Consider the following 41933-nt stretch of genomic DNA (forward strand, 5'->3'; position numbering starts at 1 on the left):
GGAGATCTCCTCACCCGCGCGGCGCCTCGGCGGGGTCCTTCTGTCCACTCACTTCCAGCGGACGGGCTCCGATTCGACGGTCGCCGTCTCGTACCCCTCGAGCGCACCCGTGACCCGGACGGTGATGTCCTGACCCTTGTGCTTGCCGGTGAGCTTGAAGGTCTCACCGGTCGCGCCGGCGATCGGTTCACCGTCGGCCAGCCACTCGTAGGAGAACTCCGGTGACGGCTCCCACGTGCCCGGATCGACCCGGAGGGTGCTGCCGGGCTTGATGCCCTTGTCACCGGAGACGACCGGCACGGAGGTGACGAACTCGGCCGGGGCCGGCTCCTCCTCCGGCACCACTGCGGTGAACGTGCGGACCTCGGAGGCCGCCTCGCCGCCGTGCGGACCGGAGGCGAGGACGTACCAGCCGTGCTCACCGTCGGTGAGGTCGTTCCAGGTCACGGTCGCCTCGGTGCCGGAGGGAACACCCGCGGCGGCGCCGATCTCCTTCGCCGTGAGGACGTCGACACGCACGGAGTCGGTCGCGAGGACCTTCGTGCGGGACTCGAGGCCACCGGCCGCATAGGGCACCGTGAACTCCTGCATGCCCGCCGGGTCGTTGAGTGAGGGGTCGTCGGAGTCGAACACCTCGAGCGACGGCGAGTACGTGCGGACCGTGAACTGCTCGGCCGCATTGTCGAAGTGTGCGAGGCGCAGGTAGCCGAGGCCACCCTCCGGCAGACCCTGGTAGTCGAAGAGCATCGAGTAGACGGTGCGGTCGGTGGTGCCGTCACCGTCGTCGTCGAAGTCGTCGGTCCGGGTGTACGCATCGTGGTAGTGGCCGCTGCTCACCGCGAAGACGTTCTCGTTCGGGGTGACGACCTCGTCGAACACGCGCTGCGGGAACGGACCCAGGCCACCGGTCGTGAGCATGTACTCGTGGAGGTTGATCCACACCTTGCGTTCGGGGTACTGCGCGATGACCTCGTTCATCCACGCGATGTCCTCGGAGTTGAGCTCGTCGTCGTTCGTCGTCGGCCAGCCCATGTAGAGCATGAGGAAGTCGACGCCGGCGGCGGACACGAGGTCGTAGTGACCGCGGTTGTCCTTGTACGAACCGCCGTACCAGGGGTTGTCCGCGAAGCGCGCCTCACCGAAGTACTTCGAGTAGTTCGTGTAGTCGTCGTCATGACCGCCCACGTCGTGGTTGCCGGCGAGGACACCGTACGGCAGGCCCGCTTCGTCGAGCTTCGTGTACTGCGCGTCGGCGTTCTTCCACTGGTACTCCGGGTCGGTGTTCCCCGGCGCCCACACGGACTCGTCGGCGACGTGGTTGTCGACGATGTCACCGTTGTGGATGAGGTACTGGAGGTTGAGTTCCTCGCGCTGGTCGAGGAGGAAGTCGTGGATCGCAGCCTGGTGGTCGTAGTACGAGTCGTCGCCCGATCCTCCGACCTGGCCCTGGTTGTCGTTGTAGTACTGCGTGTCGGATTCGATCGCGACGGTGAAGTCGTACTCGGACCGCGGGGTCGCCTCGGCGTGGAACGGGTCCACGGCGTCGGTGCGCTCGGAGAGGTTGCCGGCGGCGAAGCCCTCGGAGTGCTGGACGAGGAAGGTCACCTGTCCGTCGACCGCGTACTCGTCGACCGGCACGGTTCCGCCGAGTTCGAACCCGGTCGCAGCACCGTCGGTCGTGAGGTGTTCGTCGATCGTCTCCCACGTGCCGTCCGCGGTGCGGGCGTGGAGGAGCACCTTGGCCTCCTCGTTCGCCCGTCCGGTCCACGCGAAGCGTGCCTGCGCTCCTTCGCCGGCGTCCTCCGGGACATCCACGGTGTAGAGCTGGTACGGCAGCGTCGTGTCGCTCTCGGTCGCGACCTCGAGCCCGTCGGTGCCGAGCAGGTTCTCGAGGTCGGCGCCGCTGAGGACCTCGCCCTCGCGTGCGTCGCTCGCGGCGAGTGCGTCCGTCGTCGTCCCGGCGGACACCGTGAGCTCCTCGTCGCCGGGGGCGAAGGTGAAGCCCTCGCGGAAGCTCAGGTCGAGCGCATCGGATTCCGCCGAGGCGCCCGTCGCCGTGAGGTCCACCGTGTCGCCGTCCACGGTCGCACCCTCGGCGGGACCACCGAGCGTGATCTCGGGGCGTTCGTCGGCCGAGGAGAAGGTGACGGCGGTGGTGCCGATGTTGCCGACCTCGTCCGAGGCGGTGAACTCCACCGTGTGTTCGCCGGGTTCGAGCGCGAGGGAGCTCGTGGTGAACGGCAGCTCGATCGGCTCACCGTCGAGGGTCGCGGTGAGGGCGTTCAGCCCGGCTCCGGCATCGGTCGCCACTGCATCGATCGTGAGGTCGCCGCGGTAGAGCTCGCCCTCGACGACCGTGGGTTCGACGACCGGTGCCGTGTTGTCGACCGTGACGGTCCTGCTCACGGAGTGCGTGCCGTCGCTCGCCCCGAGGGTGTGCGGGCCGTCCACCACCTGCGTGGTGTCCCACGTCGTCGCGATCGAGTCGAAGGCGTCCTCGGGGATGTCGAAGGTCGCGAGGAACTCGACGAGGTTCGCATCGCTGAATGCGATGTTCGCGTCATCGGCCGGGCAGTCGACGGCCGCCGGATCGGTGACGGTACCGTCGGCCTCCTTCCGGGTGTCGCAGGAGGTCGGCCGGAGGATCCGACCGTCCGGCAGCGCGAGCCGGAGGTTGCGGGCGGAGAAGTCGTCGTTGTTCTCGTTCACGTTCGCCTCGGGCCACGCCTTGGTGCCGGCGGTGACGGTGAGCGTGAGCGGCTCGCCGGGAACGATCTGCTCGACCGGCACGGTCGCGTCGACCGTGACGATGCGGTCGTAGAAGCCCTCGTCGAAGATCGTGAGGACCTCGTCGCCGAGCTTGATGCCGTTGCGGAAGAAGGCGTCGGTGCTCGTCGCCTCGAGGGCGAACACGGGTCCGGTCTCGAGGGACGGCACGGTGTCGGTGACCGGTGCGCCGTCGATGGACAGGTCGAGGGATGCCGGGTCACCCTCCGTCGTCGCGGACACGCGGTGATCACCGGTGACGAACTCGCCGTCGGACGCGGAGAGACGCACGGGCTCCGGGTCTCCCTCGACGAGGTCGAGGCGCACGGGTTCGAGCACGCTCTCCTGCACGCCGTCGCTCGCCGTGACGGAGTACTCGAGCCACTGCTTGCCGAAGGTGTCGGCGGAGGGGATCGAGTACGTGAAGAGCCCGTCCTCACCGGCGGTGAGGTTGCGGGTCTGTGTGGCACCGAGGTTGTCGGTGAGGGTGAGGGCCACGGTGCGCACGAGCACGTCGTCGCTCACCTCGAACCCGAGGTCGAGCCCGCCGGAGTCGGGGATCTCCCCCGTTTCGGTGAGATCGCGGATGACCGGTGCCTCGCCTCCGTCGAGTGTCGGCGCAGTCGAGGCGGGGATCTGGTCCGCGCTCACCGCACCGGGGGTCGGGGCGGCGAGGCCGAGCATCGTCTGCACGGTGCCGTTCGGCTCACTCGGCGTCCACATGTGCTCACCGGCTGCGGGGTTCCACGCGTACTGGATCGCCGTGGTGGCGGTCGTCTGGTCGTTGTCGAAGTAGTAGGCACGGCTCACGTCGTGGCCGGTGTTCGTCATCACCTGGATGCCGCGGGAACCGCCGTTGGCCATGCCGCCGTTGTACATCTGCACGAGGTCGACGCCGAGTTCGAGGTCGGTGCCGTAGTTCGCGTTGAAGTCCTCGGCCGTGAGGCCGGCCTCGACGCCCGCGGGGTTGACGACCCACAGCACGAGGGTGCCGCTGGCGGGGATCACGACGTCGGCGGGCACTGCGGGCCAGAGGACCGAGCTCGTCGTCACGGGATCGACGAGAGCGTTGTCGGTGTAGAGGTAGTTGATCGTGTAGTCGCCGAAGTCCACCGGCTCATCGGAGGCATTGCGGACCTCGATGAACTCGTAGGCGTCGGAGCCTCCGACGTTCGCGGTGTCGGGAGCGACCTCGGTGATCTGGAGGAGAGGCGCCTCGGCGGGTGCGGCGGTGGCGGCGAGCGCAGGGCTCACGGCCACGGCACCGGAGGCCGCGAGCGCCGCAGTGACGGCAGCGGAGAGGAGCGCGCGCGTGCGCGACTGTGCTGAGAACTTCACAAGAGCTCACTGAATCACCGCTGAGTGGCGGACGGGGTGAGCGCGTGTGAACGGCGGGTGAACCTCCGGTGACGTCAGCCCTCGAGCGGGATCATGGGGGCGTTCTCCGCCTTCCATTCCTCCCACTTCTCGGTCCACTGGCCCTCGGGGGTCTCCGCGGTGAAGGTCTTCCACCCCTCGCGGAGCGTCTCCCCGCGTGCGATGAGCGCCTGGTTCCGCTCCTCCATCTCCGGGGTCCACACGCCCTGCTCCTCGAGGTAACGGACGAGTCCGTCGTGGTGCGGGATGACGATCGGGGTCCAGTCGATGGTGTCCATCGACCAGTCCTTCGTCGTCGTCGTGGCCTTCTCGTAGGCGGGGAAGCCCTCGTCGAAGGCCTTCACCATCGCGTAGACCTCGTCCTCCGAGTACTGCGCGTAGGACGTCATCGCGATCGAGTAGGTGGGTCCGTGGACGGGCTGACCGTCCTCCTTGCCGATGGGGGTCTCGAACTCCTCGATGACGACCGAGGGCGCGGATTCCTGGAGGCGCTTCTCCGCCTCGGGGCCTCCGTCGAAATCGATCCAGTCGAAGTCCACCGTCGTCGCGACCTCGATGATCGCGGAGGACTGTGCACCGAAGTACACCATGTCGATCGCGCCGTCCTTGAGCATCTGCGGCTGCGTGCCGTACTGCGCGGGCACCATCCTCACGTCGTCCTCGGTGAGACCGGCGTAGGCGAGGACGCCCGCGATCTTCTCCTGGGTGGAGGGGTTGCCGATGAAGTCGGGCACTTTCTTGCCCTTGAGGTCCTGGAGGGTCTCGATGCCCTCACCGGCGCGCACACCGACGGTCACCGTGGTGGGCGGTGTCCAGACGGTGCGGAGATCCTGCGGGCCCCAGTCCTTCGAGACGAACTCGTACTTGCCCTCGAAGGCGTAGAAGGCCTCATCGGACAGGCGCGCGATCTGCGCCTGCCCCACGCGCAGCGGCGTGAGTCGACCCATACCGGTGTCGGACCCGAGGATGCGGACCTGGGAGTCGTAGTTCGCGATGAGCGCTTCGGCGACCGCGGCCTGCTCCGAGTAGTTCGAGGTACCGACGCCGTAACCGGTCCACACCGTCGTCCTCGGGAGGCCGTTCTCGAGGACGCCGGCGGGCGCCTCGGTCGAGGGCTCGCCGTCCTTCGTGATGGTGCCGCACCCGGTGAGGACGGTGGCGAGCAGGGCCGCGCCTGCGAGCGTGCGTACGGAACGGCGCGAGAACATCTTCATCGATCGACTCCCCTGTGGGCGCGGCACACACCGGCGTGCGGAACGCGCATTCGACTGACCGAACATCTTTCCGCCTTCGGGAACGTTGGGCCGAGAGTCGAAAGATGTCCAGCCAAGAATTGTACGGGAACCGGACTTTCGCCCGAGGACACACGAGGTGTGAGACTGCGCACCCGTCGACCAGAGAGAAACACCGACCCGAGAGAAACACCGACCGGATTGGGGCGCACCGCCGACCTCGGGATCGGACACGACGACCGCGGGGGCTCGGAGCGGGGGAACTCAGAGCGGTGGCAGCGGCGCGTTCTCCGCCTTCCACTTCTCCCACTCGCTCGCCCACTGCTCCTGCGGCACGTCCTCCTTGAAGCTCTCCCAGCCCTCGCGCAACGTTTCCCCACGGGCGATGAGCGCCTGGTTCCGCTCCTCCATCGCCGGGGTCCACACGCCCTGCTCCTCGAGGTACTGCACGAGCCCGTCGTGGTGCGGAATGACGACCGGCATCCAGTCGATCGTCTCGAAGTTCCACAGGTCCGTCGTCGAGGTCGCGTTCTCGTACGAGGGGTAGGCCTCGTGGAAGGCCTTCACCATCGCGTAGACCTCCTCGGTCGAGTACTGCGCGTAGGTCGTCATGAGTATCGAGTACGTGGGCCCGTGGAGTTCCTTCGCATCCCCCATCCCGACGCTCGAGGTGTACGGGAGCATCTGCACGCTCGGAGCCCGCTCCTGGAACCGGTCCTCCGCCGCGGGACCGTCACCGAAGTCGAGCCACGTGAAGGGCGTCGTCGTCGCGACCTCGATGATCGCGCTCGACTCGATGCCGAAGAACACCATGTCGATCGCGCCGTCCTTCAACATCTGCGGCTGCGTGCCGTACTGCGCCGGCACCATCGTCACGTCGTTCTCGGAGAGCCCGGCGTACGCGAGGACACCCTGGATCTTCTCCTGGGAGCTCGGATTGCCGACGAAGTACGGCACCTTCTTGCCCTTGAGGTCCTGCAGGGTCTCGATCCCCTCTCCGTCGCGCACGCCGACGGTCACGGTCGTCGGCGGCGTCCACACGCTCCGGAGGTCCTGCGGCCCCCAGTCCTCCGAGAGGAACTCGTACTTCCCCTCGAAGGCGTAGAAGGCCTCGTCGGACAGGCGCGCGATCTGTGCCTGCCCCACCCGCAGCGGGGTGAGACGGCCCATGCCGGTGTCCGACCCGAGGATCCGGACCTGCGACCCGAAGTCGTTGATGAGCGATTCCGCGACGGCCGCCTGCTCGGAGTAGTTCGACGTGCCGACCCCGTAGCCGGACCACACCTGCGTTCTCGGCAGTCCGCTCTCGAGGACGCCGGCCGGGGCCGTGAGCGAGGGTTCACCACCGGTCGAGATCGTGCCGCACCCGGAGAGCACGACCGAGGTGAGGACGGCACCGGCGAGGACACCGGCACCCCGCCGCGCCAGAGCACGGGCTCGAGCGGACGCCGGGGACGAGGACTGCGGGAGGACAGGGTTCACAGGGGGCTCCGAAAACGTCGTTGTTCTGGGGCGGGCACTCCGGCGGAGCGCAGGAATCACGGCGCTCCGGCGGAGCGCGCGAGGAGGCCGCTCCCGAGGCGCCGCGCGGCCGGGTAGGGCGCGGCGCCTCGGGAGGGCAGGAGTGGCGGAACGGGCCTCAGACCAGTTCGAGGATCGTGGCGTTCGCCTGGCCGCCGGCTTCGCACATGGTCTGCAGGCCGTAGCGGGTGTTCGTGCGGCGCATGCGGTGCACGAGGTCTGTCATGATGCGCGCGCCCGAGCCACCGAGCGGGTGGCCGAGAGCGATCGCGCCGCCGTCGGGGTTGACGCGGTCGGCCGGGGCGCCGATCTCCTTCATCCACGCGGCGGGCACGGAGGCGAAGGCCTCGTTCACCTCGTAGGTGCCGATGTCGGAGGCGTTCAGGCCGCTCTTCGCGAGCGCCTTCTGCGTCGCCGGGATGGGGGCGGTGAGCATCGTGACGGGATCGGCCCCGGCGAGGGCGGCGGTGTGGATGCGGGCGATCGGGGTGAGGCCGAGCTCCCTCGCCTTCACATCGGTCATGATGAGGAGCGCCGCAGCACCGTCGGAGATCTGCGAGGAGTTCCCCGCCGTGATGACGCCGTCCTCCTTGAAGACCGTCTTGAGGGTGCCGAGCTTCTCGAGGGTGCCGCCGGGGCGGATGCCCTCGTCCTGCGCGAACTCGAATTCCTCCCCCTCCTTCGTGAGGCCGGTGATCGGAAGGATCTGCTCGGAGAAGTGCCCGGCCTCGGTGGCGGCCTGGGCCCGGGCGTGCGATTCGAGGGCGAGGGAGTCGAGTTCGGTGCGGGTGAAGCCCCAGCGTTCGGCGATCGCCTCCGCGCCCTCGCCCTGACTGAACTCCTCACGGCCGTACTTCGCGAAGATCGTGGGGCCGAAGGGCTTGCCGGGGCCGTTGTTGCGGTTCGTGCCCATGGGTACGCGGGTCATCGACTCGACGCCACCGGCGAGGACGACGTCGTAGTGGCCGGCGACGACGGAGGCGACGGCGAAGGTGATGGCCTGCTGGGAGGAACCGCAGGCCCGGTCGACGGTCGTCCCGGGAGTGTCCTCGGGGAACCCGGCGGCCAGGGCGGACCAGCGCGCGACGTTCGAGGCCTGTTCGCCGACCTGGACGACGTTGCCGAAGACGACGTCGTCGATGATCGACGCGTCGAGGGAGTTGCGTTCGGCGAGACCGCGGAGGACGTGCGCTCCGAGGTCGACGGGGTGGATGTCGCGGAGCGCACCGTTCCGCTTGCCGACGGCGGTACGGGCGGCGTCGACGATGACTGCTTCCGGCATGACTGACCTCTTTCGAACGACGGTGTTCTCGGTGGGAGGGTGGCCCCGACAGGAGTCCGGGGGACCGGGATCCGGGGGACCGGGATCCGGGGGACGGGGAACGCCTGTGAGGCGTTCCACAGCACGGGCCACTGTAGACGAGCGGACCCCCGGATTTGAACGATCGTTCAGTTCAATCTCGGTATTATTTCTATACGCGCATCTGTTTCTTGGTTTTTAATACGCCCTATGCAATGATTCCTCGAGCGCTCCCGCGTGGGACACGTCTCATGCCCACACGCGCCGCCACCCCTCGTGCTCCACCCGTACTCATATCCATCCATACCGACGCCCGGGCACCGCTGCCCGACGAACCGCCCGATCGGATCACCGCTGATCCCGACCGAAAGAACGCATCGATGAAGAAGCTGTTCCGCACCGCGGCTGCCGTCCTGACCGGCACCCTGCTGCTCTCCGGTTGCACCCAACTCGACCTCTCCCAGGACGTCGAGGCGTTCCCGGAGTTCAACTCCTGGACGTCCTACGGCACCGGCACCGCGACCTATGCGGACCTCGCCGCCGCTGCGAACACGATCTCCAATGCGACCGACGCCCAGGTCCGGATCCTCACCTCGGACACCGCGATCGGCCGTCTCACGCCCTTGCGCAAGAAGCAGGCCACGATGGGCCGCCTGGGCGACGAGCACATGTTCGCCTACTACGGGGACGAGGAGTTCGCGAACCCCGAATGGGGCCCGCAGGACCTCCGCCTCGTGTGGGCACCGACCGCGCCGCATTCCCTCATGGTCACCGCCGCGAGTGGGATCGAGACGCCCGAGGACCTGCGCGGCAAGAAGGTCCCGAAGATCTCCGCGAACCCCTCCGTGAACAACAAGTACGACGCCCTCCTCGCCTACGGCGGACTCACCTGGGACGACGTCACTCCCGTCACCGTGAGCTACTCGGAACAGCCCGAGGCGCTCAAGAGCGGCAAGATCGACATCGCCTTCCAGCAGGTCTACGGCGCCTCGCTCTACGAGCTCGCGAACACGATCGACACGAAGTGGATCGGATTCGACCCCGCGGAGACCGAGAAGGTCGCCGCCCTGCAGGCGGTCGCTCCGGCAGTCGAGATCGAACCGTTCACGAGAGCGGCCGGTCAGGACGAGGGGCAGGAGGACTACGGCATGATCTACTCGGTACCCCTCACGTCCTATGCGGACCTCTCGGAGACCCAGGCCTACGAGACCGCGAAGGCGCTCCAGGAGCACTACCCGGACTACCGTGACGCGACCGTGACAACGGAGAACTGGGACCTCGAGCACGTCGTCACGATGCCGGTGCGGGTCCCCTTCCACGAGGGCACCATCCGGTACTTCGAGGAGATGGGCGTCTGGACCCCGGAGGCCGAGGCACGCAATGAGGCGCTCATCGAATACGGCGAGGAGCTGCGCGCCACGTGGCCGGAGTTCCTCGCACAGGCGGACACCTCCGGAGACCTCAAGGCCCAATGGACGGCGTGGAAGGACACGCACCTCGACCCGATCCCGTGATCACCACCGAGATCTTCCGATCGAAGAAACAGGAACGAACATGACCCAACGCATCACTCCCGTGTGGAAGGCGATCATCATCGCCCTCACCGTCCTCGGTGTGATCCTCACGATGAACCAGGCATTCTTCTGGAACCTCGGCGGAGTCACGATTCTCACGAACTCGTACCTCTACTACGTGCTCGCGCTGTTCATGCCGATCGTGTTCATCGTGTTCCCGGTCGCGAAGTCGCAGAAGGGCAAACCCGTCCCGGTCTACGACATGGCGATCGCACTGTTCACGATGGTCGTCTGCCTGTACTTCGGGTTCAACGGCGAGAACATCACGAACCTCGGCTGGGACAAGTCGCTCACCTACCCGACGATCACCCTCGTGTTCTCGATCGGCCTGTGGCTCATCGTGCTCGAGGCGCTCCGCCGTACCGCGGGACTCGTCGTCACCGTCATCGCGCTCGTGTTCTCGCTCTATCCGATGTTCGCCCTCGGCATCCCGGTGCCGTTCCTCCAGGGCATCCCGTACGACTTCGCGGACACCGCCCGCATCCATGCGATGGGTGTCGAGTCCATCCTCGGCCTACCGCTGCAGACCGCCGCGAGCATCCTCATCGGATTCCTCCTCTTCGGTGTGGCCCTCCAGCACACCGGCGGCGCCACCTTCTTCTACGACATCGCCCAGTCGGCGTTCGGCCGCTTCCGCGGTGGTAACGCGAAGGTCGCCGTCATCTCCTCCGGCCTCATGGGCATGATGTCCGGTTCCGCGGTCTCGAACGTGCTCACGACCGGACCGATGACGATCCCCGCGATGAAGAAGACCGGCTTCCCCGGTCGCTTCGCCGCCGGCGTCGAGGCGACCGCGGCGACCGGTGGCACGATCATGCCGCCGATCATGGGTACCGCGGCGTTCCTCATGGTGTCCTTCGTCGGCGTCCCCTATGCGGAGATCGCCCTCGCGGCATTCCTCCCCGCGATCCTCTACTACGTGGGCATCTTCGTCCAGGTCGACGCCTACTCGGGCAAGGCCGGCCTCAAGGGCGTGGCGAAGCACCTCCTCCCGCACGCCGGGAAGACCCTCGTGAAGGGATGGACCTACGTCGTCGCGCTCGGCGGCCTCGTCGTCATGCTCGCGATGGGCATCAACGAGTCCCAGGCGCCCTACTGGATCGTCCTCTTCCTCCTCGTCACGTCCCTCTTCAAGAAGCAGGACCGCCTCACCCTCACGTCCTTCGCGGACTTCGTCCTCGCGTGCGGCAAGACCGTCGCGGAGATCCTCGGCATCATCGCCGGTGTCGGCCTCATCGTCGGCGGCCTCTCGATGACCGGTGTCTCCCTGTCGATGGCGCGCGAACTCATCAACGCCGTCGGTGACAACCTCCTGCTCATCCTCATCGCCGGAGCGGCCACCTGCTTCATCCTCGGTATGGGCATGACGGTGTCCGCGGTGTACGTGTTCCTCGCGATCGTCCTCGCCCCGGCGCTCACCGGCCTCGGCATCAACCCGATCGCGGCGCACCTCTTCGTCATCTACTGGGCGACCGTCTCGTACATCACCCCGCCGGTCGCACTCGCCGCCTTCAGTGCCGCGGGCATTTCCGGGACACCACCGATGAGCACGGCTTTCACCGCGATGCGTCTGGGCCTCGTCACGTACATCGTGCCGTTCGCCTTCGTCCTCAACCCCGCGCTCGTCGCGCAGGGCGAGCCGCTCACGATCATCTACACCTTCGTATTCGCACTCATCGGTGTCTTCTTCCTCGGCTGCGCCTTCGAGGGCTTCATGATCGGTGTCGGCAAGCGCCTCACCGTACCCATGCGCGTGGTGCTCGGAATCGCCGGCATCGCGGCATTCGCCCCGGAGCTCACCTCGAGCCTCATCGGTGTCGCGGTCGGCGTCGCGGCGATGATCGTGACGAAGTTCTGGAACGCGGGCGATCCGTGGACCGCGGAGGAACGCGTCTCCCGGTACAAGCCCGCCGATGCGATGGACGACATCGAGGCCGACGAGACCGCGATGGCGCACGCCGGCGCGTCCCACGAGTTCTCCGCCGTCGGCCCCACCGCCACCCGCGGGCTGGCCGTCGACCTGGAGACCGGTCACACCGTGCTCCCGGACGACCCCCGGGCGGACATCCACGAGGGCGCGTCCGACGAACAGGGACACCGTCACGACTCCTGATCACCTGCGGTGATCGGCGGGACCACCCGCACGGATCACACACCGCCGAGGCGCCCCTCGGTGAGGACATCTCCTCACCGAGGGGCGCCTCGTGTGTGTGGGGCCGGCGACGTGCGCGGGGCTTCCGAAGCGTGGGCGGGGCCGACGTGTGCCGGTGGCCGGAAAAGGAATGCTGCGCATTTGGTAGGGTGATAAATCCGCCGATCGAATGCTCGTTATATTGAGACTTATATTGAGACGGCGGCCACAACCCGTGAGCACGCAGGCAGGAGCACCACATGCGAACGACGAACGGCCGCGCCGAGATCCTCCGCGCCGCGCGTGACACCTTCGCCCGGAAGGGATTCGACGGCGCCTCCATCCGGGACATCGCCCAGGAGGCCGGCCTGAGCCTCTCGGCACTCTATTACTACTTCCCGTCCAAACAGGACGCGCTCTACGAGCTCATCCGCGACGCGTACACGTGGTACATCGAGCATGCCCAGAGTGTCGTCGAGGCCGCCGGTGACTCGGTCCCGGACCGGGTGGCCCTGCTCGTGCGTTTCATCGTGCGGTACCGCACGCGGAACACGCTCATCAGCCGCGTCGTCCTCCGGGACACCGAGCGCCTCGACCCCGAGAGGTTCGACGACATCCACGGCCTGCAGCGCGCCTCGCGGGCCGTGCTCTACGACCTCATCGCCGTCGGTCGCACCGACGGCACGTTCCCGGTGGTCGACGCGGAGATCGCCGGGCGCGCGGTCCTCGCCATCACGAACGCGATCCCGCTCTGGTACCGCGAGGGCGGTTCGATCACCGCGGCGACGCTCGAGGAACAGTACGTCGTCTATGCGCTGCGCCTCCTCGGCTGGCAGGAGATCGACGCCCCCGGCACCGTCGAGCGTCTGCTCGCACTGCCACTCGCGGAGACGGGCGAGGTGGGTTACGTCGCGGCGTAGCCGCGCATGGAGCAGAGCGGCGTAGGGCCGCTTCGCCAGAGCGGCGTAGGGCCGCTTCGCCAGAGCGGCGTAGGGCCGCTTCGCCAGAGCGGCGTAGGGCCGCTTCGCCAGAGCGGCCTGAGCCCCTGTGACCGCCGTCTCCCCGCGGTGTTAGTCTGATCGAGCACTTAACGTTCGTTCAGTCAGTTGATGAGGAATCGATGCGCAGAACCATCTTCACCGAGGACCACGACGCGTTCCGGGCCATGTGCCGGGACTTCGTCGCGAAGGAACTCGCCCCGCTCTACCCGACGTTCGAGAAGCAGGGGAGGGTCGACAAGGAGTTCTTCGCGAAGATGGGCGAGCTCGGCCTCACCGGTCTCCAGGTCCCCGAGGAGTACGGCGGCGGCGGTCAGACGGACACCTTCACGTACAACGCGATCCTCAACGAGGAGACCGCGTACGCCGCGTGCTCGCTCGGCACCCTCCGCGTCCACCAGGACCTCGTGATCCCGTACATCCTCCATTACGGCAACGAGGAGCAGAAGCAGCGCTGGCTGCCCGGGATGGCCGCCGGCACGATGATGACCGCGATCGCGATGACGGAGCCGGGCACCGGTTCGGACCTCACGGGCATCCGCACGACCGCGAAGCTCGAGGGCGACCACTACGTCCTCAACGGCGCGAAGACCTTCATCTCCGGCGGGATCAACGCCGACCGCGTGCTCGTCGTCGCCCGTACCTCCCCCTTCGACCCGGAGAACCGCCGGGCGGGTCTGTCGATCCTCGTCGTCGACGCCCACTCCGAGGGCTTCGAGAAGGGCCGCAACCTCGAGAAGCTCGGCATCAAGACCCAGGACACCGCCGAACTCTCGTTCACGAACGTCCGGGTCCCGGTGGAGGACCTCCTCGGCGAACAGGACAAGGCCTTCGAGTACCTGTCCTTCAACCTCGCGCAGGAACGCATGACGATCTCGGTGAACGCGGTCGCCTCGACGAAGGCCGCGATCGACCTCGCGACCCAGTACGCGCACGAACGCAACGTCTTCGGTTCGCCTCTCAAGAACTTCCAGAACACGAAGTTCGTCCTCGCCGAGTGCTCGACCGAGTTCGAGGCCGCGCAGATCATGCTCGACCGTGCGATCGAGGCGCTCGACGCGAAGGAACTGAGCCCGGCGGACGCCGCCCGCGTCAAGCTCTTCACCACCGAGGTCCAGGCCCGCGTCACCGACAAGTGCCTGCAGATCCACGGCGGCTACGGCTACATCCTCGAGTACCCGATCGCCCGACTCTACGCGGACGCCCGCGTCACCCGCATCTACGGCGGCACCTCCGAGGTCATGAAGACGATCATCGCGAAGGACATGGGCCTGTCCGAGAAGCGGAAGTAAGGCCCCGTACAACCCCCAAGTCCCGGCCCGAACCGGCCGGGGACCGACGTTCGAAGGAGAACACATGGACATCTCGGGTCACGTCGCACTCGTCACCGGCGGTGCCGGAGGCCTCGGTCTCGCCACCGTCGAAGCCCTCATCGAGAAGGGCGCGAAGAAGGTGATCGTCGCCGATCTCGCGGGCGAGGAGAACATCGCCCACCTCGGCGACAAGGTCGCCTTCGTCTCCACCAACGTCGCGGAGGAGGACCAGGTCGCCGCCGCGATGGACAAGGCGCTCGAGTTCGGCGATCTGCGCGCGGTCGTGCACTGCGCCGGCATCGGCGGCCCCATGCGCCTCGTGCAGAAGGACGGCACCCCCGGCGACGTCGCGCACTTCAAGCGGATCCTCGACGTCAACCTCCTCGGCACGATCATCGTCGCGAGCCAGGCCGGCGCGCGCATGGCGAAGAACGAGGACATCGACGGCGAGCGCGGCGTCATCATCTTCACGGCCTCGGTCGCGGCGTTCGACGGCCAGATCGGTCAGACCGCGTACGCGGCCTCGAAAGGCGGAGTCGTCGGCCTCACCCTGTGCGCCGCCCGCGACTACGCGTCCAAGCACATCCGTGTCATGACGATCGCCCCCGGCACCGTCGACACCCCGCTGCTCGCGCGTCTGTCGGAGGACGTCCGCGCCTCCCTCGCCGCTGCGGTGCCGCACCCCTCGCGCCTCGCCCGGCCGGACGAGTACGCGCACCTCGCGATCTCCATCATCGAGAACGCGATGCTCAACGGTGAGACGATCCGCATGGACGGCGCCATCCGGATGCCTCCCCGCTGATCCGTCGGTCCCTTCCCACCGGCACAGCCCCGGGGAGCCCGCCTCCCCGGGGCGCACCCCCCGAGGCGCCCGTCCGGTGCCGCCGAGCGCCTCGGCCCCCCCACCCCACCACCCGGCACCCACGCCCCACCCCTCATCCACGGACAACGACGTCGAAGGAGCACACCCATGACCGAGACCACCGCAACCCCGGAGACCACCGAGCCCGAGGTCCTCACCGAGATCGACGGCAACGTCCTCGTCATCACCCTCAACCGTCCGAAGGCGAAGAACGCCGCGAATGCCGCGATGGCGCAGCAGATGGATGCGATCCTCACGGAATTCGAGGCGAACGACTCCCTGTACGCCGCCGTCATCACCGGTGCCGGCAAGACCTTCTGCTCCGGTATGGACCTCAAGGGGTTCCTCAAGGGCGAGAAGCCCTCGATCGAGGGCAAGGGCTTCCTCGCCCTCACCCAGCAGACGATCTCCAAGCCCGTCATCGCCGCGGTCGAGGGCTACGCTCTCGCAGGCGGCTTCGAGACGATGCTCGCGTGCGACATGGTCGTCGCGGCGGACACCGCGAAGTTCGGCATCCCCGAGGTCAAGCGTGGCCTCGCGGCCGCCGCCGGTGGCCTCGTCACGCTGCCGCAGCGCACCCACCGGGCGGTCGCGATGGAGATGGCGCTCACCGGCGACATCTACCCGGCGACCTTCGGCAAGGAGAACGGCTTCGTCAACCGGATCGTCGAGGACGGCAAGGCGCTCGAGGGCGCCCTCGAGCTCGCCCGCACGATCGCGGCGAACGGCCCGCTCGCGGTGAAGGCGTCCAAGCGGATCATCGTCGAGTCGATCGACTGGTCGACCGAGGAGAAGTTCGCGAAGCAGCAGGAGATCGTCGACCCGGTGTTCGTCTCCGCCGACGCGAAGGAGGGCGCGACGGCGTTCGCCGAGAAGCGTGCTCCGCAGTGGACCGGCAAGTGACCGGGTAGACTTCGAAGTCCTTCATTCGTCGCCGAGGCGCCCCGTGGCTCCTCCCGTCGGATCCCGTCTTCTCGAGGGCGGGTCCCGACGCGGAGCCGCCGGGCGCCTCGGTNNGGGGGGCTGGGTGGCTTCCGGGGGCCCACCGCATGCGCCCCCCACGGCGTGATGATCGATCGATAGTCATCTCGGGAATTCCCGGCGAGAACGCCGGGACGGCGCCGGCCATCGGATTTCCGACAACTCGCTGGGGTGACCGGATGCGCTCGATGGGACCGAACCGCTTCAGCCTGCCCGATTTCGGGGCCACGCCCGCCGGCCGCCACATCCGCCGGCCGCCCGCGGACCCCCGCAAACTCCCCCCCAGGTCGGCCCCCCGCAACGCCGCGTACCGCCGCCACCACCCGAACCCGATCCTCCGGATCCCGCGGTGGGCGCGCCTCGCGACGACGTGCACGGTCGCCCTCGCACTCGTCGCCGGCGGGATCACGACCGCCGCGCTCACCCGCCTGAGCACGAACATCGATCGTGCCGAGGTCACCGCTCTCGCCGAGGCCGGCGGGTCCCACGAGCCCCTCGACATCCTCGTCATCGGTTCGGACGAACGCGCCGCGGACTCGACGGAGAACGCGGCGGGCAAGCGGAGCGACTCGATGGTCCTCGCCCACCTGTCCGCCGACGACGACTGGATCGACGGACTGCAGATCCCGCGCGACACCATGGTCGACGCCCCCGAATGCACCGACCCGGACACCGGCCGCACCTTCTCCGGCGGCACGACGATGGTGAACGGCCTCCTCGGGTACGGCGCGGACGACGCACTGCAGGAGGACGCGCGGTCCGAGGACACGTCGGGTGCCGGCACGGACTCCACCGACTCCACGGCCGAGGCGACGGACGGGGCCGGAGCCAGCGGCGCCTCGGCGACCCCGGAGGTCGACCTCGCCGTGCGCACCGCCGACGGCGCGCTCTGCGGCTGAGAGGCGTCACCCCGGCGCCCCACACGAACAGCTCGCCCACGGGATCGGGGCCCGCACATAGGAGAATCGCCGTGCGGATACCTTCGAAGGTGTCCACACGGCGATTCTCCCGTGTCCGTGTCCTGGGCTTCGCGCGTCCTGGGCTTCGCGCGGCTCAGGCTTCGCGCGTCGGCTCCCCCGTGCGCCGTTCGAGCCACACACCCGCACCGACGACCGCGGCACCGGCGAGGGCGAGGAGGGCGATCGGCAGGATCTCGGCGGTGGGGATCGCGGTGAACGCACGCGACTCGTCCTGCCACGGCCACAGGGCCCGGAGGCCACCGGCCATGAGACCGGTGATTGAGACCATCGTCACATGGTGGTGGAGGGCGAGGAGCCGTCGGAGGACGAGCACGATGAGCGCGCCACCGGCGAGAGCACCGAGGAAGAAGAGCCCGAGGTACCCGAGGTCGCGGTCGTTCACCGCCGCGAGGGTCGGCGCGTAGAGGCCGATCGCGAGGAGGAGGAACGACCCGGAGAGGCCGGGCAGCGCGAGCGCGCACACCGCGACGGCGGCACCGAGCACGATCGTCACCGGGTTCACCGCGATCTCCTGCGGGGGCAGGGAGACCGCGAACGCCGCGAGGACCGCCGCCACCGCCGCGATCACCCAGTCGCGGCCCCGGAAACCGCCGGCGAGGCGGATGGGGACGAGCAGGGACAGCGCGACCATGCCGAAGAAGACGGCCTTCATGGAGACCGGGTGGTTGTGGAGCAGGTGCTCCATCACGTGTGAGGTCGTCACGAGACCGAGGAGCATGCCGATCGCGAGCGGAACGAGCAACCGCCATTCGACGGCGCGGATCCGCGTCCACCCGGAGCGGCGGACGCGATCGCCGCGCCACAGCCCGGAGACGAGTTCCCAGAATCCGGCGATGAGGTTCGACGCCGAGGCGATGAGTCGTTCGTAGATCGCGAGGACGAGGGCGACGGTGCCGCCGCTCACCCCCGGCATCGTCTCGACCATTCCGATGAGGGCGCCGCGTACGAGGTTGAGAATCACGCGCTCGACCCTACCGAGCGGAAGCGACGAGCACTCCCAGGACCGGCACAACTCCACCACGCACAACATTCCGATTTTCGGCAGAAGTTCCTTCCCGAAATCCCCCATCAGTCGGAAAACCGATGCCCGAACGAGCGTTCGGCGACCAGGATTCACCGTCCGGGCCCCGGAAGTGGGATTATTCCTGCCATGACACGAATCTCCTGTCCGAAGCTCTCACAGAAGGTCACCACCGCGGACGTCGCGGCCGGTTTCATCAACCACGGTGACAACGTCGGCATGAGTGGATTCACCGGCGCCGGATACCCGAAGGTCGTCCCCGGCGCACTGGCACAGCGCATCGAGGCCGCTCATGCGCGGGGCGAGGACTTCTCCATCGGCGTCCTCACCGGCGCCTCCACGTCCACGGAGATGGACGGGGTCCTCGCGCAGGCCAAGGGAATCCACATGCGCACCCCCTTCCAGTCGGATCCGACCCTGCGGAAGCAGATCAACTCCGACGAGGTCGACTACATCGACACCCACCTCAGCCACCTCGCACAGCAGGTCTGGTTCGGTTTCTACGGCAACCTCGACGTCGCCGTCGTGGAGGTCTCCGCGATCCTCCCCAACGGCCTCCTCGTTCCCTCCTCCGCCGTCGGCAACAACAAGACGTGGCTCGACCAGGCCGACAAGGTCATCATCGAGGTCAACGAGTGGCAGCCCCGCGAGTACGAGGGCTTCCACGACGTCTACTACGGCACGAAGCTCCCGCCGTACCGCAACCCCATCCAGATCCTCGACCCCACGCAGCGCATCGGCGACCCGTACTTGCGCGTCGATCCGGAGAAGGTCGTCGCCGTCGTGAAGACGCACGCACCGGACCGTGACAACGTCTTCGCCCCCGTCGACGACAACTCGAAGGCGATGGCCGAGTACCTCATCGACTTCCTCCGCCACGAGGTGAGGGCCGGCCGGATGCCGAAGAACCTGCTGCCGCTGCAGTCGGGTGTCGGCAACGTCGCGAACGCGGTCCTCGCCGGCCTCCAGGAGTCCGAGTTCGAGCACCTCACCGCATACACCGAGGTCATTCAGGACAGCATGCTGAAGCTCCTCGAGTCCGGGAAGCTCGACGCGATCTCCGCGACCTCGTTCTCCCTCTCGGGCGAGATGGCCGAGTACTTCAACGACAACATCGAGTCCTTCAAGGGCAAGATCCTCCTGCGTACGCAGGAGATGTCGAACCACCCGGAGATCGTCCGCCGCCTCGGCATCATCGCGATCAACGGCATGGTCGAGTCGGACATCTACGGTCACGTGAACTCGACCCAGGTGCTGGGCGGGCAGATGATCAACGGCATCGGCGGGTCCGGCGACTTCGCGCGCAACGCCTTCCTCAACTTCTTCGTCTCACCCTCCGCGGCGAAGAACGGCGCGATCTCCGCGATCGTCCCGATGGCCTCGCACGTCGACCACACCGAGCACGACGTGCACGTCCTCGTCACCGAGCAGGGCATCGCCGACCTCCGCGGCCTCTCCCCGAGCAAGCGCGCGAAGGTCATCATCGAGAACTGCGCGCACCCGGACTACCGCGACCGCCTCACGGACTACGTGGAGCGGGCGAAGGCCTCGGCCACCGGCCGCCTCCACACGCCGCACATCCTCGAGGAGGCCCTGAGCTGGCACACCAAGTTCCGGGACACCGGACAAATGTAGAGTCGGGACACCGGACATATGTGAGCTGCGCTCACGGAACCGACGCCGAGGCGCCGCGCGGGTGAGGAGATCTCCTCACCCGCGCGGCGCCTCGGCGGTTCTGTGCGCGTGAGCGATCAGCTCGGGCGGTGCGGGAGCATGACCTCCTCGAAGTACCGCTGCCCGTAGGGCGCGAGGTACTCGGTGTCCTCCTGCGGGTACCACTCGTCGTAGTCGGAGAACGTGCCGGCGTCCTCGTAGCCGAGTTCGGCGGCGATACCGCGCCACTTCTCCATGGACTCCGCGATCGCCTCCGCGGATCCCTCGGGCAGGGTGCCCTTCTCGATCTCCGCCTCGACGAGTCCCTCGGACTTCTCGAGGAGGGAGCTCTGGACATCCGCGTCGAGTTCGCGGAACTCACCGCCGGCGCTGCGGACGGACTCGAGTCCGAAGTAGTTGCCGTCGAGGTCACCACGGCGGGACTCCGTGAACTCGTCGGCCATCGCGTCGAACACGAGCTGCTGGACCGCGAGCGGCCACGACTCCCACGCGGATCCGGCCATGACCGCGCCCGGTCCGCGGGCGAAGGTGACGTCCGTCGTGTACCCGACGTTCGGAGCGACGTCGAGGAAGCCACCGGCGATCGCCGCGAGCGTCGTCGAGAACGTGCAGTCGATGGTGCCGCGTTCGAGCGCCTCGAAGGTCTCCGTGTACTGGAGGGAGACGGGTGAACCGTGGACCGCCTCGAGCTGGGCGGACTGTGCGGTGCCGGAGACACGGACCTGGTTGCCGTTCCAGTCCTCGGCGCTCGTGTGCGGGTCCTTGCACAGGGCCATGACGGCGCCGGCGGCGTTGAAGGAATTGAGGGGATGGAGCCCCTTCTCCTCGAACTCCGCGAGGTAGTTCGGGTCGTTCCACGTGAGTTCGCCGAGGGCGGCGTTCGCCGCGAGTTCGTCGACGAGCGGGGACGTACCGGTGAGCGTCGACCCCGTGACGTACCCCTGGAAGACGGGGTACTCGTCGGGTTGGTAGACCGGCAGCATGTACGCGACGTCCACCCGTCCGTCGGCGAGCGCGTCCCCGAGTTCGGTGTAACCCGCGATCGCCTGGCCGTACACGGCCTCGACGGTGACCTTGCCGTCGGAGAGCGTCTCGATGTTCTCGATGAACGCGAGCGCGCGGTAGGCGTCGATGCCCTGTGCCGACTGCGCGGAGGGCTGGTAGGTGATGGTGATCGGGTCGATGTCGGCGAACGCGGCCCTGATCTCCTCCTCCGAGGCGCCGTACTCGTAGCCCTCACCGGAACCTCCCGAACCAGTACCGCCACCGCCGCCGGCCGAACCGGCACAGGCGCTGAGCGCGAGGGTGAGTGCGGCTCCGGCGGCAACGGCGGCGGCCGCGCGTGGGCGTGTGCTGCGGAAGGAGCGGGAGCCGTCCCGACCGCGGGTGCTGCGCGCGCGGTCGATCGGGCCCGGCACGGCAGCGTGGAAGAACGTGGATGGACGCAACATGGTGGGTACCCCTTCGTACCTCGGTGCGGACGTCCCGGAGGTCGGGAAGCCGAACCCTCCTCGTCGTCGAGGAGAGTGGACCAGTGTTTACCAGAGATGTGGGTTTGACCACAAACTGATCGTTCGTTAAGTTTGCCGCACAGAGCGTCGCGCGCAATGACGGGCCGAACGACAGAAGGGCAGGACACAGATGCCGCACTACTTCCCCGCGGGGATGCCGCGCCACCTCGACTACGTGGCGAACGCCGTCCCGGAGGTCCTCCTGTCCTCCGCACGCACGTGGGGCGAACGCATCGCCGTCGTCGACGGGGAGCAGACGCTCAGCCATGTGGAGCTCCTCGCGCAGGCGAAGGCCGTCGCGGCGGACCTCGCCGCCCACGGTGCGGGCCCCGGGACGGTCGTCGGCCTCCACATGCCGAACACCCTCGGCTATTTCCCCGCGTACTACGGCGCGCTCATGACCGGCGCCGCCGTCACCCTCGTGAACCCGCTGCAGCCGCCGACGGGCCTTCTCAAACAACTCGCGGACGCCGGGGCGACCGCCGTCGTCACGCACCCGGCGCACCTGGGCGCGCTCGAACAGGTCCTCGCGGACCTGCCGCTCACCCGCGTCCTCGTCGCGCCGGCCACGTGGTCCGGTGCCGCGACCGAGGAGCAGACTGCCCGGGCGCGTGAACTCGCCCGGGCGAGCGGCGCCTCGGCGGGTGGGACGGGCGGTGCCCCGGGCGGCGCGGCAAGCTCCTCGGGCGGCGCGCCCTGGGCGCTCCTCGAGGACGTCGTGGCGACCGGCGCCGATTTCGAACCGGTCCTCGCAGGCCGTGACGAGGTCGCCCACTACGCGTACACCGGCGGTACGACGGGGAAGTCGAAGGGCGTGCGGGTCCTCCACCGGAACGTCCTCGGCAATGTCACGCAGATGGCCGCGTGGCGGCTCCACCGGGCGGTCGTCCGGGACAGCGAGGGGTTCCTCGCGCTCGCACCGATCGAATCCGCCGGAGAACCGTACATCCGTGCGGGTGAGGCCACCGGGGTCCAGGTGCCGCCGCTGTTCCACGCGCAGGGACTCACGACGAGCAGCATGTTCGTCCTCGGGGGGATCACGATCGTCCTCGCCGGACGGTTCAAGCCGGAGACCTTCGTGAACCTCGTGAACGAGTGGGAGGCGACGTACACCTCGGGCAACCCGCCGATGTACCTGTCGATCGCCGAGTACTGCCGGAAGTCCGGCGCGACGATGCCGTCGATGCTCGTCGCGATCTCCGGTGCCGCACCACTCGATTCGACCGCGATCGGGCGGATCGGCGAGGCGATGCCGAACGCGATCGTCGCCGAGGGTTACGGACTCACCGAGGGCACGTGCATGGTGACCTCCTCGCCGTTCACCCGCGACTCGATCCAGAAGGTCGGCACCGTCGGCATCCCGGTGTGCGACACGGAGATCGAGATCCGCGACGTCGACGGCACCACCGTCCTGCCCGACGGCGCCGAGGGCGAACTCTGGGTCAGCGGGCCGCAGGTCACCGACGGTTACAGCAACGCCCCCGAACAGACCGCTGCGCAGTACGTCGACGGATGGCTGCGCACCGGGGACATCGCCTCCCGCGACGCCGACGGCTTCGTCCGCATCCACGACCGGGCGAAGGACATGCTCATCTACAACGGGTACAACGTGTACCCGCGCGAGCTCGAGGACATCTCGGCCGGTCACCCGGACGTCGCGCAGATCGCGGTCGTCGGACGGCCGTCCGCGGAGGTCGGGGAGATCCCCGTCGCGTTCGTCGTGCCGACGGCGGGAGTGGGCGGGGACGGCGGTGCGGCCGGCTCCGGTGACGGCACGACGGCCGGATCCGGCGCCTCGGCGTTCGACACCGAGGGATTCATGGCCTGGGTCGCCGAACGCGTCCTGCCGTACCAGAAGATCCGTGAGGTGAGGGTCGTCGAGTCCCTCCCGGCGAGCGCCGCGGGCAAGATCCTCAAGACCGAGCTCCGCGACCTGCTCTGAGGCACGACCCCGACACGGGAAAGTTCTATGATGGCGGCTCGCGCGAACCTCCATCACGGAACTTTCCCGTGTCGGGAGCGGGATCACTTTCCCGTGTCGGGAGCGGGCTCGGCGCGACGTCCGGACACCCGTGCCGATCCGGGCATCCGGTCCTACACTGGCGGCATGAGCATTCCCAGCGTGAACGTCACCGAGATTCCCGAAGGCGCACCGATCCTCGACGTGCGTGAGGACGACGAGTGGAACTCCGGCCACATCGAAGGCGCGATCCACATCCCGCTCGGAGACATCCCCGTCCGCTACGGCGAGGTCCCCATGGACGAGGACGTCTACGTCATCTGCCGCTCCGGTGGACGGTCGCGCCAGGCCGCTGCGTGGCTCAACCAGAACGGCTTCGACGCGATCAACGTCAACGGCGGCATGGGCGCGTGGAACCTCGACCACGGCAAGCCGATCGTGAGCGAGACCGGCCAGGACCCCTGGGTCATGTGAGCCCCTTCCTCAGCTGCACCGCGATCGACCGACGCACCACAATGTGACGCAGGAGCCCCGTTCCGCAGCACAATGAGTCGCATCGGGCGATCCCGTCGCACCCCCGCCGAGGCGCCGCACCGGTGAGGAGATCTCCTCACCTGCGCGGCGCCTCGGCGCTTCTGCGGGCCGGTCGTGCTCGTCCTCGCACTCGCCGGCTGCGCAGCCCCGAGCGGGGGTGAAGCGGGCGCCACTCCGGAACCCGCCCCGACCGTCGACGCCCCCGGCACCCTCGAGCCCGACACCGATCTGTCGCTCGAGCGCGCCACGATCCGCGGGTTCGACGCCTGCCTGTATGCGGGCGATGCGACGTTCACCCCGAACGCGAACAACGGTTTCCCCCACGCCCTCGTCGACCCGACCCACCCGAACGACGTCTGGACCGGGCTCACCTCCGAGGACGACGGCGCGGGTGGCGACGACGCTGCGGACGAGAGCTCGGCGCTGAGGATGGAACTGCACCTCGAGGTGGAGCCGGAGGCCTTCGCCCCGCTCGGGCCGGACGGCCGCACCTATGCCCTCGTGTCCTTCGTCTGCCTTCCCGAACGCGGCACCTCGGCGTGGGACTCCGGATACCTCGTCCTCGGCACCCCGCGCGACGGTGCGGGAGCGACCTCACCGGAGAACACCTACGAGGTCGCCGGGATCGTCCGGCCCGAGGGAGTGACCGCATTGACGGACGATCCCGGCACCCCCACGGATGCCGTCACCGATGCCGCCACGGGTTTGCCCGCACCGACCGCGTCCCCCGCGGGCAACGAGATCTCCCCCGACCTCACGGAGACCTACGCGGACGGGGACTCCCTCGTCGTGCTCACCGCTCCCATCGATCCGGGCACAGGCCGTCACTCGGGCGGCGTGGCCGGCGTCGAGCCGGGTCATCCCGCGGAGGCCTTCGCGCTCGTCGAGGAACGCCTCGGTGAACCGGATGCGAGCACCGACGAGGACTCGATGTTCCCGGAGGGCTTCCGGGTCGCCACCCGCACGTGGGGCGATTTCACCGCCGAGTACTGGAACCCCGTCGACGAGAACGCCGGGTACTTCGGCAAGTGCATGGCATGGACGATCGGGGACGCCGAGGCCGCCCGGCCGGGATCCGGTGACGCCGCCGGGACCATCACCGGGTCGGGCGCCTCCGGCGACGGAACCGGGCAGGCGAGCAGCGCCTCGCCGCAACTCCCCGAACGGATCGTCTGGTCGTCCCCGCTCCAGGTGGGCACGATACTCGAGGACGCCGTCGAACCCCACGCGATCGAGCCCTGGGGTGAGGGCTTCCCGGGAGTACAGACCGTCGCCGTGGGAACCGAACGCTTCACCGTCGTCACGGACGACGGCGGCGCGATCCTCGAGATCATGTCCGGCCTCGGGTGCACGACCACCTGATCCGCTCGTCCGCGCGGCGGCCCCACCCGACACGGAGGAGCCGAGTCGATCCGGAGGACCGTTTTTCGGGACGGATCCTCCGCCATCCGAGACGAAACCCGCGTCCGGGTGTGCCGGGCCCGGATTCTTTTGGCAGAGTGTGACCCATGAGCTCACGTGCAGGTCTCCCCGCGGAAGAATCCGACCTCATCGACGTTCCGGCGCTGCTGGACGCGTACCACGACCTCGTGCCGGACCCTGCGGTCCCCGGGCATCGCGTCGCCTTCGGAACCTCCGGACACCGCGGCTCGAGCTTCACGCACTCGTTCAACGAGGCGCACATCGCGGCGATCACCGCCGCGATCGTCGAGTACCGTACCGCGCAGGGGTACACCGGCCCGCTCTACCTCGCCCGCGACACGCACGCGCTGAGCGAACCCGCGTTCCTCACCGCGCTCGAGGTCCTCACCGCCGCCGAGGTCCCCACGATGATCGACGACCGCGACGGGTACACCCCGACCCCGGCACTGTCCCACGCCGTCATCACCCACAATGCGAACCGCGGTGCGGCGCAGGGCCTGGCCGACGGCATCGTCATCACGCCCTCGCACAACCCGCCGGCCGACGGCGGTTTCAAGTACAACCCGCCGCACGGTGGACCGGCCGACTCCGATGTCACCGCCTGGATCGAGAACCGCGCGAACGAGCTCCTCGAACAGGGCTGGGAGAAGATCCCGCGCACGCTCTTCCAGCGCGCGTTCCACCTCGAGAACACGCAGAACTTCGACTACATCGCGAACTACGTCGAGGCTCTCGGCAATGTCGTCGACATGGGGGCGATCAAACGCTCCGGACTCCACATCGGCGCGGACCCGCTCGGTGGCGCGAGCGTGGACTACTGGGCGGCGATCGCCGAGCGCTGGGACATCGACATCGACGTCGTCAACCCCGTCGTCGACCCCACGTGGCGGTTCATGACCCTCGACTGGGACGAGAAGATCCGCATGGACTGCTCCTCCCCCTACGCGATGGCCTCCCTCATCGCGAACAAGGACACCTATGACCTCGCGACGGGCAACGACGCGGACGCCGACCGCCACGGCATCGTCACGCCCGACGGCGGTCTCATGAACCCCAACCACTACCTCGCGGTCGCGATCGACTACCTCTTCGCCCACCGCCCGAAGTGGGGTCCGGACACCGCGATCGGCAAGACCCTCGTGTCCTCGTCGATCATCGACCGGGTCGCGGCCGCCCGTGGCAAGAAACTCCTCGAGGTGCCCGTCGGCTTCAAGTGGTTCGTCCCCGGACTCATGGACGGTTCCGTGGGATTCGGCGGCGAGGAGTCCGCCGGCGCCAGCCTCCTCACCTTCGAGGGCGGCACGTGGACGACGGACAAGGACGGCATCGTCATGTGCCTCCTCGCCGCGGAGATCGCCGCCGTCACCGGCAAGACCCCCTCGGCGCGCTTCCGCGAACTCGAGGCGGAGTTCGGCTCCTCGGCCTACGCCCGCATCGACGCCCCGGCGACCCGCGAACAGAAGGCCGCGCTCAAGAAACTCAGCCCCGAGCAGGTCACCGCGGACACCCTCGCCGGTGAGGAGATCACCGCGAAACTCACCGAGGCACCCGGCAACGGTGCCGCCATCGGCGGTCTCAAGGTGACGACGGAGAACGCGTGGTTCGCAGCCCGCCCCTCCGGCACCGAGGACGTCTACAAGATCTACGCGGAGTCCTTCAAGGGCGCCGACCACCTCGCACTGGTCCAGGAGGAGGCGAAGGCGGTCGTGGATTCGGTCATCGGCGGCGGTGTTCAGTAACTACCGGGAGATCCTCGGACTGCCCGGGGCCCTCAACTTCTCACTCGCAGGTCTCGCAGCACGCCTGCCCATCTCCCTCCTCGGGCTCGGGATCGTCCTCTTCGTCCAGGGCGAGACCGGGTCCTACGGCATGGCGGGCTTCGTCATGGCGACGTACATGGTCGCCCAGGCCGTCTCCAATCCGATCATCGCGAAACAGATCGACCGGCGCGGCCAGTCGGTCGTGATGAAACCCCTCGTCCTCGTCCACGTCACGGCACTCGCACTGCTCGTCGCGACGGTGCTCGCCGGTTGGTGGTTCGGACTCGCGTTCGTGTTCGCCGCCCTCGCGGGACTGTCGCTCGGTTCCATCGGCTCGCTCATCCGTGCGCGCTGGACGTACATCGCCCGCACACCCCGCCAGCTCGATTCCGCGTTCAGTTGGGAAGCGGCGATCGACGAGGTCATCTTCATCACCGGACCCGTCCTCGTCACGGTGCTCGCGACCTCGCTCTTCCCTCCGGCCGGGATCATCCTCTCCGGGCTCGCGACGCTCATCGGTTCCTTCCTTCTCTACCGCAACACGGACACCGAACCCGAGCCGCAGCCGAAGGAGGTCGACCGCACCCTCAAGGGCAAGGTGCTCTCGAACCCCGGCATCCTCATCGCGGTCTTCAGCCACTTCATGCTCGGGGCGGGGTTCGGCGCCATCGACGTCACCGTCGTCGCGTTCTCCGAGGAACTCGGACAGAAGCCCTTCTCCGGTGTCGTCCTCGGCACCTTCGCCTTCGGGTCCCTGCTGTCCGGCCTGTTCTTCGGCACCGTCGACTGGAAGATCCCCACGCACAAGCGGCAGGCCCTCGCGACCGCGGTGTTCGCCGTCGCCTGCTGCGCCCTCCTGCTCCCCGGATCGATGCTCGTCATGGGCATCACCGTCTTCTTCGTCGGCCTCGCGATCGCCCCCGTCGCGATCACGACGTCGACGACGGTCCGCGAACTCGCCCCTCCCAAACGCCTCACCGAGGCGTTCGCGTGGATGTCGACCTCGATGGCCTTCGGCACATCGTTCGGATCCGCGATCGCCGGCAATCTCATCGACCACTTCGGCGCGCGCCCCGCGTTCCTCATGCCGGTCGTCTGCATGGCCCTCGGCGCACTCGTCGTCGTGAGCTGTGTGAAGCTCCTCGACCCGCTGCGCAGCGGGCACGCCGCACGTCTCGCCCGCCGCGCGACGGTGGGGTGAGGGAGACCGCCGAGGCGCCTCGGCGGGGGTGCTCTCCTGTGCTCCGGGGCCGGTCCCCGGGACCGGCCCGACCACCCCGTGGACGTCGTTCCATGTCGACACGGCAGCGAGACATTCCTCACCGTTACAGATGTGTAAATCCCGGGAGATCCGTGCAAATCCGCAGGTACGCGCCGGTAGAGTGATCCCACCGCGGCGGTCAGGCTGAAACATCGTGTGGCCGTCGCGGATTACTCTTGCATGGACCCTCTTTCACTCAGAAGGACCCCATGCGAATCCTGCTCGCCTGTGACAAGTTCAAGGGAACCCTGACGGCCTCCGAGGTCAGTGACGTCCTCGGCCGCAGGCTGACCGGTCGCGGACACGAGATCGTCGCCCTTCCCATCGCGGACGGCGGTGACGGCACCGTCGCCGCCGCCGTCGCCAGTGGCTTCCTCCCCGTCGATGCCGTCGTGACCGGGCCGCTCGGCGCACCCGCGAACGCCACCTGGGCCCGCCGCGAGGACACCGCGGTCATCGAGATGGCTCAGGCCTCCGGGCTCGCGATGGTGCCGAACCCGGATGCCCGCACCGCCCTCCACGCCACGAGCCGTGGCACGGGAGAACTCATGAAGGCCGCACTCGACGCCGGCTGCACGACGCTCGTGCTCGGCATCGGTGGTTCCGCGACGACCGACGGCGGTGCCGGACTGCTCTCCGCCCTCGGCATCCGGTTCCTCGATGCACACGGGCAGCAGATCCCCGACGGTGGCATCGGTCTCGAGTCCGTCGCGGAGGTCGACTTCTCCGACCTCGACCCGCGGATCGAGAGCGGCGAGGCGCGGGTCCTCCTCGCCTCCGACGTCGACAACCCCCTCCTCGGCCCCACCGGCGCCCCCGCGATCTACGGCCCGCAGAAGGGTGCGGGTCCGGCCGAGGTGGCACGCCTCGACGCCGCTCTCGCCCGCTATGCCGAGGTGGTCCCGGGCGGCCACGACCACGTCGACCGGCCGGGTTCGGGTGCCGCCGGTGGCGTCGGCTTCGGTGCGTTCGCACTCCTCGGTGCCGAGGGCGTCCCCGGCGCCGACTACGTCATGGACCTCGTCGGCTTCGGATCAGCCCTTACCGAGGTCGACCTCGTCGTCACCGGCGAGGGGAAGCTCGACCTCCAGACCCTCAACGGCAAGGGCCCGGGGCGCGTCGTCGAGGAAGCGCGCGCCCACGGCCGTCCGGTGTACGTCGTGTGCGGCGCGAGCGACCTGCCCGCCGGAGGGGTGGACGACCTCGGGGTGTCCGGGATCGTCGCGATGGCCGACCACGCACCCCTCGACCAGTGCTTCGCCCAGCCGCGGGCCGTCCTCGACGCCGCTGCGAAGGAGCTCGCGCACCTCATCGGGTGAGAGCGGGACACCCGATCAGATCGCGCTCCAGCCGTTGTCGACGGGGAGGATCGCACCGGAGATGTTCGAGGCGTCGTCGGACGCAGCGAAGGTGATGGCGGCGGCGAGTGACTCCGAGGTCGCGACTCGGCCGACCATCGTCTGCTGGAACGGGCCGATCTGGGTGAGACCGTGGTTCATCGTCATCTCGATGCCGTCCATGATGTTCGTCGCGACACCACCGGGCGCGATCGCGTTGACCCGGATGCCGGCGGCCCGGTACATGACCGCCATGCTCTTCGTGAGTCCGACGACCGCGTGCTTGGACGCGGTGTAGGCGGCGCCCGAGGCCGAGCCCCGCAGACCCGCTTCCGAGGCGGTGTTCACGATCGCGCCGCTGCCCTTCTCGAGCATGTGCGGGAGGACCGCCTTCGAGAGCAGGTACACCGAGTTGACGTTCACCCGCATGACGCGTTCGAACATGTCCTCCTCGAGTTCGTGCACGGCCTCGAAGCGGTCGTTGACGCCGGCGTTGTTCACGAGGACGTCGATGCCGCCGAAGGCCTCGAGCGTGGTGGCGGCGACGATCTCCGTGACCGTCCGGTCCGCGAGGTCACCGACGACGGAGATCGCGGTGCCTCCCGCCTCGGTGATGAGGGAGACGGTCTCCGCGGCCGCCTCCTCCTTGATGTCGACGACGGCGACCTTGCCGCCCTCGGCCGCGAAGCGCAGTGCGCTCGCACGGCCGATGCCCGATCCGGCGCCGGTGACGATGATGTTCCTGCCGTCGAAACGGCCTGCGCATGTGGTCATGGGACCGGCACTAGGCCCTCCGCCCGCACCGGATAAGCCTTTACTTCCCGGGCGAAGCTGCTACCGCCCGGTATCCGGACACCGGCGCGCCCCGCCTCGGAGGGAGGGCCGTACCCCGGCGAGGACTCCGTGTCACTTCACGGATTCGAGCGCCTTGTCGACGACGGACTCGGCGATCGCGAGGGAGCTCGTCGCACCCGGGGAGGGTGCGTTGCGCACCTGGGTGAGACGGCCGCGGGTGGAGAAGACGAAGTCGTCGACGAGGGATCCGTCGGGGTTCATGGCCTGGGCGCGGACGCCTCGGGGGCCCGGCTGCACGGCCGCCTGGTCGAGTTCGGGCACGAACTTCCGCGCCTCCTCGATGAACGCCTTGGGCGAGAGCGCGGTCCGCCCCTCGCGGAGGGCCGCCTTCACGTTGTTCTTCGCGAACTTCCAGAACCCGCCGAAGCCCGCGGTCGCCGCGAGGTCGCTCGCCGTCCGGCCGAGGTTCTCCCACTGGAACGAGGCACCCTTCGAGTACGCCTCCCGCCCGAAGCTGAGGAACGCGTTCGGCCCGAGGGTGAGGGCACCGTCGACCCGGCGGGTGAGGTGCACCCCGAGGAACGGGTACGCCGGGTCCGGCACCGGGTAGATGAGCCCCTTGACGACCTCGGCGGGTTCGCCGGTGAGGACGAAGTAGTCGCCGGAGAACGGCACGACCTTCGGGGTCGGTTCGAGGCCCGAGGCGGTCGCGAGCCGGTCCGCCTGCAGCCCCGCACACGTGACGACGAGGTCGAACGCACCACCGTCCTCCGTGAGCTTCGAGCCCTCGGCGCCCGGCAGGGCGATCGCGACGCGCACCTGGTTCCCGAGGGTGTCGAGGCGGACGACCTCCGCATTGAACCGCAGGGTGCCGCCGGCGGCCTCGACATCTGCGGCGAGCTGCTGGGTGAGCGCCGGGTAGTCGACGATCGCGGTGTGCGGACTGTGGAGTGCGAGGACGCCACGGACGTTCGGCTCGACCTCCCGCATCTCGTGGCGGTCGAGGAGCTTCACGTGCGGAACGCCGTTCGCCTTCGCCCGTTCGAAGATCGCCTCGAGGCGTTCGATCTCCTCGAGGTTCTGGGCGACGACGAGCTTCCCGCACTCGTCGTAGGGGATCCCGTGCTCGATCGCGTACGGGATGAGGAGTTCGACGCCGCGGCGGCACAGCCGGGCCTTGAGGGAACCGGGTTCGTAGTAGAGACCCGCGTGGACGACACCGGAGTTGTGCCCCGTCTGGTGGGCCGCGAGGTACGGCTCCTTCTCGAAGATCGTCACGTGCGCGTCCGGCAGCCGCTTCGTGAGTTCCCGCGCGACTGCCACTCCGATGATCCCGCCGCCGACGACGGCCACTCTTCCGATTCCCATACCGGTATCCTTACGGCTGCACTCCCGGTCCACAAGGGACGCCCCAGATCCAACGCCGTACCCGGTTCCGAACCCATTGCCGCACCCGGTTCCGAACCCCGTGCCGCACCCGAGAAAGGCCCGCATTCGTGCCGCAGCCCCCGCAGCTCACCGTCGCGTGGCCGGGCAAGGCGGACGCCGAGGCGCTCCTGGGCTCCCGGCCCCGTGCCCGGTGGGCACGGCGGGAGGCGGACGGAGCCCCGGGCCCGGCGAGCGGCGCGGCATCGGCCGAGGTGCGGGGCGCCTCGGCGGTGGAGGCGGGTCCCGGCGGCAAAGCCGGCGAGGGGTCCGGCGGGGTCCGTGTGACGCAGGACGACAACGTCCTCGTCGAGGCGGACAACCTCGAGGCGTTGTGGCTCCTGCAGGACTCGCATGCGGGCGCGGTGAAGGTCGTGTACATCGATCCGCCGTACAACACGGGCAACGCGCTGCCGTACAAGGACACGTTCGGGCAGGCCGGGCACGCCGGGTGGTTGTCGATGATGCTGCCGCGGCTCGCTCTCACGAAGGATCTGCTGCGGTCCGACGGCACGGTGTTCGTGCAGGTCGACGACACCGAGAGTGCGTACGTGACGCTGCTGGGGAACGAGATCTTCGGGGAGGAGAACTACCTCGGGGCGTTCGTGCACCAACGCGCGAAGGGCGGCGGGAACGCCAAACGCTGGGTGCGCGGGCACGATTACATCCACGTGTGGGCGCGCGACATCACACAGGTGGGGCCGTTCGTCCGCGAGAAGCAACCGCCGGCCCGTTACGAGACGATCGACGGCGAGCGTTACCTCGTCGAGGACGACTTCCTGCGGGTGAGCTTCGGGAAGTACACGCGCGGGTCCGAACGACGGCTCATGTACGAGGACATCGTGTCCGTGCGTGGGGAGGCGAAGAAGGCGGAGATCGACGCCGGGATCGCCATGGGCAGGTACGTCCTGCGGCCCTGGGGCGACACCGGCAAGCACGCGGTCGTGCGCCTCACCCCGGCCGACCGCGCGAGCTCGAAGATGTACTCGATCGTCAAGGCCCTCGGGGAGACCGGGCGGCGGGACCTCGAGGCGCTCGGCCTCGGCGGGACCTTCGGCTACCCGAAGCCCGTCGAGCTCCTCACGACCCTCGTGCTGTCGCAGACCTTCGAGGACCGCGATGCCATCGTCCTCGACTTCTTCGCCGGCTCCGGCACCACGGGCGAGGCCGTGCTCGCTCTCAACGCCCGCGACGGCGGGAATCGGCGGTTCGTCCTCGTCCAACGACCCGAGGCGCTCCGGCCCGTCGCAGGAGCGCGGACCGGAGCCGAGGGGACCGGAGGGATCCGGGCGGCGGGTGACGACGCTGCGGAGCCGATCGCGTTCGTGCCCGGCACGATCAGCGCTCTGTGCCGCGAGAGGGTCCGCCGGGCCGGTGCACGGCTGCGGGCCGAGCACCCCGAGCTCGTCACCGACTTCCTCGACCTCACGGTGGTGGGCGAAGGGCCCCTTCCGGGAGAGCCCGAGTGCTGAGCGAGCGCATCTTCCACGGATTCGCGACCGCCGGGTGTGCCTACTTCCCGTCCATGACGCGGCGGACGAAGCCCTCGGCGTTCGCGCGCAGTTTCTCGACGCGTTTCGCCACGAACGCCTCCGGATCGTCACGGCCCTCCCAACCGGTGGGCTCGCGGCGGGCGTGGGCCGAGCAGTCGAAGAGTTCGTGGACGAGGGTGCCGACCGTGTTGCCGCGGCGCCCGGCGTCACCGGCGCGCTTCGCGGTGAACATGCGGATGCCCTGAACCGCGATGACGTCCTCGCACCAGGCGCACACCGCGGACCGGTGGCTGCGCGAGGGCGGCACCGCGCGGAGGATCACCCCGCGCACCTCGCCGTCGACGGGGACGAACACGTACGAGCGTTGCGGGATCTTGGCGTCCGCCCAGCCGACGAAGTCGTGGGACTCCCAGTCGAAGGTGTCGGGGTCGAACGGCGGCTTGATGAGTCCGGCCTCCCGGCGCGAGGCGTTGACGAAGGACTTCTGGAGCTGGGTGAGAGTGAGTTCCTGCATGAGCATTCTCCGATGCTGATCACGGGATGCTGCGCGGTCATGATGCCGGACGAGCGCCGGGTCCTGCCGCCGGAACGCCGAGTGCTGTGGCGAACGTGCGGAGGTTGGGGCGGGCCGGACGAACCGGTGCATGCGATCCACGAAAAGGGTGTGAAGGAGGGGCGGAACCACTCGGCACGGGCGTTCCCGCGCGCGGTGTCCGCGGCCCGTGCCGTACTCGGTCACGGGAGTGATCAGCTGTGCATGCAGTGGGCCATGAAGGCCGAACCCCTTTCGTCGGCCACCCAGTGTACTCCCGACCCACTTCTCGGACGGGCGGATGCGGCCCCGATGAGTTCCCGACACCGTCGCGAGTTCCATGCACCGTGCGCACTGTACGCAAGGAACTCACCATTCCGTCGGGAACTCATGTGCCGGGCGAGGCGTCACCCGGCAGCCTTGCTCCCCTGTCTCACGATCGCGTGCCGGAGGTACTCGATGTGGGCGACGTGTTCGACCGTGCTCTTCACGTGTACAACGATCCGCCGCACGGGGGTCGGGTCGACGAGCGGCAACGCCACGAGCCCGCGCGGCAGATCCCCGACCGCGAGGCGCGGCTGCACCGTGAGCCCGATCCCCGCACCCACCATCGCGAGGACCGCGTAGTGGTCCTCGGCGCCGGCGACGTACCGCGGCACGAACCCGGCCGAGGCGACCGCATGGTCGATGACCTGCCCCGTCGGGGAGCCGGAGACGTCGAGGTCGATGAGGGGCGCCTCGGCGAGTTCCGCGAGGGGCACCGCATCGAGGCGCGCGAGCGCGTGCGTCCGCGGGACGACGACCACGAAGGGGTCGAGGAGGACCTCGGTGCGGGTATAGCCGGGCACCGGATCGACGCCGAGGTGCGGCACCTCGTTGCTGATGTCGATGTCGACCGCGCCGCGGTCCGGCAGCGGCACGGGTTCGTTCGACTGGATGTCGAACTGCAGCTCGGGGAACCTCCGGACCGTCTGCCGGAGCACCTGCGGGATCCATTCCTTCGCCGCCGAGGCGAAACACCCGATCCGCACCCGTGTCCCCGGACCCGATTTCAGGTCGGCCACGAGGGTGTCGAGGCGTCCGGCCGCGGCGAACAGTTCCTCGGCCTGGTCCGCGAGGCGTTGTCCGGCCTCGGTGATCTCGATGCCGCGGCCCACCCGACGGTAGAGCGGAAAACCGACGGACTTCTCGAGGGCGATGATCTGCTGACTCACGCTCGCCGGGGCGTAGCGGAGATTGCGGGCAGCACCATTCACGGAGCCGGCGGCGACGACCGCCCGCCAGATCCTCAGGCGTCCGAGATCCCACACCCCTCCATCATCAGGTGTTTCCACATGGTTGTCCACAAATGTGAACTATTCCTTGATGGTTCGAAATGAGAGCATCTTCGGGCGGGCCCGGATCGGGTCCGCGTCGGGCGGAAACATGCCCGGCGGAGCAACGAGAATCACGAGGAGCAGGGCATGACCGGAGCGGAGTACTGGGCGTTCTTCGGCGCGAGCGTCGTCCTCGCCGTCACGCCCGGCCCGGACACGTTCCTCACGCTCCGATTCGGCGCGAAGGGGTGGAAGCCCGGATTCCTCTACGCGTGCGCGGTCGCGACGGGGATCCTCGTGTGGGCGGTCCTCTCGCTCACGGTGCTCGGCGCCCTCCTCGACCGCTATCCGTGGCTCCTCGAGGTCCTCACCTACGCAGGTGCCGCGTACCTGCTGTACCTCGGCATCACGAGCGTCCTCGGCGGCCGGAAGCAGTTGAAGGCGCTCGCACCGGCGCGCCGCGAGGTCGTGGCGACCGGTAAGGGCGAGGGCGTACTCGTCGGCGCAGGAACGACAGCGGTGACGGGCGTTGCCGGCGGCGCCACCGTGGGCCTCGAAACGGCGCCACTGTCCACAGGCACGGAGAGCGCACCGTCCACTGGGGACACGGTGGCCGTAGGTGACACGATCGCCACACGGGACACGAACGGCACCGACACGGCGCCCCCCGACCGGACGAAGCGTTCGAAGCTCGACGGAAACCCGTACGTCGTGGGCGTGTTCTCGGGGCTCACGAACCCGAAGACCGGGCTGTTCTTCCTCGCCCTGCTGCCGCCGTTCCTCCCGGCGTCACCGAGCGGAGTCGATTATGTGCTGCTTGTGCTCACGATGATGGTGACGATCTGGTTGTACTCGTTGTTGCTCGTGGCAGCGGCGTCACGTGTGGGTCGGTGGTTGCAGACCGGCCGTGGCCCGGCGTTCGTCGACCTCGTCTCCGGCGGGATCCTCGTCGTCCTCGCGGTCCTCATCGTCCTCACGCACTGAGCCCGTTCCCCGACCGGTCGTCAGGGCGCGAGGTATTCCTGCCTCACGAGCCCGGCTGTCGCACGCTCGAGGTATCCGAAACCTTTGTCCGCGTTGAGAATCACAGCATCATTCGCGACTGCATAGCCGGCAACGACACAGTCGAATGCAGCCGCAGCCCGCACCAGCCCCGACTCCCACAGCGCCTGCTGGATGTCGAGCACGAGTTCGGCCGTCGGATGCTCCCATGCGGGAAGCAGGATCTCCATGTCTCGCCTCAGCTCCACATACTCCGCCGCAGTTCGCGCTGAATGACAGTATTCGGCAACCTGCGGCGGGCACGCGATGATGAGATCGCGGGCCGCGACCTCATGCAATCGACGCGCGATTTTCTCGTTCCTTCCTGCCCGCTGCCACACACTGTTGTCGACCAGGAAAGTGGTCATGCCGAAGCCGGTTCGGACGGAACCATCGTTCCTGCGTCGATCTGATCATCGTCGAATGTGCGGGCGACGATGCGATCGACTGCTGTCGGCTGATCTCGCACTGCCAGATAGGTCCTGATCGCAATATCGACGGCCTCGCGGTTCGATCGGGCTCCCGCAAGTTCCTTGAGTCGGCCGAGGCGCTCGGCGTCGATGTCGATCGAAGTAATGGCCATTCGCAGACCCTCTCGTTATATATCGATAATATAGGGCGAAAGCGCGGATCAATACCCCGCGATGGCCGCGCGGGCGGGGACGTACTCCCAGTGCCAGGGCTCGTACTTCTCTCCCTTCGCCCAGTCGGGGTTCTCCCAGCCGAACTCGGCGGCATGCGCGACGAGCCACTCGTACTGCGGGCCGCTCGCGGTCGTGGTCCCGCCGCCGAAGTCGATCGCGATTCCCCAGCCGTGCAGCGAGGACCCGGGCTTCGCGGCGAGCCCCGGCCGTTCGGCGGCGATGCTCACCTGCCTCTCGAGCGGCCGGTACGTCCCGGTGATCGCGAGGTCCTCCCCCGTCTCCCGGCGGTACGCCTCATTCATCGCGGCGAAGGCGAGCGCCGCATCGGGCCGGAGTTCGAAGCCACCGACCCCGATCTCGCACAGCCATCCACCCTCGAGTTCCCCATTGCTCTCGCCTCGCATGTCCGCCGGTCCCGGCAGTTCCCCCGAACACCCGGGGAGCAGGGTGAGTTCCACCGTTCCCGAGGCGCTCGTCGCCGCTTCAGGTTCCCTCACCTCGGTCGTCACGGCGGCTCCTGTGTGGTCCTGCGCGGCGCCGATGACGAAGACGGACTCGTCGTCCGTCTCCGGCGCAGCTCTCCCGGTCGCTTCCGCGGGCGCCGGTGCCCCTCGTTCTCGTGGTCACACATCGAGTGAACCGCGTCCGACCCGGCGGTGCGCGCGGGGACGAAAGGCGGCACGCCTCCGTCTCACAAGGTGTCCGTATGACGGGAATCACGCGCTACAGCACCCGTAGCACGATCCGTCATCCCCGGGTCGTGAGCCGCTCGATCCCCTCGGTGCCCCCGGCGACGATGATCTCGTCCTCGGGATAGACGATCGTGTCCTCGTCGACGAGCTCCCACTGACCGCCCGCGCGCCTGATCCCGACGACCGTGAGAACGGGCTTCGGTACACGAACCCTGAACACGGAGGAGGACGCTACACCCGTTTCACACGGATTTTCCGGGCCTGTTTCGCTTTTCCTCGATTGTGACCCTAGTCTCAACCTCCATGAGTACTGAATCGACCGGCGCACAGGCCGGCACCGGAACCGGCGCGACCCCGTCCCACGCGCCCGGTGCGACAGCACACCCCACGGCGCGCGGCGCCGACATCCCCACCCAGGACGCTCCCTCCCACGGCACCCCCGGCAACCGCGGTTTCGCCAGGGTCATGGGCACCTTCGACACCCTCCTCTTCGGCTTCGGCGCGATGATCGGCTTCGGCTGGATCACCCTCACCGGCGGCTGGCTCGACTCCGCGGGCACCTGGGGCGCGGTCGGCGCGTTCGTCGCCGGTGGCGTCGTCATGGTCCTCGTCGGCCTCGTCTACTCCGAGCTCGTCTCCGCGATGCCGCACGCCGGCGGTGAGCACAACTACCTCCTGCGCGCGCTCGGCCCCAAGGCCTCCGTCATCGGATCCTGGGCGATCGCCGGCGGCTACATCACGGTCGTGCTCTTCGAGGCGGTCGCGGCCCCGCGCACCCTCGGGTACATGTTCGACGGGTTCGCGGAACTCCTGCCCATGTACTCGGTCGCCGGGTTCGAGGTCGGGTTCCTCTGGGCGATCTCCGGTTCGGTCATCGCCGCGATCGTCACCTGGGTGAACATCCGCGGCGTCAAGGTCGCCTCGCTCGTCCAGACCTTCGTCGTCTCCTTCCTCCTGCTCGTCGGTCTCCTCCTCGTCCTCGGCATCGTCGTGGGTGCGGAGCCGGCGAACGCCCAGCCGGCCTTCACCGGAGGCGCCGCCGGATTCGTCGTCGTCCTCGGCGCGGTGCCGTTCCTCTTCGTCGGCTTCGACGTCATCCCGCAGGCGGCCGAGGAGCTGAAGATCGCGCCGAAGAAGATCGGGCAGGTCCTCATCTGGTCGGTCGTCATGGCGGTCGCGTTCTACATCGTCGTCATCCTCGCCTCGGCGTACGGACTGCCGGCCGAGGCACGGGTCGACGAGAACGGCAACACGGTTCTCGTCACCGCCGACGCCCTCGCGCACCTCTTCGGCGCCGGATTCTGGAAGCAGGTCGTCCTCGCCGGTGGCCTCGCGGGCATCATCACCTCCTGGGTCGCCTTCATGGCCGGCTCGTCACGCCTCCTGTGGGCGATGGCGAACTCCGGCATGATCCCCGCGTGGTTCGGGAAGCTCGACCCGAAGTACCGGACGCCCAAGAACGCCCTCCTCTTCATCGGCGGTCTCGCCGTCATCGCCCCGTTCGGCGGCACCGCGGTTCTCGGCTGGGTCGTCGACGGCGGCTCTCCGATGATCGTCCTCGCCTATGCGATGGTCGCGGTCGGCTTCCTCGTCCTCCGGAGGAAGGAACCCACCATGGAGCGCCCCTTCGTGGCCGGCGGCATGGGCGTCGGCGGCACCGTCATCGGCATCCTCGCGACGGTGCTCTGCGTCGTCATGTTCTTCCTCTACATCCCCGCGATCACGCCGATCTCGATCACGCTCGGGTGGCAGTCGTATCTCATCTTCGGCATCTGGATGATCGCCGGACTCGCGTTCGCCGCCCGCCTGCCGGCGGTCCCGGCGGGCCCGCACGCAGAGCGGCAGCTCCTCGAGGCCCTCTCCCTCCGGAGGAAGTGACACCCGCCCCACAGCGGCTCCCCCTCCCGAGGCGCCCCGCGCCTCCCGGCCCCCGCGCCGGAAGGTGCGGGGCGTCGTCACGTCCGGGGCGCCTCGGCGGTTCTTCCGACACGCGTGTGACACGCGTCTCCGCATGTCTGTGAGGTGCATGACGTGGAGGCGCTTCCGTGCCGATTCCTCCGGGGTGACGGTGCACACTATTGGCAAGGCGACCTGAACATTCCGTCGGGCCGCGACGAGCGCAGCTGTGCAATCGAATCGTGTGCGCAAGTGGCACACACCCCCGCCGACAGCGGAGTGCGACCGACGGAGGTCTCATTCCGAAAGGTGACGAACGTGAGTACTCACGACAACACCGAGCCCCACCACGAGGGCCGGTTCAAGAAGGTCATGGGCGGTGCCGATGCCCTGTTCATCGGCTTCGGCGCCATGATCGGTTTCGGCTGGATCACCCTCACGGGCGGATGGCTCAACGACGCCGGTACGTGGGGCGCGATGATCGCGATGGTCGCCGGTGGCGCCATCATGATCCTCGTCGCGCTCGTCTACTCCGAGCTCGTGGCCGCGATGCCGCACGCCGGCGGTGAACACAACTACCTCATGCGCGGGATGGGGCCGCGGGCCTCGCTCCTCGGGTCGTGGGCGATCATCGGTGGATACGTGAGCGTCATCCTCTTCGAGACCGTCGCGACCCCGCGCACCGTCGACTACATCCTCGACGGCATCCCGATGTTCGAGCAGCTCCTGCCGAACGGCCTCTCCGGACTCCTGCCGATGTACACCGTCGCGGGCGCCCAGGTGGGGCTCGTGTGGGCGCTCATCGGTGCGGTCTGCGCGATCGTCATCACGTGGATCAACATCCGCGGCGTCAAGGTCGCGTCTCTCGTGCAGACCTTCGTCGTCATCTTCATCATCCTCGTCGCGCTCATGCTCGTCGTCGGTGGCTTCGTCAAGGGCGACGTCGAGCACACGAAGCCGTTCTTCAACCACGGCGCCGTCGGATTCATGGCCGTGCTCGGCACCGTGCCGTTCCTCTTCGTCGGATTCGACGTCATCCCGCAGGCCGCGGAGGAGATCAGGATCGCGCCGAAGAAGATCGGCCGCCTCATCATCTGGTCGGTGTCGATGGCCGTGGCGTTCTACCTCGTCGTCATCTACGTGACCTCCCTCGCGATGCCGGCCGTCGAGCTCCTGCCGGCTCCCGGTGAGGGCGCGAAGCTCGTCACCGGTGATGCGATGGCCGTGCTCTTCGGGCACCCGGTGTGGGGCAAGATCGTGCTCTGCGGTGGCCTCGCCGGCATCCTCACGAGCTGGATCGCGTTCCTCATGGGTGCCTCCCGCCTCCTGTGGGCGATGGCGAACTCCGGAATGATCCCGGCGTGGTTCGGCAAGCTCCACCCGCAGTACAAGACCCCGTCGAACGCCCTCCTCTTCCTCGGCGTCCTCTCGGCACTCGCACCGTTCCTCGGCACCGGCATGCTCACGTGGGCGGTCGACGGTGGATCCCCGATGATCGTGCTCGCCTATGCGCTCGTCGCGATCGCGTTCGTCATCCTGCGCCGCCGCGAGCCGGAGATGCCCCGTCCCATGCACGCGGGCGGACCCGGATTCGGCGGTGTGGTGCTCGGCGTCCTCGCCTCGGTCATCTGCGTCGTGCTGTTCCTCCTCTACATCCCGAACGCCACCCCGATCAGCATCACGCTCGACTGGCAGTCGTACACCTTCTTCGGCCTCTGGATGCTCGCCGGCGTCGCGTTCGCACTCCGTCTGCCCGGTGGGGTGAAGCCCGGCGTGCGCGCCGAGTCCGTGCTCCTCGCCAAGATCGCGGCCCGGAAGGCGGGGAAGGGCGGGAAGTAACCCTCCCGGCTCCCGAACAACGCTTTCGACCAGAGCAACTCATTCGGTTTCCGTTTGGCGGAACGGCAATCGAATGAGTTGCCCTGGTCGATTCCGTTGTACCGCCGGACGGTGTGCCGGCCGACGGTGTTCTAAGCTCAGCCCATGACCGATGTCGCTCAGATCACACTCCCCGCCACTCCCTTCACGGATCTCCTCGCCGAGCGCTACAGCGTCCGGGCGTTCACGGACCGTCCGGTCACGGATACCGAACTCGAGGCGATCCTCACCGCCGCACAGCGCACCCCGAGCTGGTCGAACACCCAGGCCTGGCACGTCCGTGTCCTCCGCGGTGACGTGCTCGTGGAGTTCGGCACCCGGCTGCAGGCGGCGGTCCGGGCCCGTGGCAAGGAGACCGGCGCCGACCTGCCCCTGCCGGGCCGGTTCACGGACGCGGAGATGGCACGCAAACGCGAGACCGGGTACGGACGCTACGAGGCACTCGGCATCGGCCGGAACGACCCCGCGGGCCGAACCGAGGCGAGCATGCTCAACTTCGCCTTTTTCGGTGCCCCCGTCGGCCTCGTCCTCACGACCACCCGTTCGGTCGGCCCCTACGGCTGGGTCGATGCCGGCGGGTACATCGCAACTCTCCAGTACACCGCATGGTCGGCGGGGATGGGCGCATGCGCGCTCGGATCGATCGGCATGCAGGCGGACCGGGTGCGCGAGTACCTCGGGATCGGCGACGACGAGGACGTCGTCG

General features: G+C 68.5%; 33 protein-coding genes. 19 read left to right on the forward strand and 14 right to left on the reverse strand.

Translation table 11 applies throughout. The annotated features are described in order from the left end of the window. Positions 1-48: 48 nt before the first annotated feature. The 4 genes from ABD172_RS05390 to ABD172_RS05405 form a co-directional block, all read right to left on the reverse strand. On the reverse strand, positions 49-4104 hold the full coding sequence (locus ABD172_RS05390; RefSeq protein ID WP_344307650.1) for a metallophosphoesterase: 4056 nt from the start codon (positions 4102-4104) through the stop codon (positions 49-51). Between the two features lie 74 nt (positions 4105-4178). Continuing rightward, positions 4179-5357 (reverse strand): TAXI family TRAP transporter solute-binding subunit, encoded by a 1179-nt coding sequence (locus ABD172_RS05395; protein WP_344307651.1) that lies wholly within the window; start codon positions 5355-5357, stop codon positions 4179-4181. A 282-nt stretch (positions 5358-5639) separates the two neighbouring features. Continuing rightward, on the reverse strand, positions 5640-6857 hold the full coding sequence (locus ABD172_RS05400; protein ID WP_344307653.1) for a TAXI family TRAP transporter solute-binding subunit: 1218 nt from the start codon (positions 6855-6857) through the stop codon (positions 5640-5642). A 157-nt stretch (positions 6858-7014) separates the two neighbouring features. Continuing rightward, on the reverse strand, positions 7015-8178 hold the full coding sequence (locus ABD172_RS05405) for a thiolase family protein (protein WP_344307655.1): 1164 nt from the start codon (positions 8176-8178) through the stop codon (positions 7015-7017). 398 nt (positions 8179-8576) lie between these two features. Between ABD172_RS05405 and ABD172_RS05410 the strand changes: the two genes are divergently transcribed. The 7 genes from ABD172_RS05410 to ABD172_RS05440 all read left to right on the forward strand — a co-directional run bounded on the left by ABD172_RS05410 (position 8577) and on the right by ABD172_RS05440 (position 16954). Further along, positions 8577-9710 (forward strand): TAXI family TRAP transporter solute-binding subunit, encoded by a 1134-nt coding sequence (locus ABD172_RS05410; RefSeq protein WP_344307657.1) that lies wholly within the window; start codon positions 8577-8579, stop codon positions 9708-9710. A 40-nt stretch (positions 9711-9750) separates the two neighbouring features. After that, complete coding sequence (locus ABD172_RS05415; RefSeq protein ID WP_344307659.1) at positions 9751-11883, forward strand: TRAP transporter permease; 2133 nt, start codon at positions 9751-9753, stop codon at positions 11881-11883. 278 nt (positions 11884-12161) lie between these two features. Next, a complete protein-coding gene (locus tag ABD172_RS05420; protein ID WP_344307661.1) occupies positions 12162-12821 on the forward strand; it encodes a TetR-type transcription factor C-terminal domain-containing protein in 660 nt (219 codons plus the stop codon). Positions 12822-13021: 200 nt separating this feature from the next. Then, complete coding sequence (locus tag ABD172_RS05425; RefSeq protein ID WP_344307663.1) at positions 13022-14191, forward strand: acyl-CoA dehydrogenase family protein; 1170 nt, start codon at positions 13022-13024, stop codon at positions 14189-14191. A 64-nt stretch (positions 14192-14255) separates the two neighbouring features. Further along, on the forward strand, positions 14256-15014 hold the full coding sequence (locus ABD172_RS05430; protein ID WP_344307665.1) for an SDR family NAD(P)-dependent oxidoreductase: 759 nt from the start codon (positions 14256-14258) through the stop codon (positions 15012-15014). Between the two features lie 168 nt (positions 15015-15182). After that, positions 15183-15977 carry a crotonase/enoyl-CoA hydratase family protein gene (locus tag ABD172_RS05435; protein ID WP_344307667.1) on the forward strand — a complete coding sequence of 265 codons (795 nt, stop codon included), beginning with the start codon at positions 15183-15185 and terminating at the stop codon, positions 15975-15977. A 266-nt stretch (positions 15978-16243) separates the two neighbouring features. Then, on the forward strand, positions 16244-16954 hold the full coding sequence (locus tag ABD172_RS05440; protein ID WP_344307669.1) for an LCP family protein: 711 nt from the start codon (positions 16244-16246) through the stop codon (positions 16952-16954). A 154-nt stretch (positions 16955-17108) separates the two neighbouring features. On the opposite strand, the gene ABD172_RS05445 is transcribed toward ABD172_RS05440, so the two are convergent. After that, complete coding sequence (locus ABD172_RS05445) at positions 17109-17996, reverse strand: DUF368 domain-containing protein (RefSeq protein ID WP_344307671.1); 888 nt, start codon at positions 17994-17996, stop codon at positions 17109-17111. A 189-nt stretch (positions 17997-18185) separates the two neighbouring features. Between ABD172_RS05445 and scpC the strand changes: the two genes are divergently transcribed. Beyond that, positions 18186-19691, forward strand: a complete 1506-nt coding sequence (gene scpC, locus ABD172_RS05450) for a succinyl-CoA:acetate CoA-transferase ScpC (RefSeq protein WP_344307673.1) — start codon at positions 18186-18188, stop codon at positions 19689-19691. A gap of 116 nt (positions 19692-19807) precedes the next feature. Here scpC and dctP read toward each other — a convergent pair whose 3' ends face one another. Beyond that, positions 19808-21181, reverse strand: coding sequence for a TRAP transporter substrate-binding protein DctP (gene dctP, locus ABD172_RS05455; protein WP_344307675.1), 1374 nt, complete (start codon positions 21179-21181; stop codon positions 19808-19810). Between the two features lie 190 nt (positions 21182-21371). Here dctP and ABD172_RS05460 point away from each other — a divergent pair, with 190 nt between their 5' ends. The 6 genes from ABD172_RS05460 (at position 21372) to ABD172_RS05485 (ending at position 29497) form a co-directional block, all read left to right on the forward strand. After that, on the forward strand, positions 21372-23183 hold the full coding sequence (locus ABD172_RS05460) for a class I adenylate-forming enzyme family protein (RefSeq protein ID WP_344307677.1): 1812 nt from the start codon (positions 21372-21374) through the stop codon (positions 23181-23183). A gap of 165 nt (positions 23184-23348) precedes the next feature. Further along, positions 23349-23675 carry a rhodanese-like domain-containing protein gene (locus tag ABD172_RS05465; RefSeq protein WP_344307679.1) on the forward strand — a complete coding sequence of 109 codons (327 nt, stop codon included), beginning with the start codon at positions 23349-23351 and terminating at the stop codon, positions 23673-23675. Between the two features lie 174 nt (positions 23676-23849). Continuing rightward, positions 23850-25097: a hypothetical protein gene (locus ABD172_RS05470; RefSeq protein WP_344307681.1), complete on the forward strand. Its 1248-nt coding sequence runs from the start codon at positions 23850-23852 to the stop codon at positions 25095-25097. Between the two features lie 146 nt (positions 25098-25243). Continuing rightward, entirely contained in the window at positions 25244-26896 is a 1653-nt protein-coding gene (pgm, locus tag ABD172_RS05475; RefSeq protein ID WP_344307683.1) for a phosphoglucomutase (alpha-D-glucose-1,6-bisphosphate-dependent), read from the forward strand. Next, entirely contained in the window at positions 26886-28118 is a 1233-nt protein-coding gene (locus tag ABD172_RS05480; RefSeq protein WP_344307685.1) for an MFS transporter, read from the forward strand. Before pgm ends, ABD172_RS05480 begins: the two co-directional genes overlap by 11 nt. A gap of 269 nt (positions 28119-28387) precedes the next feature. Next, positions 28388-29497 carry a glycerate kinase gene (locus tag ABD172_RS05485; RefSeq protein ID WP_344307687.1) on the forward strand — a complete coding sequence of 370 codons (1110 nt, stop codon included), beginning with the start codon at positions 28388-28390 and terminating at the stop codon, positions 29495-29497. A 15-nt stretch (positions 29498-29512) separates the two neighbouring features. On the opposite strand, the gene ABD172_RS05490 is transcribed toward ABD172_RS05485, so the two are convergent. Beyond that, positions 29513-30289 (reverse strand): SDR family NAD(P)-dependent oxidoreductase, encoded by a 777-nt coding sequence (locus ABD172_RS05490; RefSeq protein ID WP_344307688.1) that lies wholly within the window; start codon positions 30287-30289, stop codon positions 29513-29515. A 132-nt stretch (positions 30290-30421) separates the two neighbouring features. Next, complete coding sequence (lhgO, locus tag ABD172_RS05495; RefSeq protein WP_344307690.1) at positions 30422-31678, reverse strand: L-2-hydroxyglutarate oxidase; 1257 nt, start codon at positions 31676-31678, stop codon at positions 30422-30424. A gap of 128 nt (positions 31679-31806) precedes the next feature. On the opposite strand from lhgO, the gene ABD172_RS05500 reads away from it, so the two are divergent. Further along, the gene (locus ABD172_RS05500; RefSeq protein WP_344307691.1) at positions 31807-33207 is read left to right on the forward strand and encodes a site-specific DNA-methyltransferase; all 1401 of its coding nucleotides are present in this window, start codon (positions 31807-31809) and stop codon (positions 33205-33207) included. 40 nt (positions 33208-33247) lie between these two features. On the opposite strand, the gene ABD172_RS05505 is transcribed toward ABD172_RS05500, so the two are convergent. After that, positions 33248-33742, reverse strand: coding sequence for an FBP domain-containing protein (locus tag ABD172_RS05505; protein WP_344307693.1), 495 nt, complete (start codon positions 33740-33742; stop codon positions 33248-33250). A gap of 425 nt (positions 33743-34167) precedes the next feature. Beyond that, positions 34168-35070: a LysR family transcriptional regulator gene (locus tag ABD172_RS05510; RefSeq protein WP_344307695.1), complete on the reverse strand. Its 903-nt coding sequence runs from the start codon at positions 35068-35070 to the stop codon at positions 34168-34170. A 153-nt stretch (positions 35071-35223) separates the two neighbouring features. On the opposite strand from ABD172_RS05510, the gene ABD172_RS05515 reads away from it, so the two are divergent. Further along, positions 35224-36060, forward strand: a complete 837-nt coding sequence (locus ABD172_RS05515) for a LysE family translocator (RefSeq protein ID WP_344307697.1) — start codon at positions 35224-35226, stop codon at positions 36058-36060. Positions 36061-36080: 20 nt separating this feature from the next. Here ABD172_RS05515 and ABD172_RS05520 read toward each other — a convergent pair whose 3' ends face one another. From ABD172_RS05520 to ABD172_RS05535, 4 genes are all read right to left on the reverse strand, one after another. Further along, positions 36081-36485, reverse strand: coding sequence for a PIN domain-containing protein (locus ABD172_RS05520; protein ID WP_344307698.1), 405 nt, complete (start codon positions 36483-36485; stop codon positions 36081-36083). After that, complete coding sequence (locus ABD172_RS05525) at positions 36482-36700, reverse strand: hypothetical protein (protein WP_344307700.1); 219 nt, start codon at positions 36698-36700, stop codon at positions 36482-36484. The genes ABD172_RS05520 and ABD172_RS05525 overlap by 4 nt, the downstream gene beginning before the upstream one ends. Before the next feature lie 48 nt (positions 36701-36748). Further along, complete coding sequence (locus ABD172_RS05530) at positions 36749-37270, reverse strand: M15 family metallopeptidase (protein ID WP_344307701.1); 522 nt, start codon at positions 37268-37270, stop codon at positions 36749-36751. 238 nt (positions 37271-37508) lie between these two features. Next, positions 37509-37673, reverse strand: coding sequence for a hypothetical protein (locus ABD172_RS05535; protein ID WP_344307703.1), 165 nt, complete (start codon positions 37671-37673; stop codon positions 37509-37511). Positions 37674-37756: 83 nt separating this feature from the next. Between ABD172_RS05535 and ABD172_RS05540 the strand changes: the two genes are divergently transcribed. The 3 genes from ABD172_RS05540 to ABD172_RS05550 form a co-directional block, all read left to right on the forward strand. Further along, complete coding sequence (locus ABD172_RS05540) at positions 37757-39331, forward strand: APC family permease (protein WP_344307705.1); 1575 nt, start codon at positions 37757-37759, stop codon at positions 39329-39331. A 336-nt stretch (positions 39332-39667) separates the two neighbouring features. Then, the gene (locus ABD172_RS05545; protein WP_344307707.1) at positions 39668-41188 is read left to right on the forward strand and encodes an APC family permease; all 1521 of its coding nucleotides are present in this window, start codon (positions 39668-39670) and stop codon (positions 41186-41188) included. Between the two features lie 144 nt (positions 41189-41332). Next, the coding region (locus ABD172_RS05550; protein WP_344307709.1) for a nitroreductase at positions 41333-41933 on the forward strand (601 nt) is incomplete at its 3' end.

It is taken from the genome of Brevibacterium samyangense (assembly GCF_039529845.1).
Taxonomy (GTDB): domain Bacteria; phylum Actinomycetota; class Actinomycetes; order Actinomycetales; family Brevibacteriaceae; genus Brevibacterium; species Brevibacterium samyangense.

Bases quoted from the DNA above. Each gene is read 5' to 3' on its own strand.
- ABD172_RS05430 (WP_344307665.1), top strand. From the start codon at position 14,256: ATGGACATCTCGGGTCACGTCGCACTCGTCACCGGCGGTGCCGGAGGC.
- ABD172_RS05425 (WP_344307663.1), top strand. From the start codon at position 13,022: ATGCGCAGAACCATCTTCACCGAGGACCACGACGCGTTCCGGGCCATG.
- ABD172_RS05505 (WP_344307693.1), bottom strand. From the start codon at position 33,742: ATGCAGGAACTCACTCTCACCCAGCTCCAGAAGTCCTTCGTCAACGCC.
- dctP (WP_344307675.1), bottom strand. From the start codon at position 21,181: ATGTTGCGTCCATCCACGTTCTTCCACGCTGCCGTGCCGGGCCCGATC.
- ABD172_RS05525 (WP_344307700.1), bottom strand. From the start codon at position 36,700: ATGGCCATTACTTCGATCGACATCGACGCCGAGCGCCTCGGCCGACTC.
- lhgO (WP_344307690.1), bottom strand. From the start codon at position 31,678: ATGGGAATCGGAAGAGTGGCCGTCGTCGGCGGCGGGATCATCGGAGTG.
- ABD172_RS05435 (WP_344307667.1), top strand. From the start codon at position 15,183: ATGACCGAGACCACCGCAACCCCGGAGACCACCGAGCCCGAGGTCCTC.
- ABD172_RS05415 (WP_344307659.1), top strand. From the start codon at position 9,751: ATGACCCAACGCATCACTCCCGTGTGGAAGGCGATCATCATCGCCCTC.
- ABD172_RS05485 (WP_344307687.1), top strand. From the start codon at position 28,388: ATGCGAATCCTGCTCGCCTGTGACAAGTTCAAGGGAACCCTGACGGCC.
- pgm (WP_344307683.1), top strand. From the start codon at position 25,244: ATGAGCTCACGTGCAGGTCTCCCCGCGGAAGAATCCGACCTCATCGAC.
- ABD172_RS05490 (WP_344307688.1), bottom strand. From the start codon at position 30,289: ATGACCACATGCGCAGGCCGTTTCGACGGCAGGAACATCATCGTCACC.
- ABD172_RS05520 (WP_344307698.1), bottom strand. From the start codon at position 36,485: ATGACCACTTTCCTGGTCGACAACAGTGTGTGGCAGCGGGCAGGAAGG.
- ABD172_RS05515 (WP_344307697.1), top strand. From the start codon at position 35,224: ATGACCGGAGCGGAGTACTGGGCGTTCTTCGGCGCGAGCGTCGTCCTC.
- ABD172_RS05540 (WP_344307705.1), top strand. From the start codon at position 37,757: ATGAGTACTGAATCGACCGGCGCACAGGCCGGCACCGGAACCGGCGCG.
- ABD172_RS05410 (WP_344307657.1), top strand. From the start codon at position 8,577: ATGAAGAAGCTGTTCCGCACCGCGGCTGCCGTCCTGACCGGCACCCTG.
- ABD172_RS05440 (WP_344307669.1), top strand. From the start codon at position 16,244: ATGGGACCGAACCGCTTCAGCCTGCCCGATTTCGGGGCCACGCCCGCC.
- ABD172_RS05465 (WP_344307679.1), top strand. From the start codon at position 23,349: ATGAGCATTCCCAGCGTGAACGTCACCGAGATTCCCGAAGGCGCACCG.
- ABD172_RS05395 (WP_344307651.1), bottom strand. From the start codon at position 5,357: ATGAAGATGTTCTCGCGCCGTTCCGTACGCACGCTCGCAGGCGCGGCC.
- ABD172_RS05460 (WP_344307677.1), top strand. From the start codon at position 21,372: ATGCCGCACTACTTCCCCGCGGGGATGCCGCGCCACCTCGACTACGTG.
- ABD172_RS05420 (WP_344307661.1), top strand. From the start codon at position 12,162: ATGCGAACGACGAACGGCCGCGCCGAGATCCTCCGCGCCGCGCGTGAC.
- scpC (WP_344307673.1), top strand. From the start codon at position 18,186: ATGACACGAATCTCCTGTCCGAAGCTCTCACAGAAGGTCACCACCGCG.
- ABD172_RS05405 (WP_344307655.1), bottom strand. From the start codon at position 8,178: ATGCCGGAAGCAGTCATCGTCGACGCCGCCCGTACCGCCGTCGGCAAG.